This window comes from Coprobacillus sp. (assembly GCF_984815275.1).
Map to the genome: position 1 here is coordinate 1 of NZ_CFJNYH010000022.1, position 57671 is coordinate 57671.

Genomic DNA, 57671 nt, shown 5'->3' on the forward strand with positions numbered 1-57671 from the left:
TCCCCTCACGGGTTCGAACCGTGGACCCTCTGATTAAGAGTCAGGTGCTCTGCCAGCTGAGCTAAGGAGAGATTGTCAACGAATATATGATACACTACTCTTCCAAAAAAATCAAGTCAATTTACATGGAATAATATGAAAAAGTTTGATATAATATGATGCATAAGGCGGTGAGGGTATGTACAGGCAATCTATTAATAGTATAAAAGTCGTCATTATTCCTTTGGATGGAGTTATTTTTGACTTAAATAGATTTAGATATAATTATTATCATCATTTATGTGACAATAAGAATATACCAATCAGTAAAAAAGATTTTTATCCCCATCTCTCTAATATGTATGATATGTATAAAGATCTTCCTCTTGATGGAAAGATAGATACAGGTCCTTTAAATGCCAAAATCGAAAGAGAACTGATGCAGTATCTAGATTACAAAGGTTTAAAACCTAATGAAGGTTTTTTAGAATTATTAGAATATCTTCATCAAAAGGAAATACAAGTTGCCGTTATTTCTACTCATAGGACAAAAGATGCAGTCCATTATTTACAAGCAGCTAAAATATATAATAAAGTTCACTTTATTATTGGTAGTGATACTTCTAGTATGCCATTACCTTCAACGCAAATGCTAGAGACAATTACTAATCATTTTCATGTTCATACTGTTGAAACACTCGTTATTTCTTCTTTTATGTCATTAAATTATGCTGCAAATGAATTGAATATGAATATTATTTATTGTGAAGACTTAATACCAGCAGGGAAACTTGAAATGGAAACATCTTACAAGATTTGTAAAAATCTATTTGAAGTTTTGAATACTCTGCTTTTTGATCAATATGAAGAAAGTGAAATGTATTCATCTATTCTTGGCATGAATGCTGATATGAGCTTAGATGAATTGAATAAAGTGAAAGATCGACTTGAACAGACTTATTGTAATGATCATCAAATTTTAGATGTTGTGAATAAAACTTATTCTTATTATGTTACACAGTTAAATCAACAGAATATTAAAGATGGAAGTGTTCTTTTTAAGAATGCTCCTCATAGAAAAAAATTTCAATTTAATGATGAATCTCAAACAATTCAGGAAACTCCACCTCAAGAAAGTCTCCTTGAAGAAATACAACATGTAGCTCAAAAAGAAGACATTGAACAAAACGAAATACATATATCTTCCTTAGATAATGAGGAAGAAGAAACACTTACTCGTTTACTTCAGCAAATTAATAAGACAGATGAATCTATTGAAAAAACACCAATGAAAGTTGTTACTGACTATCAGGAAATTGAAGATATAGTCAAAAGTTCTTATCAAGAGGATATAATTAATGAAGAACAACAGGAATCATTTTTTCTATCTTTAATTATTAATGTCCTCTATATTTTTGCAATATCTTTTCTGATTTTATTTATTGGTATCATTATTTATATAGCTTTTGTCAACCAATTTGCATCTCAAGATGGTATTTTCAAAATAATTTCTTCGCTCTTTCATATTTATTACTCATTTATTGAAGGTTTCTTTGCTTGCATACTAAATGGACTCCATGCAATCATAAAGTTTATCCCTTCCTATCAAGAATATGCAATGACAAATGCTTTCTTCTCTCTTGATGGTATTCCTTTATTAAATATTTTTGTCTTCCATGCATTGCTCATTAGTTCTGTTAAAATAATTATCTTTATCATAAAAAGGAGAAATGTTGATGAAGTCATTGATTAACAAAATTCAAGATATTGATATCCATATAGCTTTTTATATGACTCATTTTTACAAACATCATCTCACAAATGAAATCATGAAATTTATTAGTATGTGCGGTGACTTTGGAATGAGTTGGTTAATTGTTATCTTGATTACAAATATGATTGATCAAACAAGAACAATGTCAATTGATATGCTCATAGCCTTAATAGCAGCGACACTTATTGGACAGGTGACAATCAAATCCCTTGTGAGAAGAAAAAGACCATGTCATACATATCCTGAAGTTCAATTACTCATAACAACACCAAGTGATTTATCATTTCCTTCTGGACATACTACTTCATCTTTTGCTTGCAGTACTGTTATGATGCTTTATAATCCTATTCTAGGAATTATTGGCTATATATATGCAATATTAACAGCTATTTCAAGATTATATCTCTTTGTGCATTATTTGAGTGATGTTGTTACTGGTGTCATTCTTGGAATCACAATAGGTATCATTACATACTTATTATAAAAAAAGACTTACTTCATTCGTGTAAGTCTTTTAAAATATCATTAAGAGCATTGCGATGAAATTATTCATAGCATGCGACAAGATAGGAACATAAATATTGTTTCTCTTTTCATAAAGATAACTCAGGGCTGCCCCCATAAAGAAGTAAGAGAATATCTGGATCCATTCAGAAATATTTCCAGACAGAACGCTAATCATAACATGTACAAAACCAAAAACAAATGCAGAAACAAAATGAGCAAGTTTAGGGTTTATCTCATATACCCAACCAAATACTATACCTCTAAATATCATTTCTTCTAATAATGGAGCAAAAACAACAGTTGTCAGTGACATTAAAAGTGGATGTGCAGCAACAATAGTTTGAATCAGATTTTGATTTTCACTCGTTGAAGCTCCACCTAAAAGCAAAGTGATAAAACCACCAACAATACCTACTCCGTAGACCAATGCTGTTCCAATTAACAATCCATAGAGAAGATGACCTTTTATATCTTGTTTAAAATCGTGCCATTGTTCAATCATAGAATCCTTAAAAGTCAACCAAACAATAATCAACATGCCAAGATCAAAGAGTAAATTGACATAACAATTGATTGTACTTTCACTTAAAGTTAGTGAAAATGTTAAGATAATAAATTTTAAAAAGGCACTAATGATAATACTACCACAATACATATATAATGGTAATATAACAAGTAAAAACATCCATTTTGCTTGAGTATTAACTTTTCTTGTAAATGAGTTACTCAACATCTTGATATTCTCCCTGAAAACGTTGTTTTGGCTCTTCATAACGATAATAAGCTAATTCTTCAAAGAAAATAGCTTGAGATACCATATACTTTGGTAAGTAAACATAAATTGCAATTAACCCTGAAACAACACTTGCAATCAATGTTCCTAAAACAGGAATAAACATGAGTAATTCTCCAATTACGCCTTGTATAATTCCTACCAGTATCATCCATCCTAAAAACGAAAGTTCTAACTTAATCAAATCCCAGATATGATTTTGCATTAATGAAAATGACTCTTTTAATGCAGTCATTGTTGTCATATGGTATTGTTCCAATAAATAGGGCATAGCAAAGACAAACGCAGAAGCAACAACCATAACAATAATCATAATAAGAACAAACAGCAAAATAACAAGAACGAGTGATGGAACAGCTTGAATTAATGAATATAATACGTTATAGGTTCCACTCTGTGAAAATGCTGAATTTACAATAAGATAAGGTATTTCAGAAAAAACATTTCCAAAGAACATAATTAAAAAGAACATCATAATGAAAAGTAAAATAAATGCAACAACAAACAAAACCAACCCTGAAACAAGGTATGTAGGAAAAAGTTCTTTAAATCTTCTAAACCCTACAAAAGCATCATCATCACTTAAAGATTCAGAATTATTTCTAACAACCTTTAATGTTGTAACAATATAACCATGACTAAATGTTAAAAAAACAATTGTTAATACCAAAGAAATCAAAGAGATAAAAGTATTCTCTGAACCATTAAATAATGAAGGAATTAACCCTACTAATAACATAATGGTCATAATACGAATCACTTGCGGTTTGCAGTGAATTAATAACTCATCTGCTCTATTTTTAATACTTGAAATATTCATATTTATCACTCCTTTTAATGCATCATATTATACCATATACATTACTTAATGTCTAAACTTGTTTTTATAGCTATGTTGACTTTCTCCATTGTATCACTAGATAAGCACCCTAATCGTTCATCTATCCTCTTTTTATCAATAGTCCTAATCTGTTCTAATAAAATAACTGACTTTTTTTCCAAGAATATTGGTTCAATAATGACATGTGTAGGCAAATCATTTTTCGTCATTCTAGATGATATAGGTGCAACAATCACAGTTGTAGAATACTTATTTCCTTTATTATTCTGCAGAATCAAAACAGGTCTATATCCACCTTGCTCACTTCCAATAACTGGAGATAAGTCAGCATAATATATTTCTCCCCTATTCATAACTTTCCTCCTATACTTTTTAATAAAGCATATGTAAGAAAACTATAAAATATGATAAAGAACCAGTTTAGTTTTTACTGGTTCTATATCATTGATTTCGTATTTTAATATCTACTCTAATTTACATATTGATTAATATGAATCTCGCTGATTATCAACAATTTCTTTCATAAATTGAATAACTCTTTGGGTACTCATTCCATCTTGATATTTAAAAAATATATCCTTTAGTTCTTTCATATGTTCTACTTGACATATATCATTTTTAATTGCATTAACAATTGCATCTTCTTGATAACAAATTGGGCAATGTAAATCATTCAAGTCAACGAAAACACCTAAATATTGACTATATTCAATATAATCAGGTACATAAAATAATAATTTTTTTTCTAAAATCATATAATCAAAAATAATGGAAGAGAAATCAGATATCAAATAATCACATATACTAAATAAAGCATGTGTATCTTCATGATTCATATTATAGATACGTTCATGTTTAGCAAGTTGATAATCTCCCATTAATGGATGATATTTATAGATAATAATATAGTTATCTGGCAGTTGCTCAATAATTTTTAATGAATCAAATGGAATTGCTGTAAAACCTTTATAAATATTACCTCTAAAGGTAGGTGCATATAAGATGATTTTTTTATCTTTGAGAAATGGATATTTATAAAGCATATCATTCTGACTATTTTCAAGCCACTGCTTATCAAACAACTCATCAGTCCTTGGTAATCCAATTGGTAAAACATGTGATTCAGGTATACTAAATGCCTCGCTATATGCTTTTTGCCAATAAGAAGATGTTGCTAAAACATAATCATAGTTTGCAATAGGATATTGTCTTTCAATAGCGTTACCAAATTTTTTAACAGCTCCACATGCATGCCATACTTGCAACACAATGACACCTTCTCTTTTAAAATGAGAAACTACATAATTATTATCATGTAATAAAACAATTTTTGAAGTATTAATCAAATAAAGTTGTTTCATACAATTGATAAAATAAAGAAATTGTCCCCATAAATCTTTATGATACTTAATTAAACATAGATGAACATCAAACTCATTTAAATCTAATTGATCATAAATTAATTTAAAATCTGATGTTAACTGATCAGATTCTAATGAGATAAATGTAACTTTATTTGATTTGATCTTAAATATAGATATAATAAGCGATTCAATTGTTAATATAAAATTTAAAATCAATTTTTGAATTCCCATAATTTTCTCCTTAATAACTGTTCTCATTCTAACATTTTTTAAACAACAAGAAAATAGAAAAAATCCTATATTTTCATAGGATTCCTTATCATATATCTTTAAATACAATATCAATAACTTTTTGAGCACAATTTCCTGTTTGTTCTGAATTAAAACGTTCGTTAAATATCTTTAAATAAGAATAATCATAAACATTATTTTTAATATCTAATAACATTTGTTTTTCATATTCATATATTTTCCCTGGTAATTCTTTATAAATATCCAAATAGAAACCTCTCAGTTCCCCTTTATATTCATCAATATCATACATATAAAAATAAATAGGCCTATTTAATACAGCATAATCAAAAAACACGCTTGAATAATCAGTAATCAATATGTCACTCAACACATATAGTTCATTAATCTCAGCATTAGCTGAAATTGAATATAAAAATCCATCTAATGAATGATCATTCTCATATTTATTAATGATAAGATAATGTGGTTTAAAAACAATAACATACTCATCTCCTAAAATATCCTTCCATTTATGGAAATCTGCTTTCAAATCAAAAGTATATCCGGCAGCTACAAAAGAATTATCTCTCCATGTTGGAGCATATAAAATTATTTTTTTATCCATTGGCAAATGAAATTTATCCTTCAATGATTTTACATCATCTGCAGTTGCATTTGTTATAAAATCATTACGTGGATATCCAGTCTCAATGAGACGCTCTCTATTAATTCCAAAAGAAGTTTGAAAAACTTCAGTACAGAATTTATTTGGAGAAATCATATAATTATATCTTGCTACATCAATATCATATGATTGACACATACTTTCAAAAGACATAGCAGAGCGATAGAAAGTTGCATTATCAGATGCAATAATATCATGCCCTAATCGTTTTAAAGGTGTTCCATGCCATGTTTGTAAATAAATCTGATCTGGTTTCTTACATATATATGTAGGCAGTTTACAATTAATAATCCAATATTTTGCTTTTGACATATAGTAAAAATATGGAAGACTAAAATATTCTTTAACTTCTGCACCTGGTATTTCTATGTTCTTTTGCTTATGATTCTTAATAAACCAAATAAATTTGTAATCTTTGAATCGTGCATCTTGGCGCATTTGCTCATAAATAGCCCTTGGATTATCTGAATATCCACGCCCATGAAAAGATATAAAAATAATAACTTTATCATCAATAGATATTAAATTATATGTATATCTATAAACTATTCTAATTATATTAGCTACTATTTTTTTAACAAATCGCAATAAAAACATAAATACCCACTCCTATCTTTGATTATGCTAACATTTTGTCACTAAAAGAGCAAGGTTTTTTACAGCATAATCATACTAATCTTTTTTCCATACAGAAGCCTTTTTCCAATATTCAAATGGAACCATTTGTCTCCAAAATGCATCAATTGACTTCATTTCTGCTTTATATATTTCTAAAGTATTATTTTTTTTCATAATTTCTTCTTCTGTTAAAGATGGTTGTAATGTTTCAGGAACTTTTCCTTTTTCATAGAACTTCCCAAAGTAACTAAGAAAATTATATTTATTAAGGGCTTTAGCACTCTTTGTAACAATTTTGCTTGTAAATTTATGATGACGATGGCCCGTTTCTCCAATTGGGCTATGTGTAGCTATTGTTTCCCATTCTTTAAACCCTAAAACCATATCCACATCTTTACGTACACCTTCTTTATTATGTTCCCAATTGCTTTTAGTTCCATTATTTAAATCAGGATATGACAGAATAATCCCTTTAGCTCCAATATACTCTATTGCTTTATAAAATTCATCTTTTCTCACTTCATTAAAACTATTAGTCAAACAAAGAATAAAATATTTATCTCTCAACAGATGTCCACCACCCCATAATGTTTCATCATCCGGATGTGCAACAATCATGATTTTATTACATTCATCAATTCCAGCAGCTTCTAACATTTGTTTTGTTAAATACCCTATAGTTTTTGATACATATATCTTATGTTGTATTTTCTTTCCATTATCCCTAGCTGTAATTGTTATTGTTGTCAAACCTGGTCTTAATCCACGAACCACTCCTTTGTCATCAACAGAAGCTATAGTTGGTTCTGATGAAGAAAAAGATAAATCCTTATTATTAACACTTTCAGGATTTATAGATACTGATAGTTTCATTGTTTCTCCTTCTTCTAAAGTAGATTTAATATTTTTATCTAAACTCAAACTTTTAACATGCTGTACTTTTTTTTGGGATTGTATTTCAATATTTTTATAAATGTCTGTATTCTCAATATTTAAAATAATTTTTGTAATTCCTTCTCCTTTTATATAAAGAGTACCTTGTTGATCAACATCAACAATATTAGAATTTGTACTTGAATAAATAATCTTATTTTTTTGAAATAATTCATCAAGATCAATTCTTAATTGTTGTTTGCTGTCAACTTCTTGAATCTGTGATAAATCACTTTTAATATTTATATGCCCAAAACTATCAAATAAATTATCTTTAGTAACACTTAATTTTATTTTTGACTGTTTTTTATTTTTATGACTTCCTGCATATACTATCGTCTTTCCAATCTTCTTAGCTAATACATTACCATTCTCATCGATATCAGCAATAGCTGTATCCTCAATTGAATAAATGACTTGATTATTTCCTTCACCTTTAAATCTTGCTTCTAACCTCTTTACTTCCCCAGCTTTCAAACTTATCTCTTCAACATCATTTCTAAACTCAACATCATTTCTAGGAATAAAAAGATACAAAATAACACTTCCTATAAAGAATATTCCTAAATATATTAAGAATATTTTATATTTCTTTTTTAATCTTAATTTTTTCAAATATATTCCCCCTTGACCATAATTATTGTAATATCCTTATATGTAATTTCTGTGAAAAAAACAATAATTTCTGACTTCATTAATATATAATTTTTGAATATATATCCCCGATATAAATGTAATCACCATAAATAAAACTCTTGACACAAAATAAAATGGATAAATTCACTTAAATACAAAAATATGAAACTATCAATTACCTATCATTTATAGGAATATACTTTACAAATCCTATCGATAATTCTTAAAAAATCATGAAATAATAGCTAATTCATTTCAAGTAGGCATTGAAAATTTCAAGATAAGAAATTCAAATTTTAACCATTATTAATTTTATTATTAACATAGAAAAGGGAATATTGATAAATAAATTATATAAAGATTATATCTCCCTATTCTTTCCTGCTCATAAATAGCAAAATGAGGCTGCACACTTATAGTATCTTTAAAAAAATTTCATATGCAATTTTAAAAAATCAATATCTTTCTTATAATATTATATAATTCACCTTCAACATTTTCTACAAACTGTAATAATAAGATAATCTTGTAAAACAAATAAAAAGTATCTTGTTTCTAAGAAAAATTTTTATTGGACATATGGTTTTACACATATTATAAGAAATACATATTTTCTATATATAAACCAAAAAAGTGAATTTTTGCAATATAAATATTAGATTATTTCCACTAAAACTTTATAGGTTACTTGAAAATTCATAAAGTCATCTTAATAGCACAAATTATTAAATTGGCTATTCATTAATGAATACTAGATAGCAGCATTTTAGTTTAATATCATCTTTTTTATATGTTATCTTGGAATCTGTTTATAAATCATAAGTCCTTTATTAAGAAGCTATTAATAAATCTTACGTTTAAACTACTCAATATCATAAAAAGTAATAAATATCCTTCTCAAAACCTAACAACAATAAATACATAATTAATCCAAAAAAAGTAGCAAATAGACAGTTACAAATTCATAATAATTTTATAGTAAAAATCCATATTAAGCGAATAATAAGATTATGAAATAAATAATTTGTATAATAAATAAAAGAACAATATATTAAAAAATCTAGAATACTCTTTTTTAGAATACGCTAGACTTTTATCAAAAAATATAGTAAGTATAAATAAATTAGTGGAGAAATGATAAGTTTTAATATAAATTAGATATCCAAGAAAAGTTTTTTCTTTTTATACACTATAATTAATATAGTTACTTTTTATTAATAGTTGAAAATGCTTTAAAAACTCTTTGTAAAAAACATGATGGATTTTTACGATATTCTATTTCATCAATAATGATATTTGGCAATAAATTATCAAACGCTCTCATTTGTAATCGCTCAATTTTAATAAAAGGCAGATATTTTGATAACCCGATTTTAATTCTCTCAAATAGTGTATAAGCTATACTTTGTTTAACAATAATATAATCAACTTTATCATTATATTCATAGAGAAGTGATTCTCTTAATAAATAATTAAACTGACTTTTCATAAAAACTATAACAGGATTTTTTAATTGATGAATTTCTCTTAGTTGATTATAATCTTCTCTCTTTACAATTTTGGGTGCAAAATATAATGTATGATGAACATCCTTATTATATGAATAGTCAAATACTTGTAAATCATTTTGATTATCGTCAAAGAAATACTCATTTAACTTTTGAGTACAATCTAACGAATCATATTGATTAAACTGCAAATAATAGTCATTTAATCCATCATAATTATGAACACCTTTATTCTCTAAATGGATGTATTCAACAAGCTTATCCAAAGTATAAATTTTTTCAAATGGTAATGTTCTTGCATCAAAGTAAGTTCCTCGATCACTCATATATTCCTCATAGTCATACATGAATAAAACAATTGGTTTTTTCGTTATTGAGAAATCAAAAAATACACTTGAATAGTCTGAAATAAGAACATCAACACAGTTCAAAAACTCATAGTTATCTATATTAGGGAATGGAAAAATATGTTTATAACCATCAACTGGCACATCATCTTTAACTAATGAATGAAGATTAACAAACAAAATTTGATTATCATTTAATTCTTGATCTAAACGTTCTAATATTGCATTAACATCTTTTGCATAAAGTTCATTTACTGCAACATTACTTTGTGTACCACGCCAAGTTGGCATATATGCAAAAACTTCTTTATCCTCAAGATGAAAATTCATTCTTGTTCTTTTCGCTTTTTCAACATCCATAAAAATACTATTTCGTGGATATCCACTAACTATGGTTTTTCCAGTGAATAATCCAAATAAGTTATAATCCTCCATCATATGGGCCATTGTAAAATCGTTAGGATATAATAAATCTGTACAATGCAAAAAATTTCTTTGCATATTAGACATATCCTCAATCCCCTGAACCATTTTCTTTCCTAACGTTTTAAGTGGTGTTCCATGCCAAGTATTTAAATATTTTTGATTCTTGTGACGCATAAAATATGGTGGGAAAGAAACATTATTAACCAAATATTTAGATGTCGCAAGAACTTTGGCATAGCGAAATGAATTTAATTTAACTAACTCTACATCAAAACCATAATCATCAATCATTTTTTTATGAGTTTCATAATGTTGAGTCGTAAAATAAATTTTCATATTTTTACCAGATTCATGCAATTCTTTCATCATATAAAAAGGAGAATCTGAAAGGGTTGTTCCATGAAACGATTCAAATAAAACAGCTTTCTCATCTAATACACCATATTTGAGATAATGTGCATATATATACTTAACAAAATTATTCTGACTAAAGAGTTTTTTTAATTTCTTTGTGAAACTACTAACTTTTGCAAAAAAATGATGAATAAAATTCGGAATTAAAATAACATAATACCAATAAATTTTTGACTTCATTCTCCACTGCTTAAAAGGTTGATTAACATCATAATAAGTAAAATAATATGGGCTTTTTCTCCAGCCAGGAAAAAATGTATCAAGATGTTTAAATCCATCTTTAACAAACTTATACTTCATTTTAAAATCTCTATATTTTACAAATTCTTTAAATCTAAAAATTATATGGCGCATATTTATAAATAATAATTCTTCATAAAATTCTTCAAAAACTCCCAATTCTTTGAATCTCTCTAATAAAAGTTCTAACGATTGGAAAAGTTGTAATTGCTTTCTTGAATAAGTGGCAGTAATTGAACCTTCTCTTTTTAATACATAATATATAAGTGGTTCGTCAACTTTTGAAATTTTATTGGCACATGCAAGTAATGGATATGTTGTAGGAATATCCTCCCAAATCCACCCTTTAGGATATCGAATATTTGTTCTTTCAAATAATGAACGATGATATATTTTATTCCATGCATATGGTGAATTATTATGAATAAGTGTTGGACTATTCAATAAATCAGTATTATAGATATCAGTATTACCTTTTTGTAACCATTTATATGTCCCTTCTATTTCGTTCACTCCATAATAACCACAAACAACAATCTCAGAATGACTCTCAATAGCTCTATTATACATTTTTTCTAAATATGTTTCATCAACATAATCATCACTATCAATAAAAGAAATGTATTCACCTTTAGCATAATCAATACCAAAATTACGTGCATCAGATAAACCACCATTTTCCTTTATCAAAGATACAATTTTATTAGGATACAAAGAAGCATAATGCTCAATGATAGATTGCGAATTATCTGGTGATCCATCATTCACCAATATAATTTCTATTTCCTGTAACGTTTGATTAATTAAACTTTCTATGCACCTCGGCAAATATGCTTCGACATTATAGATTGGAACTATAACTGATACTTTAATATTTTCCATATTTATTTTCCTTTCATATACATATATACAGAAAAAATTATCTTAAAAAGATAATTTATCAACTTTATTTCAATTTGAGTTCTTTCTTGATTTTTGTAGTACTAATACCATCAGTCCTTGGAAGATAAACAACTTGACAATAATCTTTTAAGAAATCAAATTTCCCTTCCCAATCATCTCCCATTACAAAAATATCAATATCATGACTTTTAATATCATTTACTTTTTGATCCCAAGAATCTTCTGAAATAACTTCATCAACATACTTTATTGCTTCAACTATTGCCATTCTTTCTTTATCAGGAATAGCACATTTTTTTCCTTTGACTGCATTAAAGTCATCACTTGATACCGCAACTACTAAATAATCTCCTAAAGCCTTTGCACGCTTTAAAATATTTAAATGTCCAATGTGAAACAAATCAAATGTTCCATATGTAATTACTCTTTTCATTCTTGCCTCTTTCTCAATTACCCAAACAATTTACTAAAGAAACCTTTTTTATGATTATTTGGAATAATACGTTTTTCAAATTTCAAATCTCTTTCTTTCTTTTTGCTTTCATTATCTAGAGAATTATAATAATCAACATATGTAGCATAATGATCGCAAACCTCATTAATTTCACCGTACTCTTTAAGCATTCCACCTTCTATCCACATTGCTGTATCACAAAAATCACGCACTTGTGGTAAAGAGTGAGATATGAAAACAATAGTTTTTCCTTCTTTTTTTAGGCTCTTCATTTTATCAATACATTTTTGTGCAAAACCCTTGTCACCAACAGATAATGCCTCATCAACAATTAAAATATCAGGATTTAAACAAAGATTTATTGAAAAACCTAATCGTGATTTCATACCACTTGAATATTTTTTTACAGGTTGGTATAAAAAATCACCAATTTCAGCAAATTCAATAACACCATCCGTTATCTCTTGAATTCGTTTTTTAGATAATCCTAACAACGCCCCTTTTAATTGAATATTTTCCAAACCAGTAAGTTGTTGATTAAGACCAGTATTAATAGCAATTAGCGCTTGTTCTCCATTAACTATCATTTCACCTTCATCAACCTCACTAATTCCAGCCAAAATAATTGACATTGTTGATTTACCAGAGCCATTTGTTCCCAATATGCCAACTACCTCACCTTTTGGGATTCTAAAACTTATTTTTTTCAAAGCATAAAAGCGTTTATCAGTTAGATGTTTCTTATCCTTAGATTTTAAACTGTATATTTTTGAAACTTGCTTAAACTCTATTGCACATTCTTTTTCCACATTATCACCTCTATATCATATCAATAAACTTATGTTTAAATTTATACATCATATAACTTCCAAATGCAAATAACAAAATAGTAACAACCCAGAAAGCAATCATAGAATTAGTATATGAAAATATCCCTTTATGAAAAAAGAAACAGTCACGATACCCCTGTACTATATAATAAATTGGATTTGCTTTTAATATAAGTTTAACAATATGAGGTAAATTTTTTGGTATTTCCCACAAAATTGGTGTTAAGTATAATAAGAGCCTCATACATGCCAAAACCAGTTTTCTTGTATCACGAGCTAACATATTCAAAACTGAAGTCGTCATTGATAAAGATATAGAGAAAATAACAGCACAGAACAAATAATATATTAATTCAAACCAATGCAGGGATGGATAATATCCACCCATTATAAAGAGCACAACCAGGATTAACATTAAGCAAAGATGATTAAATAATTCCTTAATAACAACAGTGGCTGGAAGAATACTTACAGGAAATTTCATTTTTGTTATAACATTTACTTTTGAAAAAATAGCATTACATCCATTAGTAATACAAGGAGATATAAAAAACCAAACAACCATTCCTCCTAACATCCAGTACAGGTATGGAATATGGGAAACAGCTTTTTTTTGCATAATTAATCCAAATACAAACCAATAGGTTAAAACTTGAATAACAGGATTTGCAAAATTCCAAAACAATCCTAATTTTGAGTCTCTCATGTCAGCTACTAATTCATATTTAGAAATAGAATAAATTCTAAACAAATTTGTAAAATTCTCATGTAAGACATATTTCATACTTTTAAACATAAATTCTCCTCCAATAGAGTTACCTATTTCATTCCTATTTTACTTGTATAATCATAAAATTGCAATGTATTCATGATTATTTTTGAACAACAAGTAAAACACCAATAAAAATAATTGCCACTCCAATCCATCTCATAGCTGGAATTTGTTCATGAAACATAAACGCTGATACAATCATAACTACTGGAAATGCAAGTGCTTGAATTGGATATGCAAAGCTAATATCTACCTTACTCAATATGTATAGCCAAAGCATTGTTGTTCCAGCATATAGGCATAAAGCTACTAAAACAACTGGAGAAAACATTAATCGAACCATATCAGATATACTAGATAATGTTTTTCCCTGACTACCAACTTTAAATAATATTTGACCAGTAACCATTAAACCAGTATTTAGTAAACATAATAATGTCATTTTCATTGCGATTCTCCTCGTTCTTCTAATTGTCTTAACTTATATTCATAAATAGCCATTTTTTGAGCCATATCTCGTTGCTTTTCACTAATATCTGATAAGATTGTTGTCAAAGACATAACAATAATAATTAAAAAGAAAAATATTACTGCAAAAAGCCCGTTGGTAAACTCAACAATTCCCAACCAATGCAAAGGTGTTTCTAAAAGGGTTGGAAAAATTGCTATAAATAGCATAATAATTCCTGTAACAAACCACAAAAGTATATATTTTAAAGTTACTTTATTTTTTCTCAAAAGAGTAAATAAACAAATAAAATAAAAAGCAATTGCAATAATCATTGCGACTTGAAGTATACTATTCATTTTTTATGGCTCCTTTCGCAATGTTAATTTACGACAAATAATAGCTAATGAAACTTTTATCATATAATAAATAGATTTAAAACTATGTATAGAACTAGTTCCACCTAATCTTTCTCTCATCTCAACTGGTACTTCAATAATTTTTTGATGATGAAGAATAGCTGTTACTAATGCTTCAGGTTCAGGATAATCTTGTGCATAATCTTGCGCATAAATCTCAATTAACCCTTTATTGACAGCTCTAAACCCACTTGTAACATCATGTATTTTTTGACCATAAAATAAAGATATACAACCACTTAAAAGATTAATTCCAAATCTACGTAACCAAGAGGACTGAAAGCCCTCCTTTTCGATAAAGCGTGAACCTATGCAAGCATCAGCTTTACCATCTAATATTGGTTGAACAAGATTATGAATATATTCAGGGTTATGTTGTCCATCACCATCAATTTGTATAGCTATATCATATCCATTTTCTTTTGCAAATTTATAGCCAGCTTGGACTGCACCACCAATACCTAAATTCACTGGTAAGTCAAGATAGTTTGTACCATTCTTTTGTAAAATCTCTTTTGTATCATCTTTAGAACAATCATTGACAACAACATAATCTAAAGGCAACGGCAACTCTTTTAAACTCTTGATAACCTGAAGAATACTTTCTCTTTCATTATATGCCGGTATAATCACTAGAATTTTAGTCATTTTATTCACATCCTTTTTCAAACTGCATATGCAGAATATAGCATATTAAAATAGGTACAGATAATATCATTGGATAGATATATCTTAACATGGTGTTTGCTGGAGATAAAACACAAGTCAACAAAAGAATAAGTAATGGTGTATACATATAAATAAATTTCTTATTATGAGTATAGACAAGATATGCAATACTTAAAATAAGTAACCAAGTATAAAAGCCAATACTCTCAATTAATCCTACAATCGGTATATTTCGTACAAATTCTGGAATCGCATTAACAAATTCACGTATAGGTGTTAACAATTTTGGACTAGATACTCTATAATCCTTACCTGGAGGTGTAATTTCTGTATATGCTATCCAACTTTTTGCATCAGGATAGAAATAACCATAACAATTATTCATTGTTGCTTGAATATATACATCAGGATAAATAAACAACCATTTAGCCCAAACATTTAAGTATTGACTCATATCTTCAGACGTAGAATATTTCTTATAAGTTGCTTTAACCTTATCTGATAACTCAGGATTATATCGTTCAGCAATCTTATCATATGCAAGAACTTTATTGATTATATCTCTATCCTCTTGAGGAATTTCATCACCATGTTCCTTAACTAATCTGGCTGTCTGCTGAAAAGGAACTGAATACATTTCTCTTTTACTACCTGGAGCTATCTTCAAAGCTGGATATAGAACATTAGAAATTAATACTATAAATATAAATAAAGGAGTAAGTGTTGATATAGCAGTTTGTTTCCAGTATTTTCTATAAACAATTAATAAAACTATATCTGTTGGAATTAATATATACGACCCATTGTTTCTCAATAACATTAATAATAAATTTATCCCAGCAAAATAAAACAATTTCTTTTTTTGATTAAAAAATTCTTGAGGAGATTTTACCATCTCTAATAAACAAATCAAATATAATAAAAACACAAAGGCAAAATTAACATCTTTTAATGTTGTTACAGCATAATTCGCATTCATTGGTGCTAACCCAAAAATAAGCAATAACCCTATACGCAAATATTGGTGAACACCTATTTTTGCTAAATAATAAATAACATAAGATAGTACGAGGGCAAATAGAATAGCTTGACTATAACAAAATATAAATAATCCTATCCAAGGTAAATTAAAAAATGTTCCTATTTTCATACATCCAACGGCAAGTAAAGTTTGTAGAACTGGATTATTATTATTTAGTGTAACTGATGGATCAATGAGTGTAACAGCTCTTAAACTATATGTTTCATGTCCATAAAAACTATTTAACATATCAAAAAAATCATAATTTGTAATACCAGGAAAATTAGAAATTAATGATGGGGCCCAGAATAGCAAAATAATTGCCATAACAACTAAAATTGATTTCTTATTATCTGTAAACCATTGAAATTCCTTTGTTGATTGAATCATTTTACACTTTTTAAGGTATTTAAATAATAAACCTATAATAATTATAAACAAAACAGTATATCCAGTAAATAAAAAACATGCTTTTAAAACTGTTCTATAATTTTCAAAAATCAATCTCCAACTGTCCGTTTGTTGAAATGATTGTCCAAACACTTGAAAAAAGGCAAACAATATTGAAGGAACAATAGTACATTTTAGCAAATCTTTAGTCATAATTTGCTGATACTTTCTTACAAGAAAAACAGCAATCATAAATACACATAACATCAGTATTGATTGCCCATGAAATGACATCAAAAAGTCACCTAAAAGTATTTGTAATTTAAAACCTACATTTTGTAATAAATCTGCATCTGCTTTCACACCTAAATAATTACAAATTGATGAAAAGGAATTAATCTTTAATTGAAAAAACATAGGTGTTATCATAAAAAAAGAAGCAGTCAATATTTTTATCTTATGCCAAAAAAAGCCTTTATTATATTTCATAATATTTACCTCACTATAATTCTTATGCCATTTTACATCAATATTATACTTTATGCAATGATAAAGTATAATATATGGCTATAAGAATAGTATAATTCACATATCAATAAAATTATATTTAAAAAAGAATAAGTTTAGTCAATACTAAACTTATTTTTCCATCCAAGATTCATCATTTGGATTCTCTTTCCATGATTTCAACTTTATAAGATCGCTTTCTTGAATATATTGATTTTCAACAGCAACTTCAATAAGTGCATCATAATTTGTTAATGTATGGAAACTACACTGTTTATCATTAAAATTAGCAGTCGCTTTTGGTAAGCCATATGTAAAAATGGCAACCATTCCAATAACTTCACACCCAGCGTCTTTTAGTGCATCAACACATTCTAGAGAAGACCCTCCTGTTGAAATTAAATCTTCTACTACAATAACCTTCATTCCTGGTTTAACTAAACCCTCTATACGATTATTTCTTCCATGAGATTTGGCACCACCACGAACATACCCCATAGGTAAGCCTAAAATATTTGCAACTAACGCTGCATGAGCTATTCCGGCAGTTGCAGTTCCCATCAAACATTCACATTCTGGATAATACTCTCTAATTAGTTTTGCTAAACCTTGTTCAATATCATCTCTAACATTAGGATAAGATAATGTTAGACGATTATCACAATAAATTGGTGATTTTATACCAGAAGCCCACGTGAATGGCTCATTAGGTCTTAAAAAGACAGCTTGAATATCTAATAAATCTTTTGCAATTTTTCTTTCCATTTTCTACTCTCCTTGAAATTGTCTATATACTTCATAATAAGTCTGAACAGGATCCTTAGCACGAGTAATTGTTCTTCCTACAACAATATATGTAGAAGTTAACTCCTTTGCCATTGCTGGGGTTGTCACTCTTTTTTGATCATTAACACTATCACTAGCAAGTCTAATTCCTGGTGTTACAGTAATAAAATGCTCTCCCAGTTGTTCGTGAATAATTTTTGACTCAAGAGGTGAGCAAACAACTCCATCCAATCCAGCTATCTTTGCATTTTGTGCCCATCTTAATACGACATCAGGCAATGGATCGTGAATTAATAACTCATCATCTAAGACTTTTTGATCTAAAGAAGTTAAACATGTCACAGCTATACATAAAGGTCTTTTTCTATGAGCAGAGCCTTCTTCTAGTCCTTCCCTAGCAGCCTTCATCATAGCTATACTTCCAGAAGCATGAACATTAACCATATCCACATCCAATTTAGCCAATTGCTTCATTGCACTTTTTACAGTATTAGGAATATCATGTAGCTTAAGATCCAGGAAAATCTTATGTCCTCTTTTTTTGATAGACTTAATTATTTCAATACCTTCACCATAAAAAAGTTCCATTCCTACTTTGACATAAAGTTGTTCATTCCCAAACTGGTCCAAGAAATTCTCCACCTCATTTTTAGTTTGAAAATCTAACGCTATACAAATTTGACTTTCTTTCATAACAATCCTCCGCGATATATTTTTTTTATTATATCATATATTTTTAGAAAACAATAACCAAAATCATTATTTCTATAATGAATATCCAAAAATTAATAGTTGACTTACTGTATAATTAATAATAATGACTATAATATTTGAAAAAATTTATAAGTGTGATATTTAAAATATCTATAATGCCTATTACTAAATGTTCCCCAAAAAATTAATACTATCTTTAATTATTCTAATGATTTTTTATTTTTTTTCACTTAAATAAAATAGTCTAACTTTTGTCTCTAACTAAATAAGACTTCCAAAGATATCATTCTTCTCAAACACATTCACTTCTTTAACGCACTTAAATCCCTTAAGACTTTTAAAAGATTAAATAATAATCATTATAATTAAAAACAACTTCATTATTCAAAATATTACCTATAATTACGACTTTGAGTTAATCTAGGCGAATATACATTGACTCTAACAGATAATTATATAATTTCCCACTTTTATTTTCCTTGATATAGTGTATCAAGGAAAAATTATACTTTGTTTTTATATTTCAATTCTTAATAAGTTCTTTAATAAAATTGTCATAATCTTCATTCCAAGATGTGTATAAGGAATCATTCCTTTTATCTTTAATTTGATAGTTATTTTTTATATATTGTCCTAAGAAATGAGTCATTTTTGTTGCACCTGAATAATTTAAATGATTACCACCATCACGTGAATCAGATAACCAACTAAAACCTGTATCATATTGTTCAATATTCAAATCAATAAAGGGAATACTATATTTTTTAGCATAATCGCTTACTGTATTATGTCTTGCATAACTCCAAGAAGATTCAGATGGAAAACAGATAAATAAGATTTGACAATTATTCTCATATGCTAACTGAATAATTTTATTTAAATACTTTTTTGTATAAGATGAAACAGTTGTTCGGTTTTGACTTTTTTTCATATATGAGAAACCTGTTGTACACTTTTCAACTGTTTTATCATAGTAATAACCATATAATCTCATACGATTTTGTAAATATTCACTTTTCATATATGGTTCATCTTTAATTATGCTCCACTCCTCTTTATTTTCAAAAAGTTTATAACAATATTTTTGAGCAGTATATTGGTAGCCTTTTGAATCAATTTCTTCATACTCGCCAAAAAAAGCATCAACCTCTAATACCACCAACTTTGGTTTCTCAATTTTCAATACTTCTTTTAACATATAATAGGATAATTTTGTATTTTGTTTTGGTCCTGCTGCTACAAATGAGGTTATTCCTTGCTCATTCCATAACTGTAAAGAGTTCCATCCACTATAAAGATCACTATTTCCAATAGCCACAATATCTATAGAGGTATCCTTTGTATCTTTTACTTTATTATTCTCTGGTTTCTTTTGTGCTTGTATATATTGATTGTTTTGTTCTTCAATATTGTCATTTATATTAGTTAATATACGATATACATAATAAAAAGATATCATCAAAATAGACATTGCACAAATAGCAAAAAAAGCCATATGCATTCTATATTGTTTTTTTAAACGAAAATTCTTTTTTTTCATCTTTCTTATACTCCTAAATGTTTATGTAACAATCAGTATTATAACAAATAAATGTGTAAAACATATGAAAATAACATAAAAGTCGAAATGATTTTTGCTTTTACGTTATTTAATGTTATAATAAAATTTATAGAAAGTGAGGTCCAGTATGAATCGAACACGTTCCATTGTCAAACAAGCATCTATTTTAGCTATTGCTGGTATACTCGTACGTATCATAGGTGTTTTATATAGAAGTCCATTAAAAGCTTTAATTACCTCAGAAGGAATTGGTTATTATTCAACATCATATACCATATATGCTTTGATTTTATTAATCTCTTCATACAGTATTCCAACCGCAATATCTAAATTAATCTCTGAAAAACTTGTTTTGAATCAATATAATAATGTACAAAAAATATTAAAATGCTCTTTTATTTATATTTGTGCAATAGGGGGTGGAGCTGCAATTGTTACGTTCTTTATCGCACCATTTATTGTACAGGAAAATGCAGTGAATGCTTTAAGAGTTCTATGTCCTACCATTTTCCTATCAGGGCTATTAGGTGTATTTAGAGGTTATTTCCAAGCTCATCAAACAACCCTTTATACATCTGTATCACAAATTATTGAACAGGTTTTTAATGCTATTGTCTCTGTAGTAGCCGCTTATCTTTTTATCCAGCCATATTTAAGTACTGGTGGCAGTCCATTAGCTTCTGCTGGAGCAGCGGGTAGTGCTTTAGGTACTGGGGCAGGGGTTTTAATAGGTCTACTTTATATGACTTTCATGTATATGAAACGTAAAAATAATATAATTATCGAAAATGAACCTGATGATTACGAAGATTCTTACAAAGATATTTTTAAAATGATTTTAAGTATTGTAACACCAATTATTTTTGCAACGTGCATCTATAACCTTGTAACAACTATTGATATGTATATTTTCTATGCAGCAATGGGAACAGGTGTCAATGCAACAACATTATATGGTGTATACTCTGGTGAATATATTGTCTTACAGAACGTTCCTGTAGCTTTAGCGGCAGCTATGTCAACAGCCTCTATTCCTGCCATATCATCTTCTTGGTCTTTAAGAGATTACAGACAAACAAAAGAACATATAAGATCAGGTATTCGTATCACGATGTTAATTCTTATTCCTTCAGCGGTTGGCATGAGTGTATTGGCTTATCCAATTATTGGTATGATTTTTCCTCAAAAAGAAACAATCATAACTTCTACTATGCTTTTAGCTGTTGGAAGTCCAGGAGTTGTTTTCTTTGGATTGTCTACATTAACAAATGGAATCCTACAAGCTATTGGAGAAGTGAAAGCACCATTAAAGAATTCAGCTATCGCCTTAGTTTGGCATTGTATAATTACATTTGCTTTACTCTTTTTCACACCATTAGGTCTTTATTCACTCGTAATTGGAAATTGTATTTATGGTCTTCAGGTTTGCTATTTAAATCAAAAGTCTTTACGTAAAAAAACACATTATAAACAAGAAATTAGACGTACATATGTTTTACCATTACTTGCAGCAATACTTATGGGAATTGTTGTTGGAGCCTGTTATTTTGGTTTATTTATATTAACACGAAAGGTTTTTATTCCATTAATCATTTCTGTTATCATTGGAGTGATTGTTTACTTTACTGTAATCCTTTACCTCTATGCAGACCATCCACAAGAACTCTCAGCTATTCCTTATGTGAATCGTCTCGTTTATAAATTTAAGAAACGTTAACGCGTTTCTTTTTTTTACAAAAAAAAGAAAGATCAATCATAATCCTTCTCTATTTGTGCAATTGTATATCTTGCTTGAACTCTTCTTTCCTCTTCATCACTTTCATATGTAATAAGTGCTTTCCATAAAGCCCATCCCATTGCTCGATTTCGCATTGCTTGTGATAATCCTTTTAAAAAGACTTCGCGACCTTGACTATTAAAAAATGTCCATGCCATAGCATAATCACAGGCTGGATCACCAACCCCTAAAATACCAAAATCAATCACCGCACAAAGATGTCCGTTTTTAATTAATAGATTTCCAGGTGCTACATCACCATGTACCCACATATTCTTAATCTGCTCATTTGATGCCAATGCCAAATGCCATAAATCCAAAAGTTTGGCATTATTGATATTATTTGATAAGGTATTTAATGCCTCTACTGTTTCATGATTATAAACCTTTAAATTTCCACCACGATAAAAATTATGTTTACCAGCATCTGGTCCATTCTCACAAGGTATCTGTTGAAATTCATCTAAGAATTTTCTTAATTCTACGGCAAATATCTCTTGATTTTCAATATTATCATATGATAACGTTTCTCCTTCTAAATAACTTAAAATAGACCAAGGATATGGATAATACTCTGTCTCTTTCCCTAGATACAAAGGCTTTGAAATAGGTAAAGAGAGATGCTTTGCCAAATATAATAACCATTGGTTTTCTTTTTTTGCCTGCATCGCATAATCCTTTCCACTAGGCAATCTTATAATCATATCCTCACCTAAATGAAATGTTCTATTATCATGTCCACTTTTTTCAACTGGCTTGATATTCAATCCCATAAATTCAGGATATTGTTCATTAATTAATCTTTGTACCATTTCTATACAAATTTCCATTTTACCTCCTCATCAGAACAATTCATCAGATATCAATCCCATCTCTTTCATGACTTTATAAATGCCATCTTGATCAGGATCAGTAAAATAATATTGTCCTAATTTCTTTAAATTTTCTGGTGCATCTTCATAAACAACACCAATATTAACTTCTTCTAACATTTGATAATCATTCATGCTATCACCAAATCCTACAGTATCTTCCATATTGCCATGGAAATACTCAACAACACGTTTAATACCATCTGCTTTTGTGCAGTGTTTAAGGATGATTTCACCATTCACAAAATCATCAGCATCTTTTGAAAAAATCACGACATTGAAAAATTCCTCTAAAAAAGGAACACATTGATAAAAGCGGTCTTTTTCAGGAGCAATAAAACAGACTTTTGTCACCCCTGTCGTCAATATATCAAAATCTCTAACAGGTTTTCTATTCTCACTCTGCCTTCTTATTTCAAAAAATCTTGCAAGTTCCAAATTTTCTTTACAATCTAACTGATGTCTTTGATCAAAAAATTCATTAACACCTGGTGTCTGATAAAGTGCTTTTTTCGTTTCCAATGTAAACAAAATATGATTGTTTATAAATAATGTCATCACTTCTGATAAAATATACTGATTCATAAAATTTTCAAAAATAAATTCACCATTAACAATAACAAATCCACCAGCACTACAAACAATTCCATCAAAATCAATTTCCTTCAAATCATCTGAGATGGATGTTGGTGCCCTTCCAGTACATAAAAACGCTCTATGTCCTTGTCTTTTGGCTTCTTCTATAGCCCATTTTGTTTTTTCAGTTACTTTGCGTGATGGTCCCATTAATGTTCCATCAATATCATAAAATAAATATTTTCCCATCTTCATCACCTTTTTTATTATACTGAATTCCTTATAGAAATACATAAAAAGAACAAAATATGAAAAAGAGAGTTTTACCTCAAACTCTCTTTCATCATCTAAGATAAAATTTCATCGATTAATATTGGTTTCTTTACAAAATCATTCGTAAAATGATAAGCACCTAAAATTTCATTTTTAAGTTCCTCACTTAATCCCGTATTTGTGTGTACATAAACCAAAACATCATCACGCTTAACAAAATCTCCTATTTTTTTATTTAAGACTAAGCCAACACTATGATCTATTTGGTCCTTTGTTGTTTGTCTTCCGCCACCTAGTTTCATGCTTACAAGTCCAAGCGATAAAGCCTCCAACTCTTTGACATAACCATCATGTTCAGCTCTAACAGCAATGACTTCTTTAGCTTTTTCAAACATACCAGGATGTTTAATATATTCATCATCACCACCCTGAGCTTTCACCATTGCACATAAAACATGTAATGCCTTTTTACTGGTAATAGTGTCTTCTAACATCTGTCTGGCTATTAACTCTGAATCAGTTTTCTTAGCTTGAACTAACATGTGACTGCCTGCTTGTAAACAAAGTTCTAGCAAATCCTCTGGTCCATTTCCATTTAAAGTTTCAATAGCCTCTTTAACTTCTAAACTGTTTCCAATTGCATTTCCTAATGGTTGAGACATATTTGAAATTGTTGCTCGTGTATCTTTTCCTAAAGATTCACCAATTTCAATCATTGTACGTGCTAAAACTTTAGCATCTTCAATTGTTTTCATAAAAGCTCCATCACCATATTTAACATCTAATAAAATAGCATCACTTCCAGCTGCTAATTTCTTTGACATAATTGATGAGGCAATTAATGGAATACAAGAAACCGTACCGGTGACATCACGAAGTGCGTACATCTTTTTATCAGCAGGGTCAAGATGAGCACTCTGTCCAATAATTGCCAATTGACAATCATTAACTTGTTTCACAAAAGCTTCTTCACTAATCATAATATTTAATCCTGGGATAGATTCTAACTTATCCAAAGTTCCACCAGTATGTCCAAGTCCACGTCCACTCATTTTAGCTACTGGAACACCACAGGCCGCAACAATTGGTCCTAATACTAATGACGTTTTATCACCAACTCCTCCAGTACTATGCTTATCCACCTTAATTCCCTGAATTGCACTTAAATCAATAATATCTCCACTATGCATCATTTCCAGAGTTAAAGAAGCCGTTTCACGTTTATTTAAACCTTGAAAACAAATAGCCATCATCCATGCACTCATTTGATAATCAGGAATAATATCCTTTGTATAACCATCAATAATAAAGTGAATTTCTTCATCTGTTAATTCTAAGCCATCTCTTTTCTTTTGAATTAAATCAACCATTCTCATTTTTTATCACTCCTCGTAAATATTATTATACATTGAAAAGAAAAGATAGTCATGTGAAAACGACTATCTTATTCAAACTTTGTATCAACTTCAAATATATTATGCCCATTTAAATAATCTTTGACAGACATTTTCTTCTTTCCCTCTAACTGAAATTCAGTAATCAGATAAACACCATCACAAACTTTCACACCAATTGCATCTTTAAAAATTTTAACAATCGTACCATTGTCCTGATGTGCATGATGTGTTATGGCATTCTCACATTGATGAACTTGACCAGCCCAGATTTTAACGACTTTTCCTTGATAGGTTGTATAACTTCCTGGCCAGGGATTTGTCCCTCTCACTTTGTTATAGACTTGTAAAGCACCTAAATTCCAGTCAATCCGTTCATCTTCTCTTGACAGTGTTGGTGCATATGTAACCAAACTTTCATCCTGAGGAAGACTTTGATTTGTTCCCTCAAGAATTGATGGAAGAGTGTCCTTTAAGAGTTGAGCCCCCACTTCACTTAAACGCTCATACAAATCACCAACAGTATCTTCAATATGAATTGGGATCACCTGCTGACTAATGATATTTCCAGCATCCATTTTCTTGACCATATACATAATTGTCACACCAGTTTGATCCTGACCATCAATAATGCATTGATGAACTGGTGCTCCTCCTCGATACATAGGCAATAAAGATGCATGTACATTGACACATCCTAAAGTTGGTGCATCTAATACTGCCTGAGGAACCAGTTGACCATATGCTGCTGTAATAATCAAATCAGGTTTCAAATCTAAGATAGCTTGATACTCTTCTCTAATCTTTTGAGGCTGAATAACTGGAACATCATGCTTTAAAGCTTCTATCTTTACATCAGGCATTGTTAGAATTTTCTTTCTGCCAACATATCTATCAGGTTGAGAAACAACCCCTACAACATTATAATCTTCTTCAAACAGCATTTTTAAAATTGCTAAAGAAAAAGATGCTGTTCCCATAAATACAATTCTTTTTTTGTTCATTCTTACCAACTCTCTTTCCTTATTAGTATACCATAACAGTTAATATCATACTAACAAAATTAGAGAAAATCAAAACAATATACTGAATCACCTGTACACATCCATCACTCATAGTTTTGAGGAATGATGACACATGATTATCAGAAGAATCTTGAATAGTCACATACTGATCTTTTGGCTTTTCACCTGAAGAAACTGACTCTTCAAAATCATCAATCGACCTTTGAAACATTGTCTGAGATACATTATAATCTCCAAAAAACAATGAAATAACACATATTAAAAGCAAAACCAAACATAAATCTGTCCAAAATTGTTTCATGCACTTAAATATTCATCAAGAACTAATGCTAAAATATTGAGTGAATTTTGAACTTCTTCATATGTGTTTTCATTGGCTCCAACTTCAATCAAGACCATATTTTTAGTTACACCTTGATTATAATGACTTTGTTTTAACATAACACCTCGTGATAATTTAGGTATTTTTTTATTAATCATTGATGATAATTTCTCACAACACTTATTTACAGCTGGATAATTGCCACTTCCCTTTCCTACTACAAACATTAGCTTTGCGTAATTCTTATTATCAACAGTAATTGTTGATAATGATTTTTTTATAGAATCACGATGAAAATCAATGACCAAATCATATCCTCCATGATCTTTTAAGGCATTATTCAAATATTTCTTTGAAACTGTATAAGAATATGCATAATCAATATGATTCTTCATCTTATACAATTCAAAATCTGTTGTTTCATAATCAACACTATACCCTCTTTGTTCTAATAATTGCATCAGATATTTGCTCCCTTCTTTGACCGAATTACTTGCATATTTTTCCCCTTGGTGAGTGTTATAGATATAAATCGATTTTCCATTAGACTGCTTCTTAACATCTGTTGTTGTTAAAGAAGATACGATATTCTCTACGTTTTCACTGTATACCTTTTGGAAAGGAAGATTTAATAAAATTACAACCACAACAATCACTTTCAAAACAATTTTCAAATTGTTATTCATAGTTCTTCCCCCTATTACTATACAACAGAATATATGCAAAAAAAGGTGTATTTAGTACACCTTTAATACCTTAAATGATTTATTCCTGAAGATAGTATCTTAGAAATCATTTCAATATCAAAATCAATATCTTTATCACTCATTACAAATTGACTTTCAATAGGGTTTAAAACCTCATTTAATAATTGAATACGCTTTTGTTCATCAAGTTGACCAATTTCCCCTAGGATCAATCGTCTTTGAACCTCATTGAGTCTTCCTTCATATCTCCTACGTTTCCCCACCTTCAAAGATGTTGATGGGTCCAGTGATTCTTTGAAATAACCTTCCAATAAGTTGTAAACATCACTTACCAGACTGGATACATGAATAACCGTTGGAATCCCAATTGCAACAACTGGGACACCCATCGATGATTCTGTAATACTTTTACGATGATTTCCAATACCACTACCAGGATAAATACCAACATTATTCATTTGAATAACATGACAAATTTTTTCATAACTTTGTGCACACAATGCATCAATTGCAATAATCATATCTGGATGAAATTCTTCTACTAAACATTGAACAATATCAGCAGTTTCCATACCAGTGCGCGCCATAACACCTGGAGCCACACACATACTATCATAATATTGATTCTGATGCCTTTCATCCAATGGATAATGATGTGTAGCTCGAATATGTTTTAAAGTTCTAGGCCCAATAGCATCACTTGTTAAAGTTTCATTTCCTAAACCTACAAAAAGAATTAATGGGTCAATTGTATTCGTTTTAGCTTTAATAAATGTAGAGAGTTGTTTCTCAAATTGTTCAGTTAAAGTTGAAATATCTTGATAATCAGGAAAACTAATTTCTACATATTGTCCAACTTCATGTGGATAGAGTTCACTTGTTTGTAAAATTTCAAATGTTTCAATTGTAACATTTCCTTCTTTTTTTTCACTATGTTTATAATCTTTGTCTTTAACAGCATGGGCTAATGATTCAATAGCCAAATCACTTCGTGTATAATATTTTTTCATGTTCTCACCACATTAATCATTACCATTTTAAAAAAATATAATCATTTCACAATAAAACATTGCATTTATCGTCTATTTTTGATAGAATAACATGGCGAAATACAAAAGCGAGGTGAAAGAACAATGGCAAACATGAAACAACAAATCAAACGTTATAAAAACGATAACAAAAAACGTGAATTAAACAATTCTTATAAAAGTGCTTTAAAAACTGCAATTAAGAAAGTAAAAACTGCAGTTGAAGCTGGAGATAAAGAAGCTGCAGTTGCTGCTTACAATGTCGCTGCATCTAAATTAGATGCATCTGTAAGTAAAGGTATTCATCATAAAAACTATGCTAGCAGACAAAAATCAAGATTAGCTACATTGGTTAACTCTATCGCTTAATTTGTGATAGAGTTTTTTATTTGACAAAAACTGTTTTAAAAACATGTTAAAGTATTCATTGGGGTGATACATATGATTTGTAGTTTGATAGGCTCTTTTTTATTAGTCTATGTTGCAGTTATTACTTTTATGAATATATTAGGATATCCTTTGGGAGAATTTATGATTATGAGAAAAACAACTCATTTCTCACTTAAAAAAATTTATGCTATATCTTTTATCTTACAATTGATTGCTATGTTTGTGTTACTAGAAGAAGGCCATATCACAACATTACGATTACCACAAAGTTTTGTTCAATTAATTTGTCTTCTTTTTGCTATCATACTTACTTTTATAACTTGTAAAAATTTACAATCACAATGTGAAGAAAGAAGATATTTTATGGCTCCACTTCTTTCCATCATAACACTCTGCTTTTGGTTTACACTCTTCAATGCTTAAATGAAGAGTTTTTTTATTTTAGAATACATATCTTACTTTTCAAAAATCCATTCCATCACCTTATATTTAAGAATAACTATTTTTTATAATCGAAAATGAAAATAAATTAAATCAAACATTTATCTTTCTAAAACAGAATATCAGTACAAATAAATTTTAAAACATCACAGGTTACTATTTAACCCTAATAAAATCAACATATTCATAATTGCTTATCATTAAATACTGTTGATATAATCAATGTTTTCTTGATTTTTTACCAAGTAAAAATTAGAATATTCAAAACGAATAAAATAATTAATCTTTATCTGATATATTCAATACTTTTTTAAATTTAACCATTATTTTACCTGATAAAATATATAATCAATTCATACCTGTAATCATACTACTCATTCAAAATAAGGCAAAAAAAGTCATCTTTTTGTACTACAAACCATCAGCATTCATTTAATTGAAACAAAATCGCCTAATGGAATTGATGAGTTTAAACATCAAAAATAGTACATTTCTCCTTTGAATGTCCTATATCCTAATACTTCAATCATTCAATACCAAATTCTCTCTTACCCATAAATCAATTTGCTTATGATGCTCATAACACATGAATTCACATCATCATTAGACATAATCCTTAAGGAATCATTATATATATGATATTCTGTAGATTTGCAAATGTGTCAATAACCATTATTAGAACACTTGCTCTAACTTCTTTAAGGATAGTATAAGTATCCCCTCTTCTTTCTTTTTAGTATACCATACATTCGTAGGCATTGACAAAATTTTAGGAAAGACATATCATATATTCTATACAAGGAGGAAACATATGGAACGAGAAAGTATTGAAACAAAAGATACATGGAATCTCTCTTCGATTTATAAAGATGAGCAAGAGTTTTACAATGATTTAAACGAAGCAAAACAATTATTAGATCAGTTAGTTCTACAAAAAGAGCACTTTTTAAGTGATGTTGAACATTTTATCAACTTTCATGAAGAGTATATAAGAATGTCACGATATATTCAAAAACTACATTGTTTTGCACATTTACACTGTGATGTTGAACCAAATCAACAGAAATATCAAACAATGTATGCAGCCATTCTCTCATTTTATGACCAAGTCACTTCTGCATTAGATTTTTATACAGTAGAGATGATTGCTGCACATACAAAAGTTGAAAACTTCTTAAAGGATGAAAGGCTGGCGGATTATCGCTATTCTATTTCTGAGATTCTCAGACAAAAGAAACATGTCCTTTCTCAAGAAATGGAAACTCTCATTTCTAAAACATCTTCTATTTCTGATGTTTCTTCACAAGTTTTTGATGCTTTTCGTCTTGATTATGACCCTGTCCATATTAATGGAGAAGAGAAATTCTTAAACAGTGCAACTTTATCAGAGTTTCTTAAAAATCCTGATCCAAATGTCAGACAAGAAGCTTATCATAACTTTTTTAAAGAATACAAAAAATATGAAAATGTCTTTGCTGCAACTTTAGCAGGTGTTATGAAAAAAAATGCTTTCTATGCTGATGTAAAAAAATTCAATAGTCCATTAGAAGCAAGTCTTTTTGATGATAATGTACCAACATCATTATTCTTTAAAATTTTAGAAAAAGCGAATAAAGAATATAGACCTTTATTTCATCGTTACAATGCTCTTAAGAAAAAAGTTCTTAATCTTGAAACAATGTATAATTACGATTTAAATATACCACTTGTTGAATATGATACAAAAAAATACACAGTTGATGAATGTTTTGATATTATCTTAGATGTTGTCAAAGTTTTTGGAAATGATTATGTTGAAATCATTCAAAAAGCAAGAGATGAAAGATGGATTGATTATTATCCACATGCCGGCAAACGTGTTGGTGCTTATTCAAGCGGATGTTATGATACCAATCCATATATATTAATGAATTTCATTGGTGACTATAACTCATTATCAACAATGATACATGAACTTGGTCATAGTGCTCACACTTATCTTTCATGTCATCATCAATCACCTATTAATTGTGATTATCGCATTTTTGTGGCAGAAGTTGCCTCAACCGTTAATGAAACATTATTAATCAATTATATGCTTGAACATGCTTCGTCTAAAGAAGAAAAAGCCTATTTCCTTTATGAATTATTAGAAAATTGTGTTGGACTTATTTTTAGACAACCAATGTATGCTGACTTTGAACATATTCTGCATACTTGGGCTCAAGAAGGAAAACCCATGTCAGCTCAAATGATTACTGATTTATATATGAGTAAGAATGCTGAATATTTTGGACCTGATGTTACTATGGACCAATATGTGAGTCATTCATGCTTCTATATTCCTCACTTCTATTATAATTATTATGTATATAAATACACATTGGGTATGACTGTTGCCTTAGCAATTGTTTCTCGTATACTTGATGGAGATCAAAAACAGAAAGAAGCATACTTGAATTTCCTAAAATCTGGAGGTAGCAAGGATCCTGTTGATTTATTAAAGGATGCTCTTGTCAATCCATTAGAAAATCAACTCTATGATGATGCCTTCCATTATTTTGAAAATATTCTTAATCAATTTGAAGAACTCATTTAAAAGCAGTGCTATGATAGCACTGCTTTACTGTTATCTATGAAAATAGGCAAATCAGGTGGATAAAAAGTCCATACACTAAAAAGAACAATTAATGCAACAAGAATAATAAGATTAATGCGCCAATCCATATTCCAATGATGTTTATCAACAATAATCATCATTACATTTCCAAGCAGGATTCCCACAAATAATAATACAATATCTACAATAAGGCTTTCAATGCCTAAACCATAATGATAGAAGTAATAAATCAATACCACACTTAATATACCAGTGATTATTCCCACTAACATACTTGTCAATGAATATGTTTTTTTATTTCTCAATAACAAAATGATATCAATAAGTAGCATAGGATATAAAACTAACTTTAAGTGTTCAAAAATACTTTCATTGACTGGAGCTATAAGAGCAACCACAGAATAAGGAAAAATATCATATACAAAATGCAAAACTGAACCAATTAAAAATTCTATAATTGTTATAATCCATAACATATAATGATCACCACTATATATTATGATAAAAATATTAAATTATAGCAAAAAGATAAAAAATATTCTCTAGTCGTTAAATACCCATTTGCTTTTATAAACATACGCATAAAAACTTTGAGATTTGTAGTTATGCATATCACCAAAATAAGTATCTCCATATTCATAATATTTAAATTCACCAGTTATAGCAATACTCTGCTCTTCGTCATCTTCGTTATAAATTGTTGAAACAGGTGCTAGAATCTCTAATGTTACATTAAGAGTTTCATCAAATGGATTTACAAATACGCGATAGTATCTTCGTCCCGAAGATGAACTATTAAAAAACGAATCAATTTGAGTTAAATAATCAGGTATTCTCTCATCAATTTGATACGATTGTTCACCATTGGCAAAATCTATCATACCAACTTCAACATCATACTTATCATGTCCATAATTACAATATATCTCTGAATCAATCATTGCATATCTTTTATCTAATTTCTCCTGCTTATGAAATACATAAAGATTTTGATACTCATTCATATTATAAATAGTTGCACTATCCCATCCTTCAATTTGATTGGTGACATCTAAAACATCTAAATTATGATAAGTAGGTTTATAAAGATCATGGTAATTATATGAAATAAGAGGCCAGATCCAAATAATGATATAACCAACCACAAAAAGACTTATACAATATCCAATAATAATGACGCCTGTAGAAATTCTATTGTTTGATTCCATAACTAGATGACAGTCTATAGCATCTTGCTTACACTTTTTTAATTGACGATAAACTATATATATGAATAACAGTACACTTCCCCAAATGAGAAATGATACATCATCTCCACCAAGAAAAGTACCAATTAAACAAATCATATAATAAGAAAATAAAGTGATATCTAAACGCATGGAAGAAGAATTTTCTTTCATCCCTAAAAACACTAAAGTCATTTGTATAACTTTTAAAATAGCATGAGTAGTATAGTAATAACTAGGTAATGTGAGCGGTGTTTGAATATTAACAATTGTTGTTAATAAGTATGCAAACAAAAAATAGAGACTAAGATAATATGCATATTTGAATTTCCAATTGAGACCTTTAGTCATTCTTAATCCAATAAAAAACCATAAAACAGAAATAAGCCCTTCAATTTCAGGTATCCACCCTATATCAATAGTTAAACTGGCAAATAGGAAACCAGTTATAATATATTGAATAGCAGATTTCAGTTGTTGTGTTTCGCTCATACTCGTATGATTATCCATAATATCCCTCCAATTCAACACCTACCTTACTTTCATTTTAGCATATTCCCTAAATATTGACGACAAAATTATGCGTTATGACTTCTTTTATTGGCTAGATGATAAAATATGGTATAATAAGAGTAGAAACGAGGTTAGATAATTATGTTAAGACATGAAACGAAATCATTTAAAGTTGGAAATTTAACATTAGGTGGAAATCAACATGTGATTATTCAATCAATGTGCAATACAAAAACCAAAGATACAAAAAATACAATAAACCAAATTCTCAAATTGGAAGAAGCTGGTTGTGAAATGGTAAGAGTTGCTGTCTTTGATAAAGATGATGCAAAAGCAATATCTACTATCAAAAAAAGCATTCATATACCTTTAATTGCTGATATTCACTTTGATTATAAACTTGCACTGACTGCGATTGAAAATGGTATTGATAAAATCAGAATCAATCCTGGAAATATAGGTTCAATAGACAAGGTCAAAACTGTTGTAGAAGCTTGTCAAAAAAAACATATTCCCATCCGTATTGGTGTTAATAGTGGTTCATTAGAAAAAGATATTCTTCAAAAATATGGTAAACCTACAGCTCAAGGAATGATTGAAAGTGCTAAGAAACATATTGATATACTAGAATCACTAAATTTTCATGACTATGCAATCTCATTAAAATCTTCAAATACATTATTAACTATTGAAGCTTATCAATTAGCAAGTCAAACTTTTGATTGCCCTCTCCATATTGGTGTTACTGAAGCAGGGACTAAACTTGGTGGAACGATTAAATCAAGTTTGGGGATTGGAACACTTCTTTATCAAGGTATTGGAAACACTATTCGTGTCTCTTTAAGTGATGACCCTGTTGAAGAAATCAAAGTTGCGAAAACTTTATTAAAAGAATTAGAATTGATTGAAAATGTTCCTACGCTAGTCTCTTGTCCAACGTGTGGAAGAATTCAATATGATCTCATTCCCATTGCAAGTGAAATAGAAGATTTCTTAAATACTATTCATAAAGATATTACAGTTGCTATCATGGGCTGTGCAGTTAATGGTCCTGGTGAAGCAAAACATGCTGATATCGCAATTGCTGGTGGTGTAAAGGAGGGACTCCTTATTAAAAAAGGAGAAATTATTAAAAAAGTCAGACAAGAAGATATGGTTAAAGTATTAAAAGAAGAAATTATAAATATGACAAAGGTTTGAGTATTTACTTAAGCCTTTTTTCGTATTTAAAATTCATAAACTTACATAACAGGTTCTTTATTTTCAAAACTTTTTATATGGGAATAGTCATTCTTTAGAGATTTTTTACATAGTTTATATGTAGGAGGAACAAAAGATGCGAGACCAAAATAGTGAATATATATCTAAATTAAAACTTGAAGACTTTAAGATTTTATTACAAGAATTTGATATTGAATTAGATGAGGAAACTCAGGAGACAGTTTTATCAATCATTAAAAATAACCAATATGCTTTGGTTCATGATCAATATCAATTTGTACTAGAAAACTATATAAAAAAATTGACAAGTGAATTCACTTGTCAAAAGATTATTGGTTTATTAAACAATTATTTCAAACCATTATTGAAGATTTGATTTTTTAACATATCAATTTCTTCTTTATATGGAGCATGTTCATCTATGTAAGGTGTTTCTAATATCTTAGGAACATCTTTTAATTTTGGATGATGAACAATCGAATTCAATGTCTCAAATCCAATATAACCATATCCAATATTTTCATGTCTATCTTTATGAGCTCCTCTTTCATTCTTAGAATCATTCACATGAACAACAAGCAAACGATCCAAACCAATCTTTTCATCAAACTCATCAAGAATATCTTCAAATTTTGTTAAATCATAACCGCCATCATGTAAATGACATGTATCTAAACAAACCCCTAACAATTCATTATGTTCAACATGTTCAATAATATATTTTAACTGATCAAAATCACGCCCCAATTCACTGCCCTTACCTGCCATTGTTTCTAAAGCAATATGCACAGTTTGATCTTTATCAAGAACTTGATTTAAACCATTCACAATCTGTTGAAGTCCAATTTCGTCGCCAGCTTTGACATGTGCTCCTGGATGTAAAACCAATTTTGAAATACCAATAGCTTCACATCGTGCAATTTCCTGTTTTAAAAAACGAACAGCCAATTCAAAAGTTTCAGGTTTTATTGTATTTGCCAAATTAATTATATAAGGAGCATGAACAACAACATCATCTATATTAATATTGTTTTCTGCCATCAATGCCTTTGCTTCATCAATTCTCAATTGATCAATTGGTTTTCTAGCAGTGTTCTGTGGTGCTCCTGTATAAAACATAAAAGTTGTTGAACCATATGATAATGCTTCTTTTACAGAACCTAACATCATTTCTTTTCCACTCATGGAAACATGACTACCAATTTTCAACATTCATTTTATTCCTCTCTTTCACGTTTTTCCCTTTGTGCTTGTTTTGCACGTTCTTTTTTCTGTCGCTTAATATCTTGTTTAATCATTGCTCTTTTTTCTTGCTTAACCATTTTTTCAATAACTCTTTTACGCTTTTTCTTATAGCCTGGTTTCACTTTTGTTGGCTTTCTTACAATAGACGTAATTTTCTTTTCTAATTCTGTTTGATGTTTTTCACGTGATTTACGTTTTTCACGATCTTTAGTATCAACGAATTGATCACCTTTGACTTCTTTCATTTCAAAAGTAATCCCCTTCTTTTCTAATGCCTGAACAATATTCTGATTGCTTGTATCATACATACTATAACATTCACCAGTATATTTTCCACGTCCACAACGTCCACTTCTATGAATATAGAAATCAAGTTCAGTTGGGAACTCCATATTAATAATATGGCTTGCACCATCAATATCAATACCTCTTGCTGCAATATCAGTAGCAACAATATATTGATAGTCCATATTTTTAATACGTCTCATCATTTGACGACGTTCTCTTGGTTCTAAGTCCCCATGAATCTCTCCAACCTTATAACCATCATTTCTTAATTTCATAGTCAAGTCAGCAGCTTGAGTTCTCTTATTACAGAAAATCAAACAAATGTAAGGATCAATAATACCCATAATTTGCTTTAAAACCTGATAACGATCACGATGTTTTGTTGGAACTAAATAATGTGAAACATTACGAGTTGTTGTTAATTGTTCATCAATTTCAACCATTTTAGGATTTTGCATATATTTTTGTAAAAAAGGTCTTAACATTTGTGGAATTGTTGCTGAAAAAACCATCATTTGAAGATTTTCTTTCATCTTTCCTAAAACAGCATCAATATCTTCCAGATATCCAAATTCCAATGTCATATCTGCTTCATCAATGACAAAGATATCTGCTGTAGTGATTTTTAAAGCTTGTTCATCTAATGATAAATCTTTAATTCTTCCTGGTGTTCCAATAACAATATGAGGTTGAATCGTTAATTTATCAATAGCCTTTTGTTTATCACTTCCACCAATAATTAAAGAAACACGTAAATCTTGATTATACTTCATAAAAAGTTTGGCATGTTCATATATTTGTGAAGCTAATTCTCTCGTTGGTGCTGTGATAACTGCTTGCACACAGTCTGATGTGACATCAATCATATCCATAATTGGAATCAAAAAAGCATGTGTTTTCCCTGTTCCAGTTTGTGAGATTCCAATAATATCTCTTTGTTTATATACTAAAGGTATGATTTCTTTTTGAATTTTTGTAGGCGATTCAAATTTTAATTCAGTAATTGTCTCTTTGACAAATGGGTTAAATTGATATTGTTCATATAATTTCATTATAACGCCTCCTTTCAAGCCTTTTGATTATACTATAATTCAATTCAAAAAGCAAAATACTTTGCTTGAATAGTTACTTTTTTGTATTTTCACGTTACTACTTGACATAGCATAGTAGTATATTATACTCATACTAGGTACTATGTATAAACAAGGAGTAGGAGGAATGACAAATGATAAATGATATTAACTACGATGACTATGCTCAAAAGTTAACAAACGAATACAAATCAGCTTATGAGAAAATGGCTATATATATTGAAGCCATCCTATTTCCCGGTGATAATTTAAGTGTCATTATGAATGAAGTTGTAGATTTATTGTTATCTGCTCAAGAAGATTCTCGTCCACTTGAAGATGTGATTGGCTCTGATATGAAACTTTTCTGCAATCAATTGGTAAAAAGCCACACCAATACTCCTCTTCATAGAATATTTCAATTTTTAAATGCCTATCGTATATTATCCCTTATCGCATTTATTTTAACAACTATAGGATTAATTGTAGATTTTTTTGATGGTGTTTATTCGCCATGGACAACTCATGTAGAGATGGGTGCCTTCTTTTGTTCCATGTTTATTTCTTTATTTATTTTCATTCTCTTTAAATTATTAACCAGAAAACTTATTTTTAAATATTCATGGTATACAAAAAAAGTTGATAATATCATCACAGTGATTCTCTTTTTTATTATTTTTATAAGCATATTTTTTATACCAGAACAAATTGATTCTTTGATTCCTTTACCACGATGGCTTTTCTTATTCCTCACATTGAGTATATATACAATATGCACCTTACACAAGAACCAGCAAAAACGTATTGATCAACAGGAAGAAAACTATTTTTCTTTTGATGATAGTGTTATGAACGAGAATATTATGCAAATGCGAAAGAAATATAATAAATATTGTGTAAAACAAAAAAAGAAGAATTTAATCCCTTTAGATGTCCAGACATGGTATGAGGAAAGATTTCAAAAAGATAAGCGCATGGATCATTATGGAAGTATATGCTTTATAATTATGGTGCTCATTATTATTATTGGCACTTTTATAACAAGTGAAACTCCTGATGCAATGCTATTTACAAGCTTACTCCTCATTATAGAAATTCCTATCTATAAGCTTCTTGACAAAGGCAAAATAGCAAGACTAAAATTATATCAAATGATACATGAAAAACAAATTGATATCTTTGATCAAAGTCTTAATCAATGAAATAATTAGAAAAGAGGGAGATGTATGGACGAAAGTCAACTACTTAAAGGGATATTAGAAGGATGTGTTCTTAAAATTATTAGTCAGGAAGAAACATATGGCTATGATATTCTATTAAAATTAAGTGATGCAGGACTTAAAAATATTATTGAAGGAACACTTTATCCCATATTATCACGTTTGGAGAAAAAAGAGTTTATTCGATGTCGTAAAGCAAAATCTCCACTTGGTCCAACTCGAAAATATTATTCGATAACACAGTTAGGAATAAACCATCTAGAAAAATATCTCACCATGTATCAAAACATAATTCAAATATCAAATCAAATCTTATTTCATAAATCATGATAAATAACTAACACCTTTATAAAATAAACATATACTAATATAGGAGGTGTTATGATGTATCCACAATTTCCAGGTAATCCTTATCCATATCCTTATATGCCACAGCAATCTATGATGTATCCTATGGGAATGATGGGGATGAAACCATCACTGCTTCAATCAATGAAATATTCACTGAATCAATTATCAATGTCTTCAACAATTAGGACTGCTCAAAAAACACTTTATACAGCTAATCAAATTATTCCTATTGTGAATCAATTAAGACCAGTCCTGCACAATGCAACAACTGCATTTAGAGTTGTAAAGGCTGTTAAGCAATTTGATTTTGATGATTTAGATGAAGAAATAGATCAAAGTATCAATCAAGAATCTGAAGTCTTTGAAAACATGTTGCCACAAGAAAAAGCCTAATAAGGCTTTTTTAACTGTTCTACAATTTTGCTATCAAAACCATATACCTCTAAAAGCTTAATAGCATTTCCAACTTTACAAACTCCTGCTTTTATTTTATAATCACTCTTCCATATCTTATCAACAATGTCATCATTAAAACAATATTGAGAGATATTGCTAAAAGCATCAACAATAGATAAATCATGTGTTGTTACAAATATCAAGGATTGACTTTCAAACATATACTTTAATACAACTTTGGAAATCGCAATTCTTTCTTTCTCATTGGTACCTCTTAAAATTTCATCAATAAGTATTAAACACTGGTGTGTTGACATCATGTTTAAAATTGTTTTCAAAGTTTTTATCTCCCTTATATAATAACTTTCACCAGTCTTTAGATTATCTTGAATATGAATTGATGTGTAAAGCTGAAATGGATAATAAACAAACTCATCAGCAAAACATGTATGATATGCTTTTGCCATAATCATATTTATACCCACGGTTTTCAAAAAAGTAGATTTACCTGATGCATTTGAACCTGTAATCATACAAGATGTATCTGTAGAAAAACTATTTTTTACAGGATTCTTAATAATTGGATGATAACAATTCTTAAATTGTACAATTGGCACAGATGAAACCTCTGGAATACATGTCTGGTACTGATGACGCAATGAAAGAATAGAAACAGCTGTTTCAACTTTTCCAACATATTCATACATCTCTAAAAAATCTTCCCCTAGTTCATTCTTATGTTTTAGTAAAAAATAACATTGATATATTGGTAAAAAAAAGATTCCTTTTATAAACTCCATAAGATAAAATATATCTATTTGACTTAGAGTTCCAATAACTCTACTCACAAGAGTATAACGATTAGCCCTATTTATCATTTTATATATTTTTTTACTTTCTTCTGTTGAAAACAAATGAAATCTTTGAAGAGACTTCAGACATTCTACAACAAAAGAATAACTCATACACTGACTCATCATATCATCTGTTTTTTTAACATAGTGTGTATAAAGACCTACTTGAATCATTAACCATAATACAACATATTTAACCATCATTATATCAAAAAAACAACTTAATATAAGACTAGATAAAATGAGTGTTGATAAAAAAATACTAATTGTATCCCTTTGTGTAAACATATTGTCTTGTTCAAAAAATTGTAGTGAAGGAGTATATCCTCTTGATAAACTATAGAGTTCATATAAAACCTTTTTTAAAAGTTTTTCATTTTTTAATTTCTCAATGATATTTTCCAAATCTTTATGACAATGGTTTGATATAAACATTTGTCCATACATATATTCTTTTCCAACATCACTATATGTCCTATTCACGATATTAAAAATCTGATCTAATTCTAAATCATTATAGACACCCTCATCAATATCAGGATTTTTAATTTTCTTAAAGTATTCTTTTGTGATTTCTTCTTCAGTATCTCTTTTATCAAGATAAAAACTTTTATAAAGCATTTTTGTCTTATAATAACGATATAGATATTTGATGAATAAAAGAATACAAATGAAGATAAAAATAATACTTATATAAATAATCATAAACCATCCCTCCTCACTCCACTATAAAGCCATTCCCTTAGGGATTGTCAAATTATTTTTCAAAGAAACGAACGATTTTAAAGAGAAATAATCTCACTCGAGACGAAGCATAGATTAAAAATGCACTTATATAAAAAGTGTATGATAAAAATTCACATAAAAAATTGACCTCTACTTTAGGAGCAAAAACCCAGGCTAATGTAAAAAGATAAATACATAATTTATCAAAATTAATCTCTGTATTCTCTTGATTAAAAGAGACTTCTAAATGATAAGTTTGATCAATTTCTTGAGAGATTTCATTGATATCATTTTCATTCATTAAAGTTTCTTTAATATCATCAATATATTGAATTGAAGTATTAATCTGGAAAAGTTTTTCTTGATATTCAGTTTTTTTCTGATCAAAAATATGATATTGTTTCTCCAATAGTACTTTTTTAATTTCTTCTAAATGAAATCCTAACCGTCTTAATTGTTTTATTTTTAATAATGTTTGTTTTTCTTTCTCTAAATAAATACGATAACCATGATCGTCTTTTTGTGGTTGAATAAGTCCTTTCTCTTCATAAAGATTAATTGCTTTTTTAGATAATTGAAGTTTTTGAGATATTTCCTGAATATACATAAGTACTCCTCCTTATAAAATATATTATAAAGACTTTTTTTAGAATCACAATATGTTATAATGCATAGGAGGTGATTTATAAAATGGAAGTCAAAGCTATTGTCCCTAGAGGATACTGTAAAGGGGTTGTCAATGCCATTAATATAGCTAAAAAAGCAAGTCAGAAACCGCCAGTATATATTTTAGGCATGATTGTACATAACCAATATATTGTCAATGCATTAGAAGAATTAGGTGTTAAAACAATTGACCACAAAGGAAAAACGAGATTGGAATTATTAGATGATATTGATGATGGTACAGTTATTATTACTGCTCATGGAGCAAGTGAGCAAGTCTTTTTAAAAGCACAAAAAAAAGGCTTGAATGTTATTGATGCATCATGCCAAGATGTTATCAAAACACATGATTTGATTAAAGATAAATTGAAACTTGGATATGAAATTTTATATATTGGAAAAGTAGGTCATCCAGAAGCAGAAGGTGCTATTTCAATCAATTCACATAAGATTCATCTAATCACTCAAAAAGAAGATATTCTTAAAATGAATCCTCAGAAAAAATACATCATTACAAATCAAACAACAATGTCTCTTTATGATGTTTATGAATTATGTGAATTTGCTAAAAATACTCTTCCTTATGTAGAAATTGCAAAAGAAACATGTACTGCGACAAAGATCAGACAAGAGGCGATTAAAAATATTGATGATGATATTGATATTGTTTTTATTGTTGGTGATCCCCATTCCCATAATACACAAAAACTTGCTTCAATTGCAGGAGAAAATAAAGATGTCTATATGATTGAAAGTATTCAAGATTTAAATATTACTAATTTAAAAGGCAAGACAAAAGCAGCAGTTTCTTCAGGAGCCTCTACTCCTACTTATTTAACAAATCAAGTTATATCATTTTTAGAACAGTTTGATGAAAATAATCCAGAAACACATGTCAAACCATCTATTGAAAAGGAAAAAATATTAGATGAACAGAAAGGATAGTGATAAATCTTGAATATAAATACATTGGCACATTTAATTGAAAGATTGATTACATATAAAGTGTCTGATGCAGATTTTTTCCATTTGGATAATTATGTTGAACAATACAAAAAAAGTGATGTCCCAAAAAAATCTCGAGATATCCTCGCACAACTTCTTAAACAAATGGAAAAATACATCAAAACTCAAAAAGAATTCAAGGAATTGACAGAAAAACAATTGATTGGTTTATTTCAATCCCAGTTGTTTAAAGAATATGATTTTTCTAAAGTACAGCAAATTGAATATTTTATGATTATGCTGTCTAATAGTATCACGAAAACATCATTTCAACAGATTATTGACTTCTGGATTAAACATTTCCCAATGCATAATAATATATCATATGAAAAACCATTCTTTTTTCATATGAATAAAGTTTTAATTTATTCTTTAGGAACTCATAAAAATATGAGTGCATTTGAAGAATTCACTTCTATTCTTAAAGAAATACAAAAGAATATTGATAAAGATGCTACACAACTTTTTTATAGAGGGCACGATAATATTAACTATAAAGCCATTCCATCATTATTTCGAGAGAATTCATGGATTAATAATGAAGACTATATGTACAATCAATTGATTATGAGAAAAACGACAGAGTTTGAAAAGTGTAACACAAATTTTCAGCGTCTTTCAAAAATGCAACATTATACACTTCCCACAAGGCTTTTAGATATTACAACAAATCCACTTGTAGCCTTATATTTTGCCTGTCAAAATCCTAAAAAGTTTGATGGTTCTATCATTTTATTTGAAGAACAAGAAAAACAGATAAGATATGCTCATAGTGATTCAGTTCGTATTATATCTTCTTTATGTCGCTTGAATTACTTAGAAAAAAATCAAATATTTGATAAAATATATGCTTCCCCTAGCAAAGTTCCTCAGCAATTATTTGATAAACTCGCTAGCGAAATCGCTTATGAAAAATCTGGTTTCACTAATAAAATAAATCCAAATTCTTTAAAGCAAGTCTATATTGTGAGAGCTAACTATGATAATAATGAAAGAATTGCTAGACAAGCTGGATTATTTATTATTTGTACTCACCCAAAATATCATGATCAACAAATAGATAAGATTTTTCATAAACAAAATGGATGCAAAGTCATCATACATATTCCTAAAAATCTCAAAAAAGAACTATTAGAACTTCTTGATATTTTTGACTTCAATAGAGCAACACTTTACACTGGAATGGATGATGTTAGTCAGTATATCAAAGAAATGACTCATAAAATGCTTTAATAAAAAAACAGACTCCTTGTATTATACTTACAGTGAAGTCTGCTTTTTTATATTAATCGAAAGTGTGATAACCACATTCTCTAATAGAAATACTCACAAATCAATAATAATAAAATTAACTATTTGAAAAGAACTTTTATTTATGAAACGGATTGCTGATTTAACCAATTAACCTTGTGATAATAGATAATAAACATAATTGCACAAGTTACCCAAGTGACAGGCCAGCCCATAAAAACAAAATAAACATCTGATGTCATCTGCGTCACTATTGCCAAATAAATCTGTCTTAAAATAACAAAATTAAAAACCATAATATACATTGGAACTGAAGATTTCCCTGCACCTCTTAAAACACCATTATAAATCTGTACAACTGGCAACATAATATAGAAAGGTACAAATGCTAATTGCATTGTGCGCCCTGCCTGAATAACATCTGGTTCACTATTAAAAATAGCAATAAAACTTTCTCCAAAAAAGAAGAGTGAAATAGCCATTGTTGCAATAACTGCCATAGTCATCCACAGTGCAATACGCGAACCTTTTTTGACGCGTTCATATTGCTTAGCACCAATATTTTGCCCCACAAACGTTGTCACTGCCATATTAAAACTTTGCAATGGTAAATTAACAAATCCATCAATACGTATTGTTGCTGAATATCCAGCAACAACACTTGAACCAAATGCATTAACATAAGACTGAACGATAACATTTGATAAAGATACTATACTTTGTTGAATTCCCGTAGGTAACCCCACCATAATTATTTTCTTTAAGATTGGAAAATGAAAACGAATTTGTTTCCAGAATAATTGATGTGGACCTTCACTTCTTATCAAGACAATAACAACAAGTATAGCACTTATAGCCTGCGCTATTAATGTTGCATACCCTGCCCCAGCAACTCCCATATGTAAATATTTTACAAATAGGAAATCTAAAATGATATTAACAATACAAGCAATAATTAAGAAATAAAGAGGTCGCTTAGAATCACCCATTGCTCTTAATATTCCTGATCCCATATTATAAATCAGATTAAATGAAATACCTGCAAAATATATCATTAAATATGTAGAGGAATCATGGAAGACATCAGCTGGTATTCCAATGGCATGTAGCATTGGATTTGTTCCAATAATTCCAATAACTGTTAACAATAAAGACATAACAAGTGTTAATGCTGCAGAACTATGAACAGCCTTTTTTAAACGCCCATTATCTCCTGCACCAAAATATTGTGCAATAATAACCCCTGCTCCAGTTGCGAGTCCCATAAAGAAGCCAATTAACATATTAATGATAGGTGAAGATGCTCCAACTGCTGCTAATGCTTCCTTACTCACAAAATTCCCCACAACATAAGCATCTACTGTATTATACAATTGTTGAAACAAATTTCCTATCAGCAATGGAACAGAAAACCAAAAAATTGATTTCGCAATATGCCCATGAATTAAATCTGTAGATTTACTCTTATTCATAATATCCCCCTAATAAATTATTCTTTTCTTTAACTACCTGCTTATAATTTACACCATCTGTATGCATACAAAGTACAGATTTCCTTTTTGAATAAAGAAGCAATTGTGACATTTCATCTCAAGACATATGTGGTGTATTTTTAACTAAAGTCAAATCCTGATAACTTTCATTGACAATAAATTTTACAATTTGATGCAAACCTCATCAACTGAAAAAGTGTTATCTTTATGAACATGATATCCTAATCTCACCAAAAAATATTAATTCATTTATCATATCCTCCCTAGTTACTTATTATCGATTATTATCGTTTTCAAACGAATATTTATTATTGTACACCTTTTTCTATATAAATAAAGAATAATTCCATTTTTTGAAAATGATAAATTATAATTTGCAAGGTTTGAAAATAATTTTGATTATAATAAATTTTAGATATAATAACTATTGGAGGTATTATATGAATAAAAAAGTTATATTTTTTGATGTTGATGGAACGTTAGTTGACGTACGTTCGTCACAAGAGTTTATCCCTGAGTCTACTATAAAAGCAATACAAGCAACAAAGCAAAAAGGGAATCTTTGTTTTTTATGCACTGGCAGAAGTAAAGCGGAGATTTTTTCACATATTTTAGAAATTGGCTTTGATGGTATAATTGGCGCTGGTGGTGGTTTTGTAGAAATTGGAGATGAGATGTTATATCATAAACAAGTTTCTCGAAACGCTATACACCATGTTGTTGATTTTTTTGAAGAACATAACTTTGATTTTTACATCGAAAGTAATGGTGGACTTTACGCAAGTCAGCATCTTATTCCAAGATTGGAATCTATTATGTATGGAGATTTAGAAAATGATCCTGAAGCAAGAAGAAAAAAGAAAGAAGCACCAAATCATTTTATTAATTCATTAAAGATTGGTTATGATTTACATCGTGATGATGTGAATAAAATTTGTTTCCTAGAAAAAGAAGGATTTCCTTTTGAGAATATTAAAGCAGAATTCAACTTAGAATTTAACGTTATTCATTGCACAGTTCCAATGTTTGGTAATGATAGTGGTGAACTCTCTGTTCCTGGTGTCAATAAAGCATCAGCAATAGAAGCTCTCATAACACATTTAGGAATACCAAAAGATAATACATATGCTTTTGGAGATGGATTAAACGATATTGATATGCTTGAATTTTGCCAATATGGTATAGCTGTAGGAAATGCAGCTGAAGGGTTAAAGGCAATTGCTGATGAAATTACAGATGATATTATTGATGATGGTATCTATAATTCTATGAAAAAACATGGATTAATTTGAACAAAGACAAGATTTATTTTCTAAATCTTGTCTTTTCATATCAATGAAATTTCACATCTTAATTAACTAGATAAGATGATATTGCATAAACCACTTGTCCATTATACTCTAATTTTGACCAGCCATTGCTATGAGTACCAATACGTTTTACATATTCACCATTTTTAAGCGTATAAATAACTTGTCCACCATCAATTGAAGGCTTATCCCTTAAATTTGTTTCTGATTTTGCTGTTACTTGTTCATTAACTGCTGTAAATCCATCTGATTGATCAGGTTCTGTCGGTTTTGGTTTTTCGACAACATCATGGCTTAAATAACTTGTTATTGCATAAACAACCTTACCTTTATATATAAGTCTTGACCAGCCCTTTTGACTTATTGCTGTACGTTCAAGAAATGTACCACTAGCTAATGTTCCAACAACTTCCCCTGACGTTGAAGGAAGTGAACGTAAATTAACCTCATCTTTTGCAGTTACTTTATCTTTCTTAGACTCGAACTTCTGACCTGAAACGATATCTTCTGATTCTGTTTTCTTAACTGATAAATCAGTTGTTAAATAACTTGTTATTGCATAAACTGTCTTATTTTTATATCGTAGTTTTGACCAGCCATTTGTTCCCACAGCAATGCGAGTCAGGGTCTCACCATTTTTTAAAGAGGCAACAATATCACTTTTTATTGTCGCAAGAGACCTCAAATTTGTTTCATCCTTTGCAGTCACCTTTTCATTAACTGCTGAATATATTTTCTCTTCTTCTGTTAATGGTACAGATGCTTTTGGTAATTCAGCTTTTTTATTTTTAGGATCAGCTTTTTTGTTTTTAAAATAACAAACAACCATATCTACATTACCATTAATCCCCTTTACCTGACCTTTATTGGTATATTGCCATGCATGACATTGATCATTATAATCTGGTTTTTGTTTTTCAGGATAAATCTTTGATGAATATTGAGCAATCCATATCTTATGCCTATTTTTGATATCATGAATATTCCAATGAGAATTAATATCACTTAATGATGTATAAAACATTGTTTCATAGTTTGCTTTTGAAATCGTATCTAAAAAGGCAAGGGCATTTTCTGTACGTTCCTTTGAACTCAATTGATATGTACGACTTGATGAATTTTTATAACCTTCACAATCATAGACAACTGGATAAGATATACTATATCCATCTATACATTGAAGTGTCCATTTTGCTTCTTCAATGGCTTCTTTTTGATTAAGTGCAGTAGAATAAAAATAAACACCTACAAGTAATCCTGCTTTTGTGGCTTGCTGAATATTATAATCAGCGTTATCATCTTTATATATAATACCATTTTCTCCACGATAACCAATACGGATGAAGACAAAATCGATTTGGCTTTTCTTGACTTGATTCCAATCAATTTTCCCTTGCCATTTAGATACATCAATACCATTACTTTTTCCCTGTTCTCCATTTAATTGATCAGCGTCTATAGGTGTTCCTTCCTCTGTTTCATCAAAATTTTCAGGATCTACACTTGCTTCTCCTACCAAAGATGTATCAAATGTTTTATTTTTATTATCCTTTTGATCATTGTTATTAAGAAAAAAGAATAAAGATATAATAATGATAATGAAAATAATAATAAGTGATAAAATAAACCATTTCTTATTTTGCTTAATATAATTCATTTTATTATCCTCCATATAATTGATTATAACGCATTATGAAACCAAAATGTTAATCATTTTAACCATTAAGTGCTCTTAAATCTGATTTCTCATAACGGTTATGTCCAGGTATACTTTTTTTATACTTCCAGCATTGAATAGCATCCTCTAATGTTCTCCCTTTATTATCAGCAAAAAAATCCCGAATATATGTATTGTATTCAAACTGTTTATCAATCTTTGTTTTCCCTTTTTTCTTATTCTCAAGAATTTGGTAATAAGCTTCAATAGCTTCGCTATAAGTTTTACCAGTATTATTCTTTAGCCATTTTTGAAAAAGAACATTAAATGAAAAACTTGAACCTATCATCTGCTTAAAGAATGCTCGATGTTTTTCTGAACATACAAAATTGCTTTCAATACAATCTGTTTCGTGAATAACAGTGATTAGAGACTGTTTTTTTGTTTGAACAGTTGTTTTCATAATTTTTCCAGTTTCTAAAAAATAAGCTATTCTTTCTGTAAGTTCTATTTTTCCTCCACTTGTTGGTATATGATTTTGTTTACAAAAATCAACTAATTCTTCTTTGAGATAATAAAACTGTCTGAATGTCTGACTATCTAACGATGTATTTAAATCTGGTCTTTGTTCCATAATTTTCCTCTTTTCTGCAAATAAAAGGCTTGCATATCCAGCAAACCTTAATAAACATTATCTTGATATTCTATAACCTGATCATTTTCATAAACAATTTTAGCACTATGAAAACGACCATCTTTTATCCAATCAAAAAAATGATAATCTCCCTGCCACATTGGTAAAGTTAAAATCTTGTCATCATCTATCCATTTTAAAACACCTTCATCACATTCATGAATTACACCACTAAAATCATCACAAGTATAAACAAACATACCTTCATCTTGACCATAATATAGTCCTGGAAACGAAACAAAACCATGCAGTTTTAATGAATGTGCTACCAATCCTGTTTCTTCAAAGATTTCACGCTTTACACAGTCCTCAGCACTTTCACCTTCTTCAAACTTTCCACCAACACCAATCCATTTACCACCATTAATATCATCTTGTTTTTTAATACGGTGAAGCATTAATGTCTGTTGGTCTCTTTTCATATAACATACTGTTGTTAAAATCATACTATCGATACATGTAGTAATCTGGAGATGCCCCCGCTATAATTTCTACATCTAACTCCTTCTCTAATAATTCTTTTAATCTGTCAACCATAATATTTTCTGCATGATGGTTAATATCAACTAATAATAAATGATGATCAATTGCTGCTTTGGCTTGATGATATTTTGTATCACCTGTTAAATAAGCGTCAGCCTTTCCATAAAATTGATCCATGAAGCCTGCTCCACTACCCCCGCATACAGCGACCTTCTTAACTATGTCTACTTTTCCAGCATATTTAAAATGATCCAAATGATATACCTGTTGTACATAATCAAGAAATGCATCCATAGTCATTGGTGTATTGAGTGTTGCTATTTGACTTATACCTGTTTGGTCACCAACTTGTGAATCATGAACTCCTAATTCTTCAATTAGCCACTTATTCATTGAAACATTGTCCAATGCAGTATGAGAACTATAAACAATTATATGATTCTCAATTGCTGTATAAATGAATTGACCCATAATTGAATCTTTATCAATATTTTTTATAGGATCTAATAAAAAAGGATGATGGGTAATAAGCATTTGACAATTGTTTGAAATTGCTTCTTTTAAACTTGATAAATCTGCATTTAAAGAAATCATTATTTTTGTAACATTTTGATGAACATCACCAATTTGTAAGCCACATTTATCCCAGTCCTCTTGTAATGATAGTGGATAATAACGTTCTATAATTTCAATAATGTTTTTAGCTTCCACTTATTTCACCTTCTATCATAGTTATCAGATGCATAATTTCATGATAACGTGGATGTTGTTCTTCTAAGGAATTTAATATTCCCTTTTGAATTTCTAATTGTCTATGCCATTTTTCATAAAATAATCCATTTTTATTTTTCCTTAAACAGGGCCCAAAGTAAAAATCTTCTTCTTGATAAGCAATCATATCATCTGTCTTTTCACAAACAATAATTTCATAAATATGCTGCGCATCCTTAACAATACTTTCATCTATAATTTTCATATTTTGTTTATATAAATACTCTCTTAATATTTCTAAACCTATATTGGCCTGTAAAATAAATCGATGATGAGCTAAGAATTCTCTGTGTTCATCTAATATATCAATGGTGAGTTTTCCTCCCATTCCACAAATGCTAATCATATCAACATCTTTATCAAGAATAGGATTCATACCACTTCCAAGAAGTGGTATGACTTGTTTTTCTAAATGATATAATTGAATTGTTTCAATAGATGCGTTAATAGGTCCACTTGCTATATCACATGCATATGCCTTATCAATAATATTTTCGTTAACCAAATAACATGGCAAATAAGCATGATCAGTTCCTATATCGGCAAGTATTTCCCCTTGTTTATATTTTACAATTAAATCTGCAATAGCTTGTAGTCTTTTTGATAGTTTCATATTAACGATCTAAGAAATCTTTTAAACGTTTTGAACGTGAAGGGTGTTTCAATTTTCGTAAAGCTTTGGCTTCAATTTGACGAATACGTTCACGTGTTACGTTAAATTCTTTTCCTACTTCCTCAAGAGTTCTTGTACGTCCATCATCTAATCCAAATCGTAAACGCAATACTTTTTCTTCACGATCTGTTAATTCTAATAAGACTTCATTTAATTCATCCTTTAATAATTCATTAGCAGCATAATCATCAGGTGACATAGCCCCTTCATCTTCAATAAAATCACCTAAATGAGAATCATCTTCTTCACCAATAGGTGTTTCTAAAGAAACAGGTTCTAATGAAATTTTTTGAATTTCACGAACTTTATCAGGTGTCATACCATCCATCTTTTCAGCTATTTCTTCAGCAAGTGGTTCTCTTCCTAACTCTTGGATAAGTTGTCGTTGCACTCGTGTTAACTTATTAATTGTTTCAACCATATGGACTGGAATACGAATAGTTCTCGCCTGATCAGCAATGGCACGTGTAATCGCTTGTCTAATCCACCAAGTTGCATATGTAGAGAATTTAAAACCTTTTGTGTAATCAAATTTTTCTACTGCTTTAATAAGCCCCATATTACCTTCTTGAATCAAGTCTAAGAATAACATTCCTCTTCCAACATATCGTTTTGCAATTGAAACAACAAGACGCAAGTTCGCTGCCGCAAGTTTTTTCTTTGCTTCTTCATCACCTTCAAGAATTCTTTTAGCCAAATCTATTTCTTCATCGTGACTAAGCAATTCAACACGACCAATTTCCTTCAAATACATTTTAACAGGATCATTGATTTTAACATTGCTTCCTAATTGATTTTCATCATCATCATCATTATGAGTATACATATTTGCTGTATCCCCAGTCATCATGTCAAAATCACCAACGAAATCTAAATCAGGAACATCTTCACCTAATTCATCATCTAATCCCTCAAGAGCTCCTAAATCTTCTAATCCTTCAAGATCATCTAAATCAGTTCCAACACCTTTTAACAGTTCCTCATCATCTAATTCTAAAGCATCTAATCCATCTTCAATAACAATTCCACTGTCTGTAATAAATTGCAATAATTCCTCAGCAGATTCATCATCTAAATCATACTTTGTTAAAAAAGCATCTAAATCATCTTGTGATAATGTACCACCTAATGCATCAGCAGTTTCTTTAATTAAATTCTTAAGATCCTCAAACGTTACTGGTGCTGCCTTTTTCTTTGTTTCTTTTTTCATATAGACTCCTTTTCATTCTCTAATTTCACTATTTCACTTAAAATCTGAGCCTTTTGACTCGGATCCAAACTATAATTAAATTGTTCTAATAATTGCTCTTTCTTCATTTTTCGTGCATTTGCCGCAATTGTCTTAATATAATCATCTATTGCCTTTTCCTCATAATTTAAAGGCAATGCTGATTGTGATATTTCTATAACAGTTTGTATCAATTGTTCTTTTTGTATACTATTGATTAAATCAGCAACTTCTAAATGACTATGATTGCGATAATAGTCAACAATATAAGAGGCAATGACACGATATGAATCATTATACATAAATCCAGCTTTTGCCTCATACTTTAAAGCAACATCTTTACTATTTAACATATAAAATAATAAATCATGTTCAGCTTTACGATATTTATCAATAATTTGAATTGTTTTTTTTATTTCCCTATGAACAGTTTCCTCGATCCGTTGTGGTTTCATTCCAACAACTCTTTGCTGAATAATTTCATATGAGAAACCAGATTTCTTTGATAAAACATGAATATAATAATCCCGATCAATGTCATCTGTTATTTGTGTGATTTCATAACACATTTTTTCTAAATACTGTTTGCGGTCATCATAATTGAGTGGATCAACAAGCTGGTATTCAAAATCCATTTGAAATTCAATAGGTTTTACTGTTTTACGTAAGACTTCTTCTAAGCCTTCTTGTCCATGCATCTGATATATTTCATCTGGATCTTTACCATCTGGCAAGATAATAATTTGTACTTTAAACCCAGCCTCTTCTAATTCACGAGCAGCTTTACTCATAGCTGCCTGTCCAGCTTGATCACCATCAAGACATAAATGAATTGTATTTGTTAAACGGCGTAAAGCTTGAATATGGCCTTTTGTTAAAGCAGTTCCCATAATCGCCAGTGTATTTTCAATACCTGCTTTATACATTGCAATAACATCCATAAAACCTTCTAATAAATAAACAAACCCAGCCTGTTTAACGGCTTCTCGACACTGATGATAATGGTATAAAGTTTGACCTTTGATAAAAATATCTGACTCTGGTGAGTTCATATACTTAGCATCTGTTTGTGTAGGTTTATAAATACGCCCACTAAACCCAATAACTTGTCCTTGCTGGTTAAAAAGCGGAAACATTATACGATCATTAAACCTATCAAAATTCTTTTGTGATTCAATCACTAATCCCGACTTGACCATATCAATTTCCTGAAAACCTAACTTTTCAAACGACTGATGTAAAACAGGTTCAAGAGGAGCATAACCAATTTGAAACTCTTTAATAAGCTCATCTGTGAACTGTCGATTCAATAAATATGTTTTTGCTTCTAAGCCTAGTTTTGTATTTAGATAATAACTATAAATTTTCTGTGCTTCTTGGTGCATTTGATAAAGTGCGACATGTTCTTGATGAATTGGTCTTTTCTCAACATCTAGCTGATAATCACTTAAATCAATTCGACCTATTTCAGCAACCTTTTTGACTGCTTCAATGTATGATATCTTTAAATACTCTTGTAAGAATGTAAAAACATTCCCACCAGTATGACAAACAAAACACATAAATATCTGTTTATCAGGTGATACTGACATTGAAGGATGTGTATCATCATGAAAAGGACATACAGCCATGTAATTTCTTCCCTTTTTCTCTAAGGCAAGATATTGTCCTATCACATCAACGATATCAACACTTTGTCTTATTTCATTGATTTTCTCTTGTGACAGACGTGCCATAAATGTCCTCCTTTATTTAAAATTTAATTTTTTCAGCAATATAACTCTTCAGTTCATCAATTGGTAAACGAATCTGTTCCATACTGTCTCTATCTCTTAATGTTACTGTTTGATCAGTTTCACTATCAAAATCAATAGTAATACAGAATGGTGTTCCAATGGCATCTTGACGACGATATCTTTTACCAATTTGTCCAGCAACATCAAATTCAACATTAAAATCTTGTGCTAACATCGAATAAACTTCCATTGCTTTGTCACTTTGTTTCTTAGTCAGTGGCAAAATAGCCGCCTTAATTGGTGCAACTGCAGGATGTAAATGCATCACAATTCGTGTATCATTTTCTAATTGTTCTTCATCATATGCATCAGCAAATACTGATAAAAATAAACGATCAGCTCCTACAGAAGGTTCAATAACATATGGTATATATTTTTGATTTGTTTCTGGATCTAAATATTCCAAATTCTTTTTAGAGAATTCTTGATGTCTTGATAAGTCATAATCAGTTCTATCAGCAACTCCCCATAACTCACCCCACCCAAGTGGTGCTGGATAAAGATATTCAATATCACTTGTTGCTTTAGAATAGAAAGATAATTCTTCTTGCTCATGATCTCTGAATCTTAAATTTTCTGAAGTTAAACCCAAATCTTTTAAGAATTGCATACAACCATCTTTCCAATAATGGAACCAATCTAAATCTGTATCTGGTTTACAGAAGAATTCTAATTCCATCTGTTCAAATTCTCTTGTTCTAAAGATAAAGTTACCAGGTGTAATTTCATTTCTAAATGACTTACCTATTTGACCTATTCCAAATGGAACTTTCTTACGTGATGTTCTTTGTATATTTTTAAAATTAACAAAGATTCCTTGAGCAGTCTCCGGACGCAAATAAACAACATTTTTTGCATCTTTAACAACTCCCATATATGTTTTAAACATCAATTCAAATTCACGAATATCTGTAAAATCTTCACTTCCACAATCAGGACACTTAATATGATGGTCTCTAATATATTCCATCATTTTTTCTGGCTCCCAACCATCGCTGTGGACATCTGGATCATATCCTTCAATTAACTTATCTGCACGATGTCTTGTTTTACAGTTCTTACAATCAATTAATGGATCACTAAATCCACCAACATGTCCACTTGCTTCCCAAACACGAGGATTCATAAATATAGCAGAATCCAATCCAACATTATATGGTGATTCTTGAATAAATCTTTTCCACCATAACTTCTTAATATTATTTTTCATTTCCACACCTAAAGGACCATAATCCCAAGTGTTTGCTAAACCATCATAAATTTCAGAACCCTGATAAACAAATCCTGAATTCTTTGCATGAGCAACTAGCTTTTCCATATCTTTATTTGCCATATTTATACCCCTTTTCACTTATTTTATACACTTATATAAAGTACGAAAGACTCGGCATACCTTACCAAGTCATAATTATCCTTATCTTATGTGCTAATGCCATAGTTATACCCTTATAGTGGTTATTTGTCAACCAACCATAAGGGTGCGCTACAAATACGTTCTTTCATTCAACCAATTTAATATGTGAAGGTAGACTTCTTTCTTACTTTTTTCAAATAATATAGCATGTCTCATCCCTTCAAATACATCAACAGTCACATCTCGTAACTGTATTTTTTTATATTTCTCTAACAATACTTTCATCTTTCTACACATTGGGTCTAATTCACCATATCCAATATATACTGATAAATAATCTGGAATTTTAGCAATGGATTCATCACTATTGACCTCTTGCATAACACTCACAATATCACGATATCCTTGAACAGTATAAGAAAAATGTGTCATAGGATCACTTAAAAATTTCTTGATTTCATCTTCATCACTTGTTAGCCAATCAACATCACTGCTGCTTTGATGGACTTTCCGATTCTTAGATTCATGATACGATTTAAAATAATGAGTTGCCTTATATAACGGTCCACGCCAGGCTCTCAATAACTTTAAATACCCCTTTTTCAAATAACTATGTTCAACAACCGGTGGCGTTCCTAATAAAATCATACCTTCTATAAAATCACCATACTCTGTTGCATATTTACGTATCAAGACAGAACCCAAATCTACTCCCAACATAAAGTATGGAACATCTGGATATGTGCGACGAATTATATTTTGTAGGCGATGCATATCTTTAACAAGATTTTGTGGACCATTTTCAGTACCAAAAAAACCTTGTTCAAAATCAATCAGTGATTTTCCATGACCAGCAAAATCACTCACCACGACAACAAATCCCTGATTCAAAAGAAAAGATGCAAAATGATCATAACGATCTGCATGTTCACCAATACCATGATGAATTTGAACAATTCCCTTAATTCTCAAAACCACTTTGGGCTCATAAACATGATAACGTACATGTGTATGCATACTAGACGTATACGTTTTTGTATATTTCATGATCACGACCTCCTCTTTGGTGGACGGAATTGTCCTTTTGGCCTAATTAAAGATTTTTTATCAAAGCCTATTAAATCCTGACGCTTGGCAGTCATAAGTGCTTCATAAACAAGATGATAGTTTTTAGGATTGCGATACTGCATTAGAGCTCTTTGCATCGCTTTTTCCTGTGGGGTTTTTGCAACATACACCAAACTCATATCACGTGGATCTATACCAGTATAGTACATTGCTGTTGAAAGTGTTCCTGGTGTGGGATAAAAATCTTGAACTTGTTCAGGAGTATGATGAATATCTCTTAAATACTCAGCCAACTCAATTGCACTATTTAAATCACTACCAGGATGTGAGGACATAAGATAAGGAACAAGATATTGGTTTTTACCCATTTCCTTATTAAGATGTTCATATTTATCCACAAATTTCTCATATAGTTGTCTTCGTGGTTTTCCCATCTTATCTAAAACTTGATCGCTAATATGTTCAGGTGCCACTTTTAATTGTCCACTAATATGATTTTTTACAAGTTCCTTAAAAAAAGTATCATTTTTATCATACATCAAATAATCATATCTAATACCCGAACGAACAAAGACTTTTTTAACTCCATCTAAATTTCTTAATTTTTTCAGTAATGACAAGTAATCACTATGATCAATTTTTAAATTCTGACATGCTTTAGGCCATAAACACTGTTTCGTCGGACAAGCTCCATGTTCTGCTTGTTTTTCACAACTTGGAGATCTGAAATTAGCAGTTGGTCCACCAACATCATGGATATAACCTTTAAAATCAGGATCTTGAATCATTGTTTTTGCTTCTTGTATAAGTGATTCATGTGAACGTGTTTGAATAATTCTGCCTTGATGAAAATTCAAGGCACAAAAATTACATGCACCAAAACATCCACGATTACTAATCAAAGAAAAACGAACTTCTTCAATTGCAGGTATATA

The 57671-nt window shown here is 29.6% G+C and carries 55 protein-coding genes (1 of these 55 running past the window's edge); 14 read left to right on the top strand and 41 right to left on the bottom strand.

The window, feature by feature from the left end:
* Positions 1 to 178: 178 nt before the first annotated feature.
* The gene (locus AC5M21_RS09035) at positions 179 to 1732 is read left to right on the top strand and encodes an HAD family hydrolase (RefSeq protein WP_117598715.1); all 1554 of its coding nucleotides are present in this window, start codon (positions 179 to 181) and stop codon (positions 1730 to 1732) included.
* Complete coding sequence (locus AC5M21_RS09040; protein WP_054325251.1) at positions 1716 to 2237, top strand: phosphatase PAP2 family protein; 522 nt, start codon at positions 1716 to 1718, stop codon at positions 2235 to 2237. Before AC5M21_RS09035 ends, AC5M21_RS09040 begins: the two co-directional genes overlap by 17 nt.
* A 30-nt stretch (positions 2238 to 2267) precedes the next feature.
* Here the strand turns inward: AC5M21_RS09040 and AC5M21_RS09045 are convergent, their stop codons facing one another.
* The 17 genes from AC5M21_RS09045 to AC5M21_RS09125 all read right to left on the bottom strand — a co-directional run bounded on the left by AC5M21_RS09045 (position 2268) and on the right by AC5M21_RS09125 (position 20752).
* Positions 2268 to 2993: a CPBP family intramembrane glutamic endopeptidase gene (locus AC5M21_RS09045; RefSeq protein WP_117598716.1), complete on the bottom strand. Its 726-nt coding sequence runs from the start codon at positions 2991 to 2993 to the stop codon at positions 2268 to 2270.
* Positions 2983 to 3873, bottom strand: a complete 891-nt coding sequence (locus AC5M21_RS09050; RefSeq protein WP_054688454.1) for a DUF975 family protein — start codon at positions 3871 to 3873, stop codon at positions 2983 to 2985. The genes AC5M21_RS09045 and AC5M21_RS09050 overlap by 11 nt, the downstream gene beginning before the upstream one ends.
* Positions 3874 to 3914: 41 nt before the next feature.
* Positions 3915 to 4247 (bottom strand): type II toxin-antitoxin system PemK/MazF family toxin, encoded by a 333-nt coding sequence (locus tag AC5M21_RS09055; protein ID WP_054688456.1) that lies wholly within the window; start codon positions 4245 to 4247, stop codon positions 3915 to 3917.
* A 132-nt stretch (positions 4248 to 4379) separates the two neighbouring features.
* On the bottom strand, positions 4380 to 5489 hold the full coding sequence (locus AC5M21_RS09060; RefSeq protein WP_117598717.1) for a CDP-glycerol glycerophosphotransferase family protein: 1110 nt from the start codon (positions 5487 to 5489) through the stop codon (positions 4380 to 4382).
* A gap of 88 nt (positions 5490 to 5577) precedes the next feature.
* Complete coding sequence (locus tag AC5M21_RS09065; RefSeq protein WP_202086358.1) at positions 5578 to 6774, bottom strand: CDP-glycerol glycerophosphotransferase family protein; 1197 nt, start codon at positions 6772 to 6774, stop codon at positions 5578 to 5580.
* A gap of 75 nt (positions 6775 to 6849) precedes the next feature.
* Positions 6850 to 8343, bottom strand: coding sequence for an Ig-like domain-containing protein (locus tag AC5M21_RS09070; protein WP_117598718.1), 1494 nt, complete (start codon positions 8341 to 8343; stop codon positions 6850 to 6852).
* Positions 8344 to 9568: 1225 nt separating this feature from the next.
* The gene (locus AC5M21_RS09075; protein ID WP_160340821.1) at positions 9569 to 12181 is read right to left on the bottom strand and encodes a bifunctional glycosyltransferase/CDP-glycerol:glycerophosphate glycerophosphotransferase; all 2613 of its coding nucleotides are present in this window, start codon (positions 12179 to 12181) and stop codon (positions 9569 to 9571) included.
* A gap of 64 nt (positions 12182 to 12245) precedes the next feature.
* Positions 12246 to 12635, bottom strand: a complete 390-nt coding sequence (gene tagD / locus AC5M21_RS09080; RefSeq protein WP_054688467.1) for a glycerol-3-phosphate cytidylyltransferase — start codon at positions 12633 to 12635, stop codon at positions 12246 to 12248.
* A gap of 17 nt (positions 12636 to 12652) precedes the next feature.
* A complete protein-coding gene (locus AC5M21_RS09085) occupies positions 12653 to 13465 on the bottom strand; it encodes an ABC transporter ATP-binding protein (protein ID WP_054688469.1) in 813 nt (270 codons plus the stop codon).
* 10 nt (positions 13466 to 13475) lie between these two features.
* Positions 13476 to 14282 carry an ABC transporter permease gene (locus AC5M21_RS09090; RefSeq protein ID WP_054688470.1) on the bottom strand — a complete coding sequence of 269 codons (807 nt, stop codon included), beginning with the start codon at positions 14280 to 14282 and terminating at the stop codon, positions 13476 to 13478.
* 76 nt (positions 14283 to 14358) lie between these two features.
* A complete protein-coding gene (locus AC5M21_RS09095) occupies positions 14359 to 14706 on the bottom strand; it encodes an EamA family transporter (RefSeq protein WP_054325259.1) in 348 nt (115 codons plus the stop codon).
* Positions 14703 to 15065, bottom strand: a complete 363-nt coding sequence (locus AC5M21_RS09100; RefSeq protein ID WP_054688473.1) for a DUF2304 domain-containing protein — start codon at positions 15063 to 15065, stop codon at positions 14703 to 14705. Before AC5M21_RS09100 ends, AC5M21_RS09095 begins: the two co-directional genes overlap by 4 nt.
* Before the next feature lie 3 nt (positions 15066 to 15068).
* Entirely contained in the window at positions 15069 to 15773 is a 705-nt protein-coding gene (locus tag AC5M21_RS09105; protein WP_054688475.1) for a glycosyltransferase family 2 protein, read from the bottom strand.
* Position 15774: 1 nt separating this feature from the next.
* The gene (locus AC5M21_RS09110) at positions 15775 to 17694 is read right to left on the bottom strand and encodes a DUF6020 family protein (RefSeq protein ID WP_117598720.1); all 1920 of its coding nucleotides are present in this window, start codon (positions 17692 to 17694) and stop codon (positions 15775 to 15777) included.
* A gap of 150 nt (positions 17695 to 17844) precedes the next feature.
* The gene (gene pyrE / locus AC5M21_RS09115; protein WP_054325266.1) at positions 17845 to 18477 is read right to left on the bottom strand and encodes an orotate phosphoribosyltransferase; all 633 of its coding nucleotides are present in this window, start codon (positions 18475 to 18477) and stop codon (positions 17845 to 17847) included.
* A 3-nt stretch (positions 18478 to 18480) separates the two neighbouring features.
* Positions 18481 to 19191: an orotidine-5'-phosphate decarboxylase gene (gene pyrF / locus AC5M21_RS09120; RefSeq protein ID WP_117598721.1), complete on the bottom strand. Its 711-nt coding sequence runs from the start codon at positions 19189 to 19191 to the stop codon at positions 18481 to 18483.
* A gap of 544 nt (positions 19192 to 19735) precedes the next feature.
* Complete coding sequence (locus AC5M21_RS09125; protein WP_117598722.1) at positions 19736 to 20752, bottom strand: hypothetical protein; 1017 nt, start codon at positions 20750 to 20752, stop codon at positions 19736 to 19738.
* Between the two features lie 148 nt (positions 20753 to 20900).
* Here AC5M21_RS09125 and AC5M21_RS09130 point away from each other — a divergent pair, with 148 nt between their 5' ends.
* Positions 20901 to 22490, top strand: coding sequence for a putative polysaccharide biosynthesis protein (locus AC5M21_RS09130; protein ID WP_493531485.1), 1590 nt, complete (start codon positions 20901 to 20903; stop codon positions 22488 to 22490).
* A 32-nt stretch (positions 22491 to 22522) separates the two neighbouring features.
* Here the strand turns inward: AC5M21_RS09130 and AC5M21_RS09135 are convergent, their stop codons facing one another.
* From AC5M21_RS09135 to gpr, 7 genes are all read right to left on the bottom strand, one after another.
* Positions 22523 to 23380: an aminoglycoside phosphotransferase family protein gene (locus tag AC5M21_RS09135; RefSeq protein WP_302280548.1), complete on the bottom strand. Its 858-nt coding sequence runs from the start codon at positions 23378 to 23380 to the stop codon at positions 22523 to 22525.
* Between the two features lie 12 nt (positions 23381 to 23392).
* On the bottom strand, positions 23393 to 24247 hold the full coding sequence (locus AC5M21_RS09140; protein WP_278666081.1) for a Cof-type HAD-IIB family hydrolase: 855 nt from the start codon (positions 24245 to 24247) through the stop codon (positions 23393 to 23395).
* Positions 24248 to 24345: 98 nt separating this feature from the next.
* Positions 24346 to 25647: a pyrimidine-nucleoside phosphorylase gene (locus AC5M21_RS09145; RefSeq protein ID WP_054688486.1), complete on the bottom strand. Its 1302-nt coding sequence runs from the start codon at positions 25645 to 25647 to the stop codon at positions 24346 to 24348.
* A gap of 68 nt (positions 25648 to 25715) precedes the next feature.
* Complete coding sequence (fmt, locus tag AC5M21_RS09150) at positions 25716 to 26669, bottom strand: methionyl-tRNA formyltransferase (protein WP_054688489.1); 954 nt, start codon at positions 26667 to 26669, stop codon at positions 25716 to 25718.
* A gap of 22 nt (positions 26670 to 26691) precedes the next feature.
* Positions 26692 to 26991 carry a hypothetical protein gene (locus AC5M21_RS09155; RefSeq protein ID WP_008787846.1) on the bottom strand — a complete coding sequence of 100 codons (300 nt, stop codon included), beginning with the start codon at positions 26989 to 26991 and terminating at the stop codon, positions 26692 to 26694.
* Positions 26988 to 27698, bottom strand: a complete 711-nt coding sequence (spoIIP, locus tag AC5M21_RS09160) for a stage II sporulation protein P (RefSeq protein ID WP_008787845.1) — start codon at positions 27696 to 27698, stop codon at positions 26988 to 26990. Before spoIIP ends, AC5M21_RS09155 begins: the two co-directional genes overlap by 4 nt.
* 62 nt (positions 27699 to 27760) lie before the next feature.
* Positions 27761 to 28729 carry a GPR endopeptidase gene (gpr, locus tag AC5M21_RS09165; RefSeq protein WP_008787844.1) on the bottom strand — a complete coding sequence of 323 codons (969 nt, stop codon included), beginning with the start codon at positions 28727 to 28729 and terminating at the stop codon, positions 27761 to 27763.
* Between the two features lie 123 nt (positions 28730 to 28852).
* Here gpr and rpsT point away from each other — a divergent pair, with 123 nt between their 5' ends.
* From rpsT to pepF, 3 genes are all read left to right on the top strand, one after another.
* Positions 28853 to 29116 carry a 30S ribosomal protein S20 gene (gene rpsT / locus AC5M21_RS09170; RefSeq protein WP_008787843.1) on the top strand — a complete coding sequence of 88 codons (264 nt, stop codon included), beginning with the start codon at positions 28853 to 28855 and terminating at the stop codon, positions 29114 to 29116.
* A gap of 72 nt (positions 29117 to 29188) precedes the next feature.
* Positions 29189 to 29560 carry a hypothetical protein gene (locus tag AC5M21_RS09175; protein ID WP_054325268.1) on the top strand — a complete coding sequence of 124 codons (372 nt, stop codon included), beginning with the start codon at positions 29189 to 29191 and terminating at the stop codon, positions 29558 to 29560.
* Positions 29561 to 30389: 829 nt separating this feature from the next.
* Positions 30390 to 32156 (top strand): oligoendopeptidase F, encoded by a 1767-nt coding sequence (pepF, locus tag AC5M21_RS09180; protein ID WP_282767887.1) that lies wholly within the window; start codon positions 30390 to 30392, stop codon positions 32154 to 32156.
* 8 nt (positions 32157 to 32164) lie between these two features.
* Here pepF and AC5M21_RS09185 read toward each other — a convergent pair whose 3' ends face one another.
* Together AC5M21_RS09185 and AC5M21_RS09190 are read right to left on the bottom strand one after the other, a co-directional pair.
* A complete protein-coding gene (locus AC5M21_RS09185) occupies positions 32165 to 32653 on the bottom strand; it encodes a DUF6512 family protein (RefSeq protein ID WP_117598726.1) in 489 nt (162 codons plus the stop codon).
* Between the two features lie 66 nt (positions 32654 to 32719).
* Positions 32720 to 33913: a hypothetical protein gene (locus AC5M21_RS09190; protein WP_054688498.1), complete on the bottom strand. Its 1194-nt coding sequence runs from the start codon at positions 33911 to 33913 to the stop codon at positions 32720 to 32722.
* A 144-nt stretch (positions 33914 to 34057) separates the two neighbouring features.
* On the opposite strand from AC5M21_RS09190, the gene ispG reads away from it, so the two are divergent.
* Both ispG and AC5M21_RS09200 read left to right on the top strand, forming a co-directional pair.
* Positions 34058 to 35116, top strand: a complete 1059-nt coding sequence (gene ispG / locus AC5M21_RS09195) for a flavodoxin-dependent (E)-4-hydroxy-3-methylbut-2-enyl-diphosphate synthase (protein WP_160340820.1) — start codon at positions 34058 to 34060, stop codon at positions 35114 to 35116.
* Between the two features lie 136 nt (positions 35117 to 35252).
* Entirely contained in the window at positions 35253 to 35513 is a 261-nt protein-coding gene (locus AC5M21_RS09200; RefSeq protein WP_117598729.1) for a hypothetical protein, read from the top strand.
* On the opposite strand, the gene AC5M21_RS09205 is transcribed toward AC5M21_RS09200, so the two are convergent.
* Together AC5M21_RS09205 and AC5M21_RS09210 are read right to left on the bottom strand one after the other, a co-directional pair.
* Positions 35486 to 36349, bottom strand: coding sequence for a deoxyribonuclease IV (locus AC5M21_RS09205; protein WP_054325269.1), 864 nt, complete (start codon positions 36347 to 36349; stop codon positions 35486 to 35488). The two genes, AC5M21_RS09200 and AC5M21_RS09205, sit on opposite strands and share 28 nt — an antisense overlap.
* 5 nt (positions 36350 to 36354) lie before the next feature.
* On the bottom strand, positions 36355 to 37722 hold the full coding sequence (locus tag AC5M21_RS09210) for a DEAD/DEAH box helicase (RefSeq protein WP_054325270.1): 1368 nt from the start codon (positions 37720 to 37722) through the stop codon (positions 36355 to 36357).
* Between the two features lie 173 nt (positions 37723 to 37895).
* On the opposite strand from AC5M21_RS09210, the gene AC5M21_RS09215 reads away from it, so the two are divergent.
* Genes AC5M21_RS09215 through AC5M21_RS09225 form a run of 3 tightly spaced genes read left to right on the top strand, consistent with a single transcriptional unit; the run spans position 37896 to position 39704 of the window.
* The gene (locus tag AC5M21_RS09215) at positions 37896 to 38942 is read left to right on the top strand and encodes a DUF1048 domain-containing protein (RefSeq protein ID WP_238637606.1); all 1047 of its coding nucleotides are present in this window, start codon (positions 37896 to 37898) and stop codon (positions 38940 to 38942) included.
* A 24-nt stretch (positions 38943 to 38966) separates the two neighbouring features.
* Complete coding sequence (locus AC5M21_RS09220; protein WP_054325271.1) at positions 38967 to 39290, top strand: PadR family transcriptional regulator; 324 nt, start codon at positions 38967 to 38969, stop codon at positions 39288 to 39290.
* 54 nt (positions 39291 to 39344) lie between these two features.
* On the top strand, positions 39345 to 39704 hold the full coding sequence (locus AC5M21_RS09225; protein WP_017143857.1) for a hypothetical protein: 360 nt from the start codon (positions 39345 to 39347) through the stop codon (positions 39702 to 39704).
* Here AC5M21_RS09225 and AC5M21_RS09230 read toward each other — a convergent pair.
* Both AC5M21_RS09230 and AC5M21_RS09235 read right to left on the bottom strand, forming a co-directional pair.
* Complete coding sequence (locus AC5M21_RS09230; protein ID WP_160340818.1) at positions 39701 to 41266, bottom strand: MutS-related protein; 1566 nt, start codon at positions 41264 to 41266, stop codon at positions 39701 to 39703. The genes AC5M21_RS09225 and AC5M21_RS09230 overlap by 4 nt on opposite strands.
* Before the next feature lie 52 nt (positions 41267 to 41318).
* A complete protein-coding gene (locus tag AC5M21_RS09235; RefSeq protein ID WP_054688499.1) occupies positions 41319 to 41894 on the bottom strand; it encodes a MerR family transcriptional regulator in 576 nt (191 codons plus the stop codon).
* Between the two features lie 83 nt (positions 41895 to 41977).
* Between AC5M21_RS09235 and AC5M21_RS09240 the strand changes: the two genes are divergently transcribed.
* Entirely contained in the window at positions 41978 to 42898 is a 921-nt protein-coding gene (locus tag AC5M21_RS09240) for a 4-hydroxy-3-methylbut-2-enyl diphosphate reductase (protein WP_117598731.1), read from the top strand.
* 9 nt (positions 42899 to 42907) lie between these two features.
* Complete coding sequence (locus tag AC5M21_RS09245) at positions 42908 to 44191, top strand: FRG domain-containing protein (protein ID WP_302280549.1); 1284 nt, start codon at positions 42908 to 42910, stop codon at positions 44189 to 44191.
* Between the two features lie 140 nt (positions 44192 to 44331).
* Here AC5M21_RS09245 and AC5M21_RS09250 read toward each other — a convergent pair whose 3' ends face one another.
* Positions 44332 to 45681, bottom strand: coding sequence for an MATE family efflux transporter (locus AC5M21_RS09250; protein ID WP_054325272.1), 1350 nt, complete (start codon positions 45679 to 45681; stop codon positions 44332 to 44334).
* A gap of 461 nt (positions 45682 to 46142) precedes the next feature.
* Between AC5M21_RS09250 and AC5M21_RS09255 the strand changes: the two genes are divergently transcribed.
* Positions 46143 to 46994 (top strand): Cof-type HAD-IIB family hydrolase, encoded by an 852-nt coding sequence (locus AC5M21_RS09255; RefSeq protein WP_117598734.1) that lies wholly within the window; start codon positions 46143 to 46145, stop codon positions 46992 to 46994.
* Between the two features lie 58 nt (positions 46995 to 47052).
* On the opposite strand, the gene AC5M21_RS09260 is transcribed toward AC5M21_RS09255, so the two are convergent.
* The 10 genes from AC5M21_RS09260 to AC5M21_RS09305 all read right to left on the bottom strand — a co-directional run.
* Positions 47053 to 48669, bottom strand: coding sequence for a GH25 family lysozyme (locus AC5M21_RS09260; RefSeq protein WP_117598735.1), 1617 nt, complete (start codon positions 48667 to 48669; stop codon positions 47053 to 47055).
* Positions 48670 to 48727: 58 nt separating this feature from the next.
* Positions 48728 to 49303, bottom strand: a complete 576-nt coding sequence (locus AC5M21_RS09265) for a DUF6434 domain-containing protein (RefSeq protein ID WP_117598736.1) — start codon at positions 49301 to 49303, stop codon at positions 48728 to 48730.
* A gap of 47 nt (positions 49304 to 49350) precedes the next feature.
* The gene (locus tag AC5M21_RS09270; protein WP_236916435.1) at positions 49351 to 49785 is read right to left on the bottom strand and encodes an NUDIX hydrolase; all 435 of its coding nucleotides are present in this window, start codon (positions 49783 to 49785) and stop codon (positions 49351 to 49353) included.
* Positions 49786 to 49810: 25 nt separating this feature from the next.
* Positions 49811 to 50557 carry a Nif3-like dinuclear metal center hexameric protein gene (locus AC5M21_RS09275; RefSeq protein WP_117598737.1) on the bottom strand — a complete coding sequence of 249 codons (747 nt, stop codon included), beginning with the start codon at positions 50555 to 50557 and terminating at the stop codon, positions 49811 to 49813.
* A complete protein-coding gene (locus tag AC5M21_RS09280) occupies positions 50547 to 51230 on the bottom strand; it encodes a tRNA (adenine(22)-N(1))-methyltransferase (RefSeq protein WP_054325275.1) in 684 nt (227 codons plus the stop codon). The genes AC5M21_RS09275 and AC5M21_RS09280 overlap by 11 nt, the downstream gene beginning before the upstream one ends.
* Before the next feature lies 1 nt (position 51231).
* On the bottom strand, positions 51232 to 52500 hold the full coding sequence (gene rpoD, locus AC5M21_RS09285) for an RNA polymerase sigma factor RpoD (RefSeq protein ID WP_117598738.1): 1269 nt from the start codon (positions 52498 to 52500) through the stop codon (positions 51232 to 51234).
* Positions 52497 to 54254: a DNA primase gene (dnaG, locus tag AC5M21_RS09290; RefSeq protein ID WP_117598739.1), complete on the bottom strand. Its 1758-nt coding sequence runs from the start codon at positions 54252 to 54254 to the stop codon at positions 52497 to 52499. Before dnaG ends, rpoD begins: the two co-directional genes overlap by 4 nt.
* A 16-nt stretch (positions 54255 to 54270) precedes the next feature.
* On the bottom strand, positions 54271 to 55647 hold the full coding sequence (locus AC5M21_RS09295; RefSeq protein WP_117598740.1) for a glycine--tRNA ligase: 1377 nt from the start codon (positions 55645 to 55647) through the stop codon (positions 54271 to 54273).
* A 150-nt stretch (positions 55648 to 55797) separates the two neighbouring features.
* A complete protein-coding gene (locus tag AC5M21_RS09300; protein ID WP_017143859.1) occupies positions 55798 to 56715 on the bottom strand; it encodes an alpha/beta fold hydrolase in 918 nt (305 codons plus the stop codon).
* A gap of 2 nt (positions 56716 to 56717) precedes the next feature.
* On the bottom strand, positions 56718 to 57671 hold the 3' portion of the coding sequence (locus AC5M21_RS09305) for a YgiQ family radical SAM protein (protein ID WP_008787814.1). Its footprint extends 861 nt past the window's final position; only the last 954 of its 1815 coding nucleotides appear in the window; its start codon lies off the right edge, out of view — the gene reads right to left on this strand; the stop codon is at positions 56718 to 56720.

Coding starts and splice junctions, on each gene's coding strand:
- AC5M21_RS09035 (WP_117598715.1), top strand. CDS start 179: ATGTACAGGCAATCTATTAATAGTATAAAAGTCGTCATTATTCCTTTG.
- AC5M21_RS09040 (WP_054325251.1), top strand. CDS start 1,716: ATGAAGTCATTGATTAACAAAATTCAAGATATTGATATCCATATAGCT.
- AC5M21_RS09045 (WP_117598716.1), bottom strand. CDS start 2,993: ATGTTGAGTAACTCATTTACAAGAAAAGTTAATACTCAAGCAAAATGG.
- AC5M21_RS09050 (WP_054688454.1), bottom strand. CDS start 3,873: ATGAATATTTCAAGTATTAAAAATAGAGCAGATGAGTTATTAATTCAC.
- AC5M21_RS09055 (WP_054688456.1), bottom strand. CDS start 4,247: ATGAATAGGGGAGAAATATATTATGCTGACTTATCTCCAGTTATTGGA.
- AC5M21_RS09060 (WP_117598717.1), bottom strand. CDS start 5,489: ATGGGAATTCAAAAATTGATTTTAAATTTTATATTAACAATTGAATCG.
- AC5M21_RS09065 (WP_202086358.1), bottom strand. CDS start 6,774: ATGTTTTTATTGCGATTTGTTAAAAAAATAGTAGCTAATATAATTAGA.
- AC5M21_RS09075 (WP_160340821.1), bottom strand. CDS start 12,181: ATGGAAAATATTAAAGTATCAGTTATAGTTCCAATCTATAATGTCGAA.
- tagD (WP_054688467.1), bottom strand. CDS start 12,635: ATGAAAAGAGTAATTACATATGGAACATTTGATTTGTTTCACATTGGA.
- AC5M21_RS09090 (WP_054688470.1), bottom strand. CDS start 14,282: ATGTTTAAAAGTATGAAATATGTCTTACATGAGAATTTTACAAATTTG.
- AC5M21_RS09095 (WP_054325259.1), bottom strand. CDS start 14,706: ATGAAAATGACATTATTATGTTTACTAAATACTGGTTTAATGGTTACT.
- AC5M21_RS09100 (WP_054688473.1), bottom strand. CDS start 15,065: ATGAATAGTATACTTCAAGTCGCAATGATTATTGCAATTGCTTTTTAT.
- AC5M21_RS09105 (WP_054688475.1), bottom strand. CDS start 15,773: ATGACTAAAATTCTAGTGATTATACCGGCATATAATGAAAGAGAAAGT.
- AC5M21_RS09110 (WP_117598720.1), bottom strand. CDS start 17,694: ATGAAATATAATAAAGGCTTTTTTTGGCATAAGATAAAAATATTGACT.
- pyrE (WP_054325266.1), bottom strand. CDS start 18,477: ATGGAAAGAAAAATTGCAAAAGATTTATTAGATATTCAAGCTGTCTTT.
- pyrF (WP_117598721.1), bottom strand. CDS start 19,191: ATGAAAGAAAGTCAAATTTGTATAGCGTTAGATTTTCAAACTAAAAAT.
- AC5M21_RS09125 (WP_117598722.1), bottom strand. CDS start 20,752: ATGAAAAAAAAGAATTTTCGTTTAAAAAAACAATATAGAATGCATATG.
- AC5M21_RS09130 (WP_493531485.1), top strand. CDS start 20,901: ATGAATCGAACACGTTCCATTGTCAAACAAGCATCTATTTTAGCTATT.
- AC5M21_RS09135 (WP_302280548.1), bottom strand. CDS start 23,380: ATGGAAATTTGTATAGAAATGGTACAAAGATTAATTAATGAACAATAT.
- AC5M21_RS09140 (WP_278666081.1), bottom strand. CDS start 24,247: ATGGGAAAATATTTATTTTATGATATTGATGGAACATTAATGGGACCA.
- AC5M21_RS09145 (WP_054688486.1), bottom strand. CDS start 25,647: ATGAGAATGGTTGATTTAATTCAAAAGAAAAGAGATGGCTTAGAATTA.
- fmt (WP_054688489.1), bottom strand. CDS start 26,669: ATGAACAAAAAAAGAATTGTATTTATGGGAACAGCATCTTTTTCTTTA.
- AC5M21_RS09155 (WP_008787846.1), bottom strand. CDS start 26,991: ATGAAACAATTTTGGACAGATTTATGTTTGGTTTTGCTTTTAATATGT.
- spoIIP (WP_008787845.1), bottom strand. CDS start 27,698: ATGAATAACAATTTGAAAATTGTTTTGAAAGTGATTGTTGTGGTTGTA.
- gpr (WP_008787844.1), bottom strand. CDS start 28,729: ATGAAAAAATATTATACACGAAGTGATTTGGCTATTGAATCATTAGCC.
- rpsT (WP_008787843.1), top strand. CDS start 28,853: ATGGCAAACATGAAACAACAAATCAAACGTTATAAAAACGATAACAAA.
- AC5M21_RS09175 (WP_054325268.1), top strand. CDS start 29,189: ATGATTTGTAGTTTGATAGGCTCTTTTTTATTAGTCTATGTTGCAGTT.
- pepF (WP_282767887.1), top strand. CDS start 30,390: ATGGAACGAGAAAGTATTGAAACAAAAGATACATGGAATCTCTCTTCG.
- AC5M21_RS09185 (WP_117598726.1), bottom strand. CDS start 32,653: ATGTTATGGATTATAACAATTATAGAATTTTTAATTGGTTCAGTTTTG.
- AC5M21_RS09190 (WP_054688498.1), bottom strand. CDS start 33,913: ATGGATAATCATACGAGTATGAGCGAAACACAACAACTGAAATCTGCT.
- ispG (WP_160340820.1), top strand. CDS start 34,058: ATGTTAAGACATGAAACGAAATCATTTAAAGTTGGAAATTTAACATTA.
- AC5M21_RS09200 (WP_117598729.1), top strand. CDS start 35,253: ATGCGAGACCAAAATAGTGAATATATATCTAAATTAAAACTTGAAGAC.
- AC5M21_RS09205 (WP_054325269.1), bottom strand. CDS start 36,349: ATGTTGAAAATTGGTAGTCATGTTTCCATGAGTGGAAAAGAAATGATG.
- AC5M21_RS09210 (WP_054325270.1), bottom strand. CDS start 37,722: ATGAAATTATATGAACAATATCAATTTAACCCATTTGTCAAAGAGACA.
- AC5M21_RS09215 (WP_238637606.1), top strand. CDS start 37,896: ATGATAAATGATATTAACTACGATGACTATGCTCAAAAGTTAACAAAC.
- AC5M21_RS09220 (WP_054325271.1), top strand. CDS start 38,967: ATGGACGAAAGTCAACTACTTAAAGGGATATTAGAAGGATGTGTTCTT.
- AC5M21_RS09225 (WP_017143857.1), top strand. CDS start 39,345: ATGTATCCACAATTTCCAGGTAATCCTTATCCATATCCTTATATGCCA.
- AC5M21_RS09230 (WP_160340818.1), bottom strand. CDS start 41,266: ATGATTATTTATATAAGTATTATTTTTATCTTCATTTGTATTCTTTTA.
- AC5M21_RS09235 (WP_054688499.1), bottom strand. CDS start 41,894: ATGTATATTCAGGAAATATCTCAAAAACTTCAATTATCTAAAAAAGCA.
- AC5M21_RS09240 (WP_117598731.1), top strand. CDS start 41,978: ATGGAAGTCAAAGCTATTGTCCCTAGAGGATACTGTAAAGGGGTTGTC.
- AC5M21_RS09250 (WP_054325272.1), bottom strand. CDS start 45,681: ATGAATAAGAGTAAATCTACAGATTTAATTCATGGGCATATTGCGAAA.
- AC5M21_RS09255 (WP_117598734.1), top strand. CDS start 46,143: ATGAATAAAAAAGTTATATTTTTTGATGTTGATGGAACGTTAGTTGAC.
- AC5M21_RS09260 (WP_117598735.1), bottom strand. CDS start 48,669: ATGAATTATATTAAGCAAAATAAGAAATGGTTTATTTTATCACTTATT.
- AC5M21_RS09265 (WP_117598736.1), bottom strand. CDS start 49,303: ATGGAACAAAGACCAGATTTAAATACATCGTTAGATAGTCAGACATTC.
- AC5M21_RS09270 (WP_236916435.1), bottom strand. CDS start 49,785: ATGAAAAGAGACCAACAGACATTAATGCTTCACCGTATTAAAAAACAA.
- AC5M21_RS09280 (WP_054325275.1), bottom strand. CDS start 51,230: ATGAAACTATCAAAAAGACTACAAGCTATTGCAGATTTAATTGTAAAA.
- rpoD (WP_117598738.1), bottom strand. CDS start 52,500: ATGAAAAAAGAAACAAAGAAAAAGGCAGCACCAGTAACGTTTGAGGAT.
- dnaG (WP_117598739.1), bottom strand. CDS start 54,254: ATGGCACGTCTGTCACAAGAGAAAATCAATGAAATAAGACAAAGTGTT.
- AC5M21_RS09295 (WP_117598740.1), bottom strand. CDS start 55,647: ATGGCAAATAAAGATATGGAAAAGCTAGTTGCTCATGCAAAGAATTCA.
- AC5M21_RS09300 (WP_017143859.1), bottom strand. CDS start 56,715: ATGAAATATACAAAAACGTATACGTCTAGTATGCATACACATGTACGT.